At 72.5% G+C, this 55,811-nt stretch carries 54 protein-coding genes, 2 tRNA genes and 1 pseudogene (1 of these 57 cut by a window edge); 42 read left to right on the top strand and 15 right to left on the bottom strand.

Annotated features, from left to right (window positions below):
• Positions 1 to 113: 113 nt before the first annotated feature.
• Complete coding sequence (locus ACH4KB_RS17890) at positions 114 to 329, bottom strand: hypothetical protein (RefSeq protein WP_018958646.1); 216 nt, start codon at positions 327 to 329, stop codon at positions 114 to 116.
• A gap of 224 nt (positions 330 to 553) precedes the next feature.
• Between ACH4KB_RS17890 and ACH4KB_RS17885 the strand changes: the two genes are divergently transcribed.
• The 5 genes from ACH4KB_RS17885 (at position 554) to ACH4KB_RS17865 (ending at position 6,420) form a co-directional block, all read left to right on the top strand.
• Positions 554 to 1,066 (top strand): MarR family transcriptional regulator, encoded by a 513-nt coding sequence (locus ACH4KB_RS17885; RefSeq protein ID WP_361873266.1) that lies wholly within the window; start codon positions 554 to 556, stop codon positions 1,064 to 1,066.
• Positions 1,067 to 1,097: 31 nt separating this feature from the next.
• Positions 1,098 to 3,701, top strand: a complete 2,604-nt coding sequence (locus ACH4KB_RS17880; protein WP_398066874.1) for an MFS transporter — start codon at positions 1,098 to 1,100, stop codon at positions 3,699 to 3,701.
• Between the two features lie 264 nt (positions 3,702 to 3,965).
• Positions 3,966 to 4,781 carry a YceI family protein gene (locus tag ACH4KB_RS17875; protein WP_398066873.1) on the top strand — a complete coding sequence of 272 codons (816 nt, stop codon included), beginning with the start codon at positions 3,966 to 3,968 and terminating at the stop codon, positions 4,779 to 4,781.
• Positions 4,782 to 4,859: 78 nt separating this feature from the next.
• Positions 4,860 to 5,330, top strand: a complete 471-nt coding sequence (locus ACH4KB_RS17870) for a PPOX class F420-dependent oxidoreductase (protein ID WP_398066872.1) — start codon at positions 4,860 to 4,862, stop codon at positions 5,328 to 5,330.
• A 106-nt stretch (positions 5,331 to 5,436) separates the two neighbouring features.
• Positions 5,437 to 6,420 (top strand): NAD(P)-dependent oxidoreductase, encoded by a 984-nt coding sequence (locus tag ACH4KB_RS17865; protein WP_398066898.1) that lies wholly within the window; start codon positions 5,437 to 5,439, stop codon positions 6,418 to 6,420.
• A 48-nt stretch (positions 6,421 to 6,468) separates the two neighbouring features.
• Here ACH4KB_RS17865 and ACH4KB_RS17860 read toward each other — a convergent pair whose 3' ends face one another.
• Positions 6,469 to 7,377 (bottom strand): TetR/AcrR family transcriptional regulator, encoded by a 909-nt coding sequence (locus ACH4KB_RS17860; RefSeq protein WP_398066871.1) that lies wholly within the window; start codon positions 7,375 to 7,377, stop codon positions 6,469 to 6,471.
• A 128-nt stretch (positions 7,378 to 7,505) separates the two neighbouring features.
• The gene (locus ACH4KB_RS17855) at positions 7,506 to 9,251 is read right to left on the bottom strand and encodes an MFS transporter (RefSeq protein ID WP_398066870.1); all 1,746 of its coding nucleotides are present in this window, start codon (positions 9,249 to 9,251) and stop codon (positions 7,506 to 7,508) included.
• Positions 9,252 to 9,504: 253 nt separating this feature from the next.
• Between ACH4KB_RS17855 and ACH4KB_RS17850 the strand changes: the two genes are divergently transcribed.
• The gene (locus ACH4KB_RS17850; protein ID WP_398066869.1) at positions 9,505 to 10,392 is read left to right on the top strand and encodes an endonuclease/exonuclease/phosphatase family protein; all 888 of its coding nucleotides are present in this window, start codon (positions 9,505 to 9,507) and stop codon (positions 10,390 to 10,392) included.
• Positions 10,393 to 10,815: 423 nt separating this feature from the next.
• Positions 10,816 to 11,982: a serine hydrolase domain-containing protein gene (locus ACH4KB_RS17845; protein ID WP_398066868.1), complete on the top strand. Its 1,167-nt coding sequence runs from the start codon at positions 10,816 to 10,818 to the stop codon at positions 11,980 to 11,982.
• 23 nt (positions 11,983 to 12,005) lie between these two features.
• Here ACH4KB_RS17845 and ACH4KB_RS17840 read toward each other — a convergent pair whose 3' ends face one another.
• The 6 genes from ACH4KB_RS17840 to ACH4KB_RS17815 all read right to left on the bottom strand — a co-directional run bounded on the left by ACH4KB_RS17840 (position 12,006) and on the right by ACH4KB_RS17815 (position 20,127).
• Positions 12,006 to 14,210 carry a glycosyltransferase family 39 protein gene (locus ACH4KB_RS17840; protein ID WP_398066867.1) on the bottom strand — a complete coding sequence of 735 codons (2,205 nt, stop codon included), beginning with the start codon at positions 14,208 to 14,210 and terminating at the stop codon, positions 12,006 to 12,008.
• A complete protein-coding gene (locus tag ACH4KB_RS17835; RefSeq protein ID WP_398066866.1) occupies positions 14,207 to 15,634 on the bottom strand; it encodes a glycosyltransferase in 1,428 nt (475 codons plus the stop codon). Before ACH4KB_RS17835 ends, ACH4KB_RS17840 begins: the two co-directional genes overlap by 4 nt.
• Positions 15,635 to 15,659: 25 nt before the next feature.
• On the bottom strand, positions 15,660 to 17,399 hold the full coding sequence (locus ACH4KB_RS17830; RefSeq protein WP_398066897.1) for a sensor histidine kinase: 1,740 nt from the start codon (positions 17,397 to 17,399) through the stop codon (positions 15,660 to 15,662).
• 19 nt (positions 17,400 to 17,418) lie between these two features.
• Positions 17,419 to 18,165 (bottom strand): response regulator transcription factor, encoded by a 747-nt coding sequence (locus ACH4KB_RS17825; protein WP_003967705.1) that lies wholly within the window; start codon positions 18,163 to 18,165, stop codon positions 17,419 to 17,421.
• 76 nt (positions 18,166 to 18,241) lie between these two features.
• On the bottom strand, positions 18,242 to 19,126 hold the full coding sequence (locus ACH4KB_RS17820) for an amidohydrolase family protein (RefSeq protein ID WP_398066865.1): 885 nt from the start codon (positions 19,124 to 19,126) through the stop codon (positions 18,242 to 18,244).
• Positions 19,127 to 19,149: 23 nt separating this feature from the next.
• Positions 19,150 to 20,127 carry a DUF2797 domain-containing protein gene (locus ACH4KB_RS17815; protein WP_398066864.1) on the bottom strand — a complete coding sequence of 326 codons (978 nt, stop codon included), beginning with the start codon at positions 20,125 to 20,127 and terminating at the stop codon, positions 19,150 to 19,152.
• A 126-nt stretch (positions 20,128 to 20,253) separates the two neighbouring features.
• Here ACH4KB_RS17815 and sigJ point away from each other — a divergent pair, with 126 nt between their 5' ends.
• The 3 genes from sigJ to ACH4KB_RS17800 all read left to right on the top strand — a co-directional run bounded on the left by sigJ (position 20,254) and on the right by ACH4KB_RS17800 (position 23,522).
• Positions 20,254 to 21,198, top strand: coding sequence for an RNA polymerase sigma factor SigJ (sigJ, locus tag ACH4KB_RS17810; RefSeq protein WP_398066863.1), 945 nt, complete (start codon positions 20,254 to 20,256; stop codon positions 21,196 to 21,198).
• A 93-nt stretch (positions 21,199 to 21,291) separates the two neighbouring features.
• Positions 21,292 to 22,515, top strand: coding sequence for an NAD(P)/FAD-dependent oxidoreductase (locus ACH4KB_RS17805; protein WP_398066862.1), 1,224 nt, complete (start codon positions 21,292 to 21,294; stop codon positions 22,513 to 22,515).
• 200 nt (positions 22,516 to 22,715) lie between these two features.
• Entirely contained in the window at positions 22,716 to 23,522 is an 807-nt protein-coding gene (locus tag ACH4KB_RS17800) for an MBL fold metallo-hydrolase (RefSeq protein WP_398066861.1), read from the top strand.
• A gap of 107 nt (positions 23,523 to 23,629) precedes the next feature.
• Here ACH4KB_RS17800 and ACH4KB_RS17795 read toward each other — a convergent pair.
• A tRNA-Arg gene (locus tag ACH4KB_RS17795) sits at positions 23,630 to 23,702 on the bottom strand.
• A gap of 239 nt (positions 23,703 to 23,941) precedes the next feature.
• A tRNA-Ser gene (locus tag ACH4KB_RS17790) sits at positions 23,942 to 24,032 on the bottom strand.
• Positions 24,033 to 24,329: 297 nt separating this feature from the next.
• On the opposite strand from ACH4KB_RS17790, the gene ACH4KB_RS17785 reads away from it, so the two are divergent.
• Complete coding sequence (locus ACH4KB_RS17785; protein ID WP_398066860.1) at positions 24,330 to 24,905, top strand: SSI family serine proteinase inhibitor; 576 nt, start codon at positions 24,330 to 24,332, stop codon at positions 24,903 to 24,905.
• A 303-nt stretch (positions 24,906 to 25,208) separates the two neighbouring features.
• Positions 25,209 to 29,393: a PAS domain-containing protein gene (locus ACH4KB_RS17780; protein WP_398066859.1), complete on the top strand. Its 4,185-nt coding sequence runs from the start codon at positions 25,209 to 25,211 to the stop codon at positions 29,391 to 29,393.
• Positions 29,394 to 29,486: 93 nt separating this feature from the next.
• On the opposite strand, the pseudogene ACH4KB_RS17775 reads toward ACH4KB_RS17780, so the two are convergent.
• The 4 genes and pseudogenes from ACH4KB_RS17775 to ACH4KB_RS17760 form a co-directional block, all read right to left on the bottom strand.
• Positions 29,487 to 30,443: pseudogene (locus ACH4KB_RS17775) on the bottom strand (AMP-binding protein); the annotation flags it as partial.
• Positions 30,444 to 30,473: 30 nt separating this feature from the next.
• Positions 30,474 to 32,261: a recombinase family protein gene (locus ACH4KB_RS17770; protein ID WP_398066858.1), complete on the bottom strand. Its 1,788-nt coding sequence runs from the start codon at positions 32,259 to 32,261 to the stop codon at positions 30,474 to 30,476.
• Positions 32,258 to 32,665 (bottom strand): hypothetical protein, encoded by a 408-nt coding sequence (locus tag ACH4KB_RS17765; protein WP_398066857.1) that lies wholly within the window; start codon positions 32,663 to 32,665, stop codon positions 32,258 to 32,260. The genes ACH4KB_RS17770 and ACH4KB_RS17765 overlap by 4 nt, the downstream gene beginning before the upstream one ends.
• Positions 32,666 to 32,689: 24 nt before the next feature.
• Complete coding sequence (locus ACH4KB_RS17760) at positions 32,690 to 33,154, bottom strand: helix-turn-helix domain-containing protein (protein WP_398066856.1); 465 nt, start codon at positions 33,152 to 33,154, stop codon at positions 32,690 to 32,692.
• A gap of 273 nt (positions 33,155 to 33,427) precedes the next feature.
• Here ACH4KB_RS17760 and ACH4KB_RS17755 point away from each other — a divergent pair, with 273 nt between their 5' ends.
• The 30 genes from ACH4KB_RS17755 to ACH4KB_RS17610 all read left to right on the top strand — a co-directional run.
• Positions 33,428 to 33,649 carry a helix-turn-helix domain-containing protein gene (locus ACH4KB_RS17755; RefSeq protein ID WP_308340535.1) on the top strand — a complete coding sequence of 74 codons (222 nt, stop codon included), beginning with the start codon at positions 33,428 to 33,430 and terminating at the stop codon, positions 33,647 to 33,649.
• Positions 33,646 to 33,843, top strand: a complete 198-nt coding sequence (locus tag ACH4KB_RS17750) for a hypothetical protein (RefSeq protein ID WP_398066855.1) — start codon at positions 33,646 to 33,648, stop codon at positions 33,841 to 33,843. The genes ACH4KB_RS17755 and ACH4KB_RS17750 overlap by 4 nt, the downstream gene beginning before the upstream one ends.
• A gap of 68 nt (positions 33,844 to 33,911) precedes the next feature.
• Positions 33,912 to 34,262 carry a hypothetical protein gene (locus ACH4KB_RS17745; RefSeq protein WP_398066854.1) on the top strand — a complete coding sequence of 117 codons (351 nt, stop codon included), beginning with the start codon at positions 33,912 to 33,914 and terminating at the stop codon, positions 34,260 to 34,262.
• Entirely contained in the window at positions 34,259 to 34,636 is a 378-nt protein-coding gene (locus ACH4KB_RS17740; RefSeq protein WP_398066853.1) for a hypothetical protein, read from the top strand. The genes ACH4KB_RS17745 and ACH4KB_RS17740 overlap by 4 nt, the downstream gene beginning before the upstream one ends.
• The gene (locus ACH4KB_RS17735; protein WP_398066852.1) at positions 34,633 to 35,886 is read left to right on the top strand and encodes an ERF family protein; all 1,254 of its coding nucleotides are present in this window, start codon (positions 34,633 to 34,635) and stop codon (positions 35,884 to 35,886) included. The genes ACH4KB_RS17740 and ACH4KB_RS17735 overlap by 4 nt, the downstream gene beginning before the upstream one ends.
• The gene (locus ACH4KB_RS17730; protein ID WP_398066851.1) at positions 35,883 to 36,602 is read left to right on the top strand and encodes a hypothetical protein; all 720 of its coding nucleotides are present in this window, start codon (positions 35,883 to 35,885) and stop codon (positions 36,600 to 36,602) included. Before ACH4KB_RS17735 ends, ACH4KB_RS17730 begins: the two co-directional genes overlap by 4 nt.
• A complete protein-coding gene (locus tag ACH4KB_RS17725) occupies positions 36,599 to 36,841 on the top strand; it encodes an aromatic ring-opening dioxygenase LigA (protein ID WP_398066850.1) in 243 nt (80 codons plus the stop codon). Before ACH4KB_RS17730 ends, ACH4KB_RS17725 begins: the two co-directional genes overlap by 4 nt.
• Positions 36,842 to 36,905: 64 nt before the next feature.
• A complete protein-coding gene (locus tag ACH4KB_RS17720) occupies positions 36,906 to 37,190 on the top strand; it encodes a hypothetical protein (protein WP_398066849.1) in 285 nt (94 codons plus the stop codon).
• 518 nt (positions 37,191 to 37,708) lie between these two features.
• Entirely contained in the window at positions 37,709 to 38,122 is a 414-nt protein-coding gene (locus ACH4KB_RS17715; protein ID WP_398066848.1) for a hypothetical protein, read from the top strand.
• 7 nt (positions 38,123 to 38,129) lie between these two features.
• A complete protein-coding gene (locus ACH4KB_RS17710; RefSeq protein WP_398066847.1) occupies positions 38,130 to 38,858 on the top strand; it encodes a cell surface glycoprotein in 729 nt (242 codons plus the stop codon).
• Positions 38,855 to 39,034 carry a hypothetical protein gene (locus tag ACH4KB_RS17705; protein WP_398066846.1) on the top strand — a complete coding sequence of 60 codons (180 nt, stop codon included), beginning with the start codon at positions 38,855 to 38,857 and terminating at the stop codon, positions 39,032 to 39,034. The genes ACH4KB_RS17710 and ACH4KB_RS17705 overlap by 4 nt, the downstream gene beginning before the upstream one ends.
• 125 nt (positions 39,035 to 39,159) lie before the next feature.
• Positions 39,160 to 39,684 carry an HNH endonuclease signature motif containing protein gene (locus tag ACH4KB_RS17700; RefSeq protein ID WP_398066845.1) on the top strand — a complete coding sequence of 175 codons (525 nt, stop codon included), beginning with the start codon at positions 39,160 to 39,162 and terminating at the stop codon, positions 39,682 to 39,684.
• Complete coding sequence (locus ACH4KB_RS17695) at positions 39,684 to 40,181, top strand: single-stranded DNA-binding protein (RefSeq protein WP_398066844.1); 498 nt, start codon at positions 39,684 to 39,686, stop codon at positions 40,179 to 40,181. The genes ACH4KB_RS17700 and ACH4KB_RS17695 overlap by 1 nt, the downstream gene beginning before the upstream one ends.
• An 88-nt stretch (positions 40,182 to 40,269) precedes the next feature.
• Entirely contained in the window at positions 40,270 to 41,598 is a 1,329-nt protein-coding gene (locus ACH4KB_RS17690; RefSeq protein WP_398066843.1) for a hypothetical protein, read from the top strand.
• Entirely contained in the window at positions 41,595 to 41,774 is a 180-nt protein-coding gene (locus ACH4KB_RS17685; protein WP_398066842.1) for a hypothetical protein, read from the top strand. Before ACH4KB_RS17690 ends, ACH4KB_RS17685 begins: the two co-directional genes overlap by 4 nt.
• Complete coding sequence (locus tag ACH4KB_RS17680; protein ID WP_398066841.1) at positions 41,771 to 43,042, top strand: hypothetical protein; 1,272 nt, start codon at positions 41,771 to 41,773, stop codon at positions 43,040 to 43,042. Before ACH4KB_RS17685 ends, ACH4KB_RS17680 begins: the two co-directional genes overlap by 4 nt.
• Positions 43,043 to 43,045: 3 nt before the next feature.
• Positions 43,046 to 44,056, top strand: a complete 1,011-nt coding sequence (locus tag ACH4KB_RS17675; RefSeq protein WP_398066840.1) for a hypothetical protein — start codon at positions 43,046 to 43,048, stop codon at positions 44,054 to 44,056.
• Positions 44,057 to 44,254: 198 nt separating this feature from the next.
• A complete protein-coding gene (locus ACH4KB_RS17670; protein ID WP_398066839.1) occupies positions 44,255 to 45,628 on the top strand; it encodes a hypothetical protein in 1,374 nt (457 codons plus the stop codon).
• Between the two features lie 61 nt (positions 45,629 to 45,689).
• Complete coding sequence (locus ACH4KB_RS17665; protein WP_398066838.1) at positions 45,690 to 46,712, top strand: hypothetical protein; 1,023 nt, start codon at positions 45,690 to 45,692, stop codon at positions 46,710 to 46,712.
• Positions 46,713 to 46,794: 82 nt separating this feature from the next.
• A complete protein-coding gene (locus ACH4KB_RS17660; protein WP_398066837.1) occupies positions 46,795 to 47,052 on the top strand; it encodes a hypothetical protein in 258 nt (85 codons plus the stop codon).
• 606 nt (positions 47,053 to 47,658) lie between these two features.
• On the top strand, positions 47,659 to 47,850 hold the full coding sequence (locus tag ACH4KB_RS17655; protein WP_398066836.1) for a hypothetical protein: 192 nt from the start codon (positions 47,659 to 47,661) through the stop codon (positions 47,848 to 47,850).
• Between the two features lie 19 nt (positions 47,851 to 47,869).
• Positions 47,870 to 48,391, top strand: a complete 522-nt coding sequence (locus tag ACH4KB_RS17650; protein ID WP_398066835.1) for a helix-turn-helix domain-containing protein — start codon at positions 47,870 to 47,872, stop codon at positions 48,389 to 48,391.
• A 4-nt stretch (positions 48,392 to 48,395) separates the two neighbouring features.
• Positions 48,396 to 49,655, top strand: coding sequence for a PBSX family phage terminase large subunit (locus ACH4KB_RS17645; protein WP_398066834.1), 1,260 nt, complete (start codon positions 48,396 to 48,398; stop codon positions 49,653 to 49,655).
• Positions 49,652 to 49,873, top strand: a complete 222-nt coding sequence (locus ACH4KB_RS17640) for a hypothetical protein (protein ID WP_398066833.1) — start codon at positions 49,652 to 49,654, stop codon at positions 49,871 to 49,873. Before ACH4KB_RS17645 ends, ACH4KB_RS17640 begins: the two co-directional genes overlap by 4 nt.
• Complete coding sequence (locus ACH4KB_RS17635) at positions 49,870 to 51,351, top strand: phage portal protein (RefSeq protein WP_398066832.1); 1,482 nt, start codon at positions 49,870 to 49,872, stop codon at positions 51,349 to 51,351. The genes ACH4KB_RS17640 and ACH4KB_RS17635 overlap by 4 nt, the downstream gene beginning before the upstream one ends.
• A gap of 228 nt (positions 51,352 to 51,579) precedes the next feature.
• Positions 51,580 to 53,844 (top strand): phage minor capsid protein, encoded by a 2,265-nt coding sequence (locus ACH4KB_RS17630; protein ID WP_398066831.1) that lies wholly within the window; start codon positions 51,580 to 51,582, stop codon positions 53,842 to 53,844.
• A gap of 9 nt (positions 53,845 to 53,853) precedes the next feature.
• Positions 53,854 to 54,024, top strand: a complete 171-nt coding sequence (locus ACH4KB_RS17625; RefSeq protein ID WP_398066830.1) for an Rmf/CrpP fold protein — start codon at positions 53,854 to 53,856, stop codon at positions 54,022 to 54,024.
• Between the two features lie 89 nt (positions 54,025 to 54,113).
• Positions 54,114 to 54,704 carry a hypothetical protein gene (locus ACH4KB_RS17620; RefSeq protein WP_398066829.1) on the top strand — a complete coding sequence of 197 codons (591 nt, stop codon included), beginning with the start codon at positions 54,114 to 54,116 and terminating at the stop codon, positions 54,702 to 54,704.
• Positions 54,705 to 54,720: 16 nt separating this feature from the next.
• Positions 54,721 to 55,728 carry a major capsid protein gene (locus ACH4KB_RS17615; RefSeq protein WP_398066828.1) on the top strand — a complete coding sequence of 336 codons (1,008 nt, stop codon included), beginning with the start codon at positions 54,721 to 54,723 and terminating at the stop codon, positions 55,726 to 55,728.
• Between the two features lie 3 nt (positions 55,729 to 55,731).
• Positions 55,732 to 55,811 carry the start of a hypothetical protein gene (locus tag ACH4KB_RS17610; protein WP_398066827.1) on the top strand. The gene runs 100 nt beyond the window's last position, so 80 of the gene's 180 nt are visible here — the first part of the coding sequence; the start codon lies at positions 55,732 to 55,734; its stop codon lies off the right edge, out of view.

Here is a 55,811-nt window from a genome sequence, read left to right as displayed (position 1 = left end):
TGCTCAGCCCCGTACGAGCGGCAGCTCAGCCCCGTACGAGCGGCAGCTCAGCCCCGTACGAGCGGCAGCTCAGCCCCGTACGAGCGGCAGCTCAGCCCCGTACGAGCGGCAGCTCAGCCCAGTGCGAGCCAGGCCACCGCGCCGAGGACGACGACGACCGCGATCACCGCCGCGATCACCCCGGCCTTCGGCCCGGAAGAGGTCGCCGCGGGCTGCTGCCGGCGCTGCGGCTCGCCCTCGTCGACGAAGGCGCGGAACATCTGCGTGCTGCCCGCCGGGTCAGGGGTGCCCTCGGGGCCCGGCTGAGGGGCGTGGGGGTTGTGTGCCATGGGGCAGGACCCTAGCGAACTCGGGCCCACCACCCAACCCCCGGGCCATCCCGCACCCCGTCCGTCCTGCGTCACCGCAGCCGGGAAACGGGCTTGACCCGGACCCTACAGAGGCTTTTGCGTTCCTTTACTTCTGCAAGGCCATTTTCGTTTGCCTGTAGCAACCAACGGCTTCTATCGTTGCCCTAAGCAACAACATCGTCGTGAGTGTGCTGGGGGTTCCCGTGGCCGCACGGAGTAGTTACGAGGAACTGGCCCGGCAGCTCAGCGCCGTCGGGGCCGTCAAAAGGGGGCTCGCCCGCGCACTGCCGCACGAATGTCCCGCGGGATCCGCCGCCGTACTGACCCTCCTGGACCGGCACGGCGAGATGCGGATCAGCCGGCTCGCCGAGCTGCTGTCCGTGGACATGTCGGTGACCAGTCGCCACGTGGCCCATGTGGCCGATCGCGGCTGGATCGAACGGTCTCCTGACCCGGCGGACAAGCGGTCCCGCATCCTGCGGCTGACCCCCGGCGGGCACGAGCAGCTCGACGAACTGACCCGGCGGACCACCGAGGTGTTCGCCCACAACCTCCAGGACTGGTCCGACGACGACGTCGGCCGGCTCATCGCGCTGCTGTCCCGGCTGCGTGACAGCTTCGCCTGTCGCGGCTCCGGCGGCTGCGCCCCCGGACGTCACACCGGTGAGTGCAGGACCGGCCTCGGCGACGAGGCTCACACCCGTACACCTGTGTAACAGAAGCAAATTCGCACGGATAAGGAACTCAATGGCTACGACCACACCCACCGGTGTGCGGGGCGGCCACGCCAAGCACGGAGGGCACGGTGGCGCCTCCGCCTCCGGCGCCCCCGACGGCACGCCGATGACGCACCGGCAGATCATGGAAGCGCTGACCGGGCTGCTGCTCGGCATGTTCGTCGCGATCCTGTCGTCGACGGTCGTCTCCAACGCCCTGCCCGAGATCATCTCCGACCTCGGCGGCGGCCAGAGCGCCTACACCTGGGTCGTGACGGCCTCGCTGCTGGCCATGACCGCCACCACCCCGCTCTGGGGCAAGCTCTCGGACCTCTTCAGCAAGAAGCTGCTGGTCCAGATAGCCCTGATCATCTACGTCCTGGGCTCGGTCGTCGCCGGTCTGTCGACCAGCAGCGGCATGCTCATCGCCTGCCGCGTCGTCCAGGGCATCGGCGTCGGCGGTCTCTCCGCCCTCGCGCAGATCGTCATGGCCGCGATGATCGCCCCGCGCGAGCGCGGCCGTTACAGCGGTTACCTGGGCGCGGTCTTCGCCGTCGCCACCGTCGGCGGTCCGCTGCTCGGCGGCGTCATCACCGACACCAGCTGGATGGGCTGGCGCTGGTGCTTCTACGTGGGCGTGCCGTTCGCGATCATCGCGCTGATCGTGCTCCAGAAGACCCTGAAGCTCCCGGTCGTCAAGCGCGAGGGCGTCAAGGTCGACTGGACCGGCGCGTTCTTCATCAGCGCCGCCGTCTCCCTGCTGCTGGTCTGGGTGACCTTCGCGGGCGACAAGTACGACTGGATGTCGTGGCAGAGTGGCGTGATGGTCGCGGGCTCCGTCCTGCTCGGCCTGCTCTTCGTCCTCGTCGAGTCGCGCGCCGCCGAACCGATCATCCCGCTGCGCCTCTTCCGCAACCGCACCATCACGCTGGCCTCCATCGCCTCGCTGTTCGTCGGCATCGCGATGTTCGCGGGCACCGTCTTCTTCAGCCAGTACTTCCAGCTGGCGCGCGGCAAGTCGCCGACGATGTCCGGTGTGATGACGATCCCGATGATCACGGGTCTCTTCCTCTCCTCGACCATCTCCGGCCAGGTCATCACCAAGACCGGGCGCTGGAAGGCGTGGCTGGTCACCGGTGGCTTCCTGGTCACGGCCGGGCTCGGGATGCTCGGCACGATCCGGTACGACACCGCGTACTGGCACGTCGCGGTCTACATGTTCGTCATGGGGCTCGGCATCGGCATGATGATGCAGAACCTGGTCCTCGCCACCCAGAACCAGGTCGCCCCCGAGGACCTCGGTTCCGCGAGCTCCGTCGTCACCTTCTTCCGCTCCCTCGGTGGTGCGATCGGCGTCTCGGCGCTCGGCGCGGTCCTGGGCAACCGGGTCACCCACTACGTCCAGGACGGCATCGCCGCCCTCGGCCCGGAAGGTGCGGCGTTCGGCCACGGCGGTACCGGCGGCGGGGGCATCCCCGACCTGGACAAGCTGCCCGAGCCCCTGCGCCTGGTCATGGAGGCCGCGTACGGGCACGGCGTCGGCGACGTCTTCCTGTACGCCGCTCCGGCCGCGCTCGTCGCCTTCGTCGTGACGCTCTTCATCAAGGAGGTCGCGTTGAAGAGCAGCGCGGCGAACGACGCCCCCGTCGAGGTCCCGGCCGACGCCTCCGCCGATCCCTCGGCCGACGCCTCCGCCGCCGTCGAGACGGCTGAGGTCCCCGTACCCGCCGCCGTCGGCGCGGCCACCGGTCCGGTCTCCGAGGGCGCGGCCGGCATCCCCGCCTCCGGCCCCGGTACCGCCGTCGCCTCCGCCTCGTACGACACCGTCGACAGCAGCAGCAACAGCAGCAGCGGCGGCGGCGTTCAGGGCGGCACCCCGGTGCGCGGTGTGGTGCGCGGTGCGGAGGGCGCTCCGGTCGCCCGCGCCGCCGTCACCCTGATCTCGCTGGGCGGCCGGCAGCTCGGCCGCTCCGTGGCCCGGCCCGACGGCGGTTACACCCTGGACGCCCCCGGCTCCGGCAGCTACGTGCTGATCGCCTCCGCCGACGGCTTCCAGCCGCAGGCGTCCACGGTGGTCGTCGGCGAGGAGTCGCTGGCCTTCGACATCCTGCTCTCCGGTACGAGCGGACTGGCCGGAACGGTCAGGGCCGCCGAGTCCGGCGCACCCGTCGACGGAGCGATGGTCATCGTGACCGACGTCCGGGGCGACGTGCTGGCCACCGGCGCGTCCGGACCGTCCGGTGAGTTCGCCTTCGGCGAGCTGATCCCGGGTTCCGTGACCGTCGCGGTCAACGCCGCCGGCTTCCGTCCGCTGGCGCTGCCGGTGGAGATCGGCGGCCAGGGCGTCACCCGCGTCGAGGCCGCGCTGCGGTCCGGTGCGCTGGTCCGGGGCGTCGTGCGGGCCGGGTCCGCCCGGAGCCCGCTGACCGACGCGCGGGTCACGCTGATCGACGCGGCGGGCAACGTGGTCGCCACCGCGACGACCGGCGAGGACGGGGCGTACGCCTTCACCGACCTGGACGCGGGCGAGTACGCGGTCATCGCGACCGGCTACCCGCCGGTGGCCGGATCGCTGACCGTGAGCGGCCCGGGAGTCGACGGGCACGACATCGAGCTCGCCCACCCGGGCGAGTGATCGGTCCCCGCGGCACGGGCGCCCGCCCGCGCCTGTCGCGCGTGCACCTATAGGGATGCGCCCGCGCACGTGAAGGGATCGCGAAGACCCCTGGTCGGACGGCACTCCCAGCGGAGAGGCTGTCACGACCGGGTGGAAATGGGCCCCGGTGGCGGGTACGGCGAGCAGGGGACGGCCTGCCGTGACCGCCCCGGGGCCCGACCCATGTGGCCCCGGGTTCCTTCGGGCCGGCCGCGGGTCATCGAGCTAGGAGAGAGATACGGGATGGGACTTCGCGCACAGGTACGGACACGGGACGGCTGGGCGGTCCAGCACGCCGTCGTCACCGTCACCGACATGACCGGCGCCCAGGTGCTGCGCGCCGCGGCCGACGAGGACGGGGCCGTCCGCACGGACGGCTCCCTGGCGGCCGGCGCGTACACGGTGATCGTCACGGCGGTCGGGTACGCGCCCGCCGCCTCCACCGCCCTCGTCACCGCGAGCGGCCGGATCGAGGGCGGCCAGATCGTGCTGGCCCGCCAGGGCGGGGTGGAGCTGCCGCCGCCGGGCGTCTGGTCGCTGGACCCCGCGCACTCCTCGGTCGGCGCGGTCGCCCAGCACCTGGGGATCTCCAGCGTGCACGGCCGCTTCACCGACTTCGGCGGCCGGATCGAGATCGCCGAGGACGTCTCCCGCTCCCGGGTCGAGGCGGTGATCAGGGCGGCCGGCATCGACACCGGCAACGAGATGCGGGACAAGCACCTGCGCTCGCCGGACTTCCTGGACGTGGACCGGTACCCGGAGATCGCCTACCGCTCCACCGCGCTGGACCCGGCGGGCCCCGACCGCTGGACCGTGCACGGCGAGCTGACCATGCACGGCGTCTCACGCCCCGTCGACCTGGACCTCAGCTACCTCGGCACCGGGCCTGACCCCTGGGGCGGGGTGCGCGCGGCCTTCCACGCCACCGCTGAACTGCGCCGCGCCGACTTCGCGATGAACTACAACCAGGTCGTCCAGGCGGGCATCTCCGCGATCGGAACGACCCTGCGCGTGGAGCTGGACATCCAGGCGGTACAGGGCGAGGCGCTGCCCGGTTAGCGCTCGACGGGCCCTGCCCGGCCAGGGCTCGACGGGCGCTGCCCGGCTCCGGGCCGGCCCGGTCGTAGGGTGGTGGGCATGGCACCGAACATCGCGACCAACACCGCCGTGGAGCTCGACGAGTTGCTGGCGTTCGTACGCCCCCGGCACCGGGCGGTCCTGCTCACCGCCCGGGCCGACGGCCGCCCCCAGGGCTCCCCGCTGACCTGCGGCGTGGATGACGCGGGGCGGATCGTCATGTCGACGTACCCCGAGCGCGCCAAGACCCGCAACGCGCGGCGCGACGAACGGGTCAGCGTGATCGTGCTGTCGGACGAGTGGGACGGGCCGTGGGTGCAGGTCGACGGTTCGGCGGAGGTCATCGACGCCCCGGACTCGGTCGAGCCGCTCGTCGAGTACTTCCGGAACATCTCGGGCGAGCACCCGGACTGGGACGAGTACCGGGCGGCGATGGTGAAGCAGGGCAAGTCGATCATCCGGGTCACCCCGGAGCGCTGGGGCCCCGTCGCCACCGGCGGCTTCCCGGCCCACCTGGCCCCGGGGAGCTGACCGCGCGATGACCGCGGAAGCCACGGGCGACAGCGAGAACGGGAACGCCGGGTCCGTTCCGCCGGCGCCCGTCCCGGGGCAGCCCCACTCGCTCCTCGCGTGCGGGATGCCCGTCCCGGCCCCGCTGCCCTCGCCCGACGCCCTCGCGAAGGCCCGGCTGCTGGTCACGCCCTCGCTCGACAGCGGACTCGTACGGGAGCTGGAGCGGATCACCGGGCGGGACGCGGAGCTGCTGGAGGACGTCCCGCCGCCGTCCGACGCGCCCCTGCTGTGCGTGGGGGAGACACTGCCCGACGCGCTGCGGACGAACCGGCTGCTCTGGTTCCACAGCGTCAACGCGGGTACGGACCCGCTGTTCGCCGGGGGCCCCTGGCCCGGCTCGGCGCTCCTGACCCGGACCGTGGGCCGGATGGGCGAGCGGATCGCCCAGTACGTCCTGGCCTGGATGCTCGCCGAGTGCCAGTCCGTACCGGAGTTCACCGCCCTGCACGCCCGCGCGCACTGGGAGCGCCTCCCCTCGGAACTCGTCGCCGGGCAGACCGCCCTGATCTACGGGACCGGCCGCATCGGCGCGGCCGTCGGGCGGCTGCTGGGCGCCTGCGGGGTACGCACCGTGGGCGTCGCCCGCACGACGCGGTTCGGGCCCGCGCCCGGCACCGCCCGGGTGGTGCCGGGCTTCGACCGCGTGATCGGGGCCGCCGAGGACGACGAGGTGCTGGGCGAGGCCCGTTGGCTGATCTCCACGCTGCCGTTGACCGGGGCCACGGAGGGCTTCTTCGGGGCCGGCCGGTTCGCGGCGGTGCGCGGGGCGACGTTCGTCAACGTGGGGCGGGGCGCGACCGTCGACATGGGGGCGCTGGAGACCGCGCTCCGGGACGGCCGGGTGCGGCGGGCGGTGCTGGACGTGTTGGCGGAGGAACCGGCCGGGCCCGGCGACCCGGTGTGGAAGCTGCCCCGTACGGTCATCACCTCGCACTCCTCCGGGATCACCACCGACGAGGACGTCTCCGTCGACTTCACCGCCTGCTGGGAGGCCGTGACGGCGGGGCACAGGCCCGAACTGACGGTGGACCCGGGGCGCGGGTACTGAGCGTCCCTCCAAGAGCCGGCACCAGCACCGAGCCCCCTCGGAGAGGGGCTACTGAGCCGATGACCGGCTCCGGTCGCGTACGGCCTCGATGCCCGCGATCAGCAGGTCCAGAGCGAAGACGAAGTCCCGCTCGCGCATCTCCTCGACCGTCTTCCCGCCCCGGGCCGCCATCAGTTCGTCCGACGCCTCGGTGATCTGCCGCAGGTGCGGCTGCGCCCTGATCGTGCTCATCGCCCGCTGGTGGTACTCGTCCTGGGTCAGTCCGGTCGCGTCGCACCGCGCCTTGAAGTGGCCCTCGACGGTGCCGAATCCGTACACGAACTGGAAGACCGCCGAGAGCGCGCCCGTCTGCCGTTCCAGGGGCAGCCCGGTCGCCCGGACGATGTCCTGGACGGCGTACGAGAACAGCATGGAGTTCGGGCCGATGTTGAGGAAGGTCCCGGCCAGCGGCGAGATCCAGATGTGGCGGACGAGGAGCTCGCGGTAGCTGCGGGCCAGCTCCCGCAGCCGGTCCCGCCAGTCGGCGTCCTCGCGGGGCGGGGCGATCTCGGCGTAGACCGAGTCGAGCGCCAGTTCCAGCAGGTCGTCCTTGGTGTCGACGTACCAGTAGAGGGACATCGCGGTGACGTCCAGCTCGGCGGCGAGCCGGCGCATCGAGAACTTGGCCAGGCCGTCGGCGTCCAGCAGCCGCACCGACGCCTCGGTGATCCGGTTGCGGTCCAGGCCCACCGGGGACTCGGTCCTGCGCGAGCGCGAAGGGGCCCGGCGGTCCAGCCATACGCTGGTCCGCGCGGCGTTGTTCGCCAGGTCGGCCTCGGCCCGCGATCCGGGTCCGCCTCCACGTCCGGTGCCGGCACCGGCACCGGTCCCCGGCTCGGGCGCGGGCGCGGGCTCGGGCACGGGCGCGGACTCCCGGTCGGAATCGCGGTCGGAATCCCGGTCGGACTCGGACACCATGGCGCACTCTCCTCGTCTTGCGCGGACACTCCGCCGAGCGGTCCTGCCGGAAGGGCGGGACCGTACCGTCCTGCCGGAAGGACGGCGTACCGGACGCCGACGGTCCGGTACGCGCGTCCGGTCCGATGCTATGCCGCCGGTCCTGTCGAGTCTGCCCTGTTCCCGGCCTTCCCAGCCTCGGCCTTCGCTGCTCCGGATTTCGCGGCCCCGGATTTCGCGGCCCCGGCCACCGGCGTCTCCGTGGCGTCGGCGGGCGGCACCTTCATGGCGTTGGCCACCGGCGTCTCCGTGGCGTCGGCGGGCGGCACCTTCATGGCGTTGGCCACCGGCGTCTCCGTGGCGTCGGCGGGCGGCACCTTCGCAGCCCCGGTCGGCGACGTCTCCGCCCGCTCGGCCCGGCGCAGCAGCAGCGCGGCGAGCAGCCCGCCCGCCAGCACCGCGACCGCGCCGACCAGTTGGCTGACCTCCAGGCCCGAGGCGAAGGCGTCCTTGATCTGCTCCCGGGCGGCGGGTCCGTCGGCGGCGGCCAGGGCCGCCGGCAGCGAGGCCGCGCCGACGGCGGCCGGCACGAGAGCGGCGAAGCGGGCGTTCAGCACCGCGCCGAGCACCGCGACCCCCAGTCCGTTGCCGAACTCCGCGAGCATGCCGTTGACCCCTGCGCCCACCCCGGCCTTCTCCGGCGGGATCGCGCTCATGATGGCGTTGGCCATCGCGGGCATCGCCAGGGCGACGCCCGCACCCATCACGACCAGGCCGAACAGCATGCCGCCGTACCCGCCGTCGCCCCCGCCGAGCACCGCGATCGCGGCGAGACCGGCCGCCAGGCAGCTCATCCCCGCCGCGATGACGACGGGCGTGCCGAACTTCTGGACCATGCGCGCGCCGAGGCCCGTGAGGTTGAGGGCGACCACGGTGAGCGCCATGGGAGCCGTCCGCAGGCCCGCCTCCAACGGCCCGTAACCGAGGACGAACTGAAGATGCTGGGTGAGCAGGAAGAGCGACCCGGTCATCCCGAAGGCGACCAGGATGGCCCCCGCCACCGCACCGACGAACTTCTGGTTCCGGAAGAAGTGCATGTCGAGCATCGGGTGGGGAACGCGCAGCTCCCACAGCACGAATCCGGCCAGCACCGCGACTCCGAGAGACGCCGTCAGCAGCACCTGGCCGGACGCCCAGCCGTGCTCGGGGCCGGAGATGATCGCGAAGACGACGGCGGTCATGCCGATCGTGGAGAGCAGCGCGCCCAGCAGGTCCGGCCGCTCCCCCTGGCCGCTCTTCGACTCCGGTACGAGTCGGGCGACGGCGGCCAGGGCGAACAGGGCGACCGGGATGTTGATGAGGAAGATCGCGCCCCACCAGAAGTGGTCAAGGACGAACCCGCCGAACAGCGGGCCCGCCGCGAAGCCGAGGGAGGAGACCGTGGACCAGATCCCGATCGCCTTGACCCGCTCGGCGTCGTCGAAGATCTGGACCACGACGGCGAGCGTCGTGGTGAGCAGCAGCGCGCCACCGACCCCCATCCCCGCCCGGGCCGCGATGAGCTGGCCCGAGGACTGGGAGAGCCCGGCCACGAGCGAGCCGACGCCGAACAGGGCGAGGCCCACCATCAGCATCTTCTTGCGCCCGTAGCGGTCGGCGGAGCTGCCCGCGGTGAGCAGCAGCCCGGCCTGGACGAGTGAGTAGGCGTTGATCATCCACTGCACGTCGGCGGTGGAGGCGTCCAGCTCCGAGGTGAGGGAGGGGATCGCGACGTTGAGGACGGTGTTGTCGAGCAGCACCGTGAGCTGGGCCAGGCAGATGACGCCGAGGATCAGCCAGCGCCGCGGGTGCCTCTGGTGGGCGAGGTCTGGTCGTTGTGCGGCGGGTGCCGTCATGCGGACTCCTTGGGCTCCGGGGGTCCGGCGCGGTGACAGCTCGCTCCGGAGTGGCCGTACGACGCGCGAAGCTCGGCACTGTACGGCGTACGACAGATCATTGATATACACCGTAAGACAAGCCCTGTACAACGTACAAGTCAATTCCGCGCCACCGGACCGGCCGCGCCGGTGGGGCCCGCGCGGCTGCCGGACGGTACGGTTCTCGACGCTGACCTGACAAAGTGCGCGATTTTCGGCCGGTTGGAGAGCCATGTCGCTGCGTCGCCGTACCGCTCGTATCCCTCAACTCCTTTTCACCGCGTCCCTCTTGGGCGCACTCATCGCGCCGCCCGCCGCCGCCGTCACCACGACCCACCCCCCTTCCCGCGGTGACGTGCCGCTGCGGGTCGTCACGTACAACATCCACGCCGGGGCGGGCGTGGACGGTGTTTTCGATCTGGACCGCCAGACAGCCGAACTCCGGTCGCTGCAAGCGGATGTGATCGGCCTTCAGGAGGTCGACCGGCACTGGGGCGGCCGTAGCGAGTGGCGCGACCTCGCGGGAGAGCTGGCGCGGCGGCTGCGCATGCACGTCTCCTTCGCCCCGATCTACAGCCTGGACCCGGCCCGGCCGGGCGGCCCCCGGGCGGAGTACGGGGTGGCCGTGCTGTCGCGGCACCGGATCGTGAGCGCCGAGAACCACGAGATCACCCGTCTCTCCACCCAGGACCCGAACCCGGCCCCCGCTCCCGCCCCGGGGTTCGGCGAGGTCGTCGTACGGGTGCGGGGGCTGCCCGTGCACGTGTACGTGACCCACCTCGACTACCGCCCGGATCCTGCCGTCCGCGTCGCCCAGGTCGCCGACACCCGGCGGATCATGGCCGAGGACCGGGGCCCGCGGATTCTGCTCGGCGACTTCAACGCGGAGCCGGCCGCCCCCGAACTGGGCCCGCTGTGGCGGGAACTGGCGGACGCCGACCCAGGCGCGCCGACCTTCCCGGCGGGGGACCCGGTCAAGCGGATCGACTTCGTGGCGGTGTCGAAGGGCGGGCCGCGCGCCGGGATCACGGTGCGGAAGGCATGGGTGCCGGAGAGCGTCGCCTCCGACCACCGGCCGGTGGTGGCGGACCTGCTGGTACGGGGAGGCAGGGGCCGATGAGCCCACCGACGGGGGCCGGGCGGACGAGCCCGGAGGGGGCCCACGGGAGCGGGAAAGGGGCCGGAACGGGCTCGGTGCCCCACGGACTCGGCCGGCAGAACCCGGAGCGCCGGGCCGATGAGCCCCGGCTCGGCCCACACCACCCGGAACCGGGCCCATGCCCCACGGACTCGGCCCACACCACCAGAAGCCGGGCCCATGACTCACACGCTCGGCCCATGACACCCGGAACGGAACCGGGCCGATGAGTCCCCGTCGGGCCGGGAGTCATCCTTTTCGGCCCGCATGCCTCCTTTTACGGCCGGCGCGCGTCCTCCTGTCCGAGGGCCGCGCCCGGTCCACCACCCGCGGTCGCGCGCCGCGGGGCGCCCCCCGGAGGGCAGGCCTCCGACAGCACACGCGGTACCGGACGAAGGACGACCCATGACCACCACCACGCCCCTGCACGAACTGCTGGACGCCCACATCGCCGAGGGGTCGATGCCGGGTGCGGTGGCCCTGGTCGCCCGGGGCGGAAGGACCGAGGTGGCGGTGGCCGGCCCGGCCGGCCTCGCCGGGTCCGCGCCGATGCGGCGGGACTCGATCTTCCGTATCGCCTCGATCACCAAGCCGATCGTGGCGGCGGCCGCCATGACGCTCGTCGAGGACGGCCTGGTCGCCCCCGCCGACCCGGTCGCGGCATGGCTTCCCGAGCTGGCCGCGCCCCTGGTCGTACGGACGCCGCAGAGCCCGGTCGACGACGTGGTGTCGGCGGTCCGCCCGATCACCCTGCTGGACCTGCTGACCTTCCGGGCCGGCTACGGCTTCCCTTCCGACTTCTCGCTCCCGGCCGTCGCCCCGCTGTTCGCCGAGCTGAAACAGGGCCCGCCGCAGCCGCAGGCCGTCCTCGCGCCGGACGCCTGGATGGCCGCGCTGTCCCGTATCCCCTTGCTGCACCAGCCGGGCGACGGCTGGCTCTACAACACGTGCTCCGACATCCTCGGCGTCCTCATCGCCCGGGTCGCCGACCGCCCGCTGCCCGTGTATCTGGCGGAGCGGCTGTTCGAGCCCCTCGGCATGACGGACACCGGGTTCGCCGTGGGGCCCGCCGCGCTCGACCGGTTCACCGGCTACTACCGGGCCGGGGCGGGCCGCGGAAGCGATCCGGTGCTGGTCGACGCCCCGGACGGCCAGTGGAGCAGCCCGCCCCCCTTCCCGTCCGGCGCGGGCGGCCTGGTCTCGACCGTCGACGACTGGGCCGCCTTCGGCCGGATGCTGCTCGCCGGGGGCCTGAACGACGACGGACACCGGGTGCTGGCCGCCGAGTCGGTCCGCCAGATGATCACCGACCACCTCACCCCGGACCAGCGCGCCGCGAGCGGGCTCTTCACGGAGGGGCAGGGCTGGGGATTCGGCGGGGCGGTGGACATCGAGATCGCGGCCCCCTGGAACGTACTGGGCCGCTACGGCTGGATCGGCGGCACCGGCACCACGGCCCACGTCATCCCGTCCACGGGCACCGTCGCCGTCCTGCTCACCCAGCTGGAGATGGCCGGGCCCGCCGCCCCACAGGTGATGCGGGACTTCTGGACGTACGCGGCCGGGTTCTGAGCCGGACCGCGTACGCCCGGTCCTCAACCGGCGGGCCGTGTCAGGTCGTAGAACGTGGAGCTGCCGACGGTGACCTCGGTGAAGTTCTCCGCCACCCAGGAGGAGATCTGCGACGAGGTCCCGGAGTTGCCGCCCGGGCCGCCGCCTTGCGTCCCGCCGCCCAGGCCGCCTCCCGTTTCCCCGTCCGTTCCGTCGGCCGTTCCTCCGGCCATTCCGCCGCCCGAGACGAAGTAGTGGATCTTCCCTGCCGCGACGTACTGCTTGAACTGGGCCAACGTCGGTGACGGGTCGCTCCCGTTGAAGCCGCCGATCGCCATCACCGGTTCGGCGGTCGCGAGTTGGTAGCCGGCCGCGTTCTGCGCGCCGACGGCGGCGGCGACCCAGGTGTAGTCGTCCGCGCCCTTCTCCAGCAGCGCCTTCGCCTCACCGTCGACGGACGCGCCGTTGAGCAGCCCGCCCAATCCGCCTCCTCCGCCGCCCCTCATGCCTTCGCCGAATCCGGGGTTCGTGCCCGCCCCCGTCCCCGTACGCGTACCGCCGGGCGGGGCTCCTCCCGGTGCCGTCCCTCCAGGTGCGGCCGCTCCGGGCACCGTAGGCATACCGTCCTGGCCCGGCGCCTGCCCCTGGCCCTGGCCCTGGCCGGGAGGCTGCTGCATGCCGTCGCGCTGCCCGCCGTCACCTCCGCCGGGTCCGCCGGGCCCTCCCCTGCCGCCGCCACCGCTCCCGGGCCCGCCCATGCCGAAGCCGGCCGAAGGTCCGGCGGTCACGATCGACCCCTGGTGGCCGCTGTTCAAGGTGCTGGCGGTGTACGCCGCCGGCCCCGCCAGCGACGCCGCGCAGCTCAGCCCCACCACGGCGGCCGCCAGTCCCCGCCCGCCGAACCGGCCCACGGCCACCAGCCCGAGCGCACCCGCCAGCCCGGCCGCCAGTACCGCCCACCGCAGCCACGGCAGGTACTCCGGTGTGCGGCCCAGCAGGACATACGCCCAGACCACCGTCACCACGGCCGTGCCCGCGAGCACCGCACGCGGCCACCACGCGCCCCGCTCCTCCCACAGCACCGTGACGCCCATGGCGACGAGCGCCGCGATGTACGGGGCGAGGGCCACCGTGTAGTACTGGTGGAAGATCCCGGCCATGAAACTGAACACGGCCGCGGTCATGACCAGCGCACCGCCCCAGGCGACGAACGCGGCCCGCGCGGAGTCGGTCCTGGCCGCCCGTCGGGTCAGCCAGAGGCCGGCCACCAGCAGGATCAGCGCGGCGGGGAGCAGCCAGGCGATCTGGCCGCCGATCTCGGAGTTGAACATTCGGCCGATGCCGGTCTGACCCCAGCCACCGCCTCCTCCGCCCCCACGACCACCGCCTCCTCCCCCGCCGACGCTCCCGGTCTCCTCGCCGTTGAGCCGGCCGAGCCCGTTGTAGCCGAACGTCAGCTCCAGGAAAGAGTTGTTCTGCGAGCCGCCGACGTACGGGCGCGAGGAAGCCGGCATCAGCTCCACGATCGCGACCCACCAGCCACCGGCGACGACCGTCGTCAGCGCGGACAAGGCGAGTTGGCCGAGCCGCTTCGTCACGGGAACAGGGGCGCACACCGCGTACAGCACGGCCAGCGGCGGCAGGATCAGGAACGCCTGGAGGGTCTTCGTCAGGAACGCGAAGCCGACCGCCGCCCCCGCCCAGAGCAGCCACTTCGTCCGCCCCTGCTCCAGGGCCCGCAGCACGCACCAGACGGTGACGGTCATCAGCAGGGCGAGCAGCGCGTCCGGGTTGTTGAAGCGGAACATCAGCGCCGCCACGGGGGTCAGCGCGAACACGCCCACCGCGATCAGCCCGGCGACCGGCCCGGTACGACGGCGTACGGCGGTGTTCAGGACGGCCGCCGTGGCGAGCGCCATCAGGACCTGGGGGGCCAGGATCGCCCAGGAGTTCAGCCCGAACAGCCGCACCGACAGAGCCATCGGCCAGAGCGCGGCGGGCGGCTTGTCGACGGTGATGGCGTTTCCGGAGTCGAGCGAGCCGAAGAAGAGGGCCTTCCAGCTCTGGCTGCCCGCCTGGACGGCGGCGGAGTAGAAGGAGTTGGCGTATCCGGAGGCGCTGAGGTTCCAGAAGTACGCGAGGCCGACGGCCAGCAGCAGCCCGTACAGCGCGGGGCGCGCCCAGCGGGGGCCTTCCCTCCCGGTCGGCGGCGCGGTGACAGGGATCGCGGGGGCGGCGGTCGTGGTCATCGGAGATCCTCGGGTTCGTCGTGGACCGGGAGGACGGCTGCCGCGGGCGACCGCGCCTCCCCGTCGTCCCGTTCGGTGGCGCGGCGCTCGGGGAAGACCCAGGCGCGCAGGAGCAGAAAACGCAGCACGGTGGCCGCGAGATTGGCGGTGATCAGCACGGCCAGCTCCGTGCCGTGCGAGGGCGATCCGCTCGCCGCCCCCAGCGCGGCGAGCGAGCCGCTGGTCAGCGCGAGGCCGATGGCGAAGACCACGAGCCCCTGCGCCTGGTGGCGGACGGCCCCGCCCCGGCCGCGTACACCGAAGGTGAGGCGGCGGTTGGCGGCCGTGTTGGCGACGGCGGAGACGAGCAGCGCGCCGCCGTTGGCGAACTGCGGGCCGACGCCGAGCCGGAAGAGGGAGTAGAGCGCGAGGTAGAACAGCGTCGACAGCGCGCCGACGACGCAGAACCCGACGAGCTGGCGGGCCAGTCCGCGCTCCACTCCGGTCAGCGCCCGGTCGCGCGGGGCGTCCCCGAAGGGCCGGGCCAGCCGGTCCAGCGGCAGCGCGCCGACGGCCAGCGCCCGCCCCACCCGCCACACCCCTTTCAGATCCTCGGTGGCCGTCCGCACGATGCGGACCGTCGAGGCGGGGTCGTCGATCCAGTCGACGGGCACCTCGTGGATGCGCAGCCCGGCCCGCTCCGCGAGGACCAGCAGCTCGGTGTCGAAGAACCAGCCGCTGTCCTCCACCATCGGCAGCAGCCGCTCGGCGACCTCGCGCCGGATCGCCTTGAACCCGCACTGGGCGTCGCTGAACCCGGCGGCCAGCGAGGAGCGCAGGATCAGGTTGTAGGCGCGCGAGATGAACTCCCGCTTCGGCCCCCGCACCACCCGCGCACTCCGTGCGAGCCGGGAGCCGATGGCCAGGTCGGAGTGGCCGGAGATCAGCGGGGCGACCAGCGGGAGGAGGGCGTTGAGGTCGGTGGAGAGGTCGACGTCCATATAGGCGAGGACGGGTGCGTCGGACTCCGCCCAGACCGTACGCAGCGCCCGCCCCCGCCCCTTCTCCGCCAGCCGCACGTACCGCACCCCGGGAAGCTCCGCAGCGAGCGACGCGGCCACGGCGGGAGTGGAGTCGGTGCTGGCGTTGTCGGCGACGGTGATGCGGAAGGGGTACGGGAAGGTCCGCGCGAGATGGCCGTTCAGGCGCACGACGCAGGGGCGGAGGTCCTTCTCCTCGTTGTACACGGGGACGACGACGTCGAGCACGGGGACGTCGGCGGCGGTGGCCGGGCCACGGGCCGGGAGGTGTTCCCTGACCGGCAGACGGGCGCGGCGCCCGCCGCCCCCGCCGCCCCCGCTGTTGCGGCCGTCCCCGCTGTTGTGGCCATCCCCGCTGTTGCGGCCGGTCGCGCCGGGGCCGCTCCGGAGGCTGTCGGTTGTCATGCTCCGACGTTCGCCAACCGCGCTGTCACACCGGTGTGCTGAGCCTGTCCCTGCCCTGTGAGTCCGCGCGGGGCGCTTCATCCGTTTCCGCCGGCAGTTCGATCACGAACACCGTGCGGCCCGGCTCCGACTCCACCCGTACGCGCCCGCCGTGCGCGGAAACGACGGCCCGCACGATGGCGAGGCCGAGCCCGGTGGACCCGGTCGCCCCGCCCGTACCAGCCCCGCGCGAGCGAGAGGCGTCACCGCGGGCGAACCGTTCGAAGACGTACGGCAGCAGCTCCGCCGGGATGCCGGGCCCGTCGTCGCCCACCTCCAGCGTGACCGGCCCCCCGGGGCGCGCGGACGGCCGTACGGCCACGGTGACGGTGGTCCCCGGCGGGGTGTGGGCACGGGCGTTGGCCAGCAGGTTGACCAGCACCTGCTGGAACCGGTCGGGATCGGCGCGTACGGTCACGGGCTCGGCGGGCAGCTCAAGCCGCCAGCGATGCAGAGCGTCCCGGCCCGGCGCACCCCGGTCCGCCGCCTGGGCGTCCCGGCCCGGCGCACCCCGGCCCACCACCCCGGCATCCCCGCCCAGCGCGCCCCGGCCCAGGGCCTGAGCGTCCCGGTCCGGCGCACCTTGGCCCGACTCGCCCCGGTCCGCCACCCGGGCGTCGCTGATCGCGTCCACGACCAGCGGCAGCAGATCGGTTCTCCCGTACGAGAGCGGACGCCCGGCGTCCAGTCGGGCCAGCAGCAGCAGATCCTCCACCAGCCCCGTCATCCGGTCCGCCTCCGACTCGATCCGCCCCAGCGCGTGCCGGGTGACCGGGTCGGGCCCCGGCGCTTCCCGGTCCCCCGTGGGGCGCCACTCCGGCGCGTCCCGTCCCGCTCCGGCGCGCCGGGTCAGCTCGGCGTAGCCCCGGATCGAGGCCAGCGGGGTGCGCAGCTCATGGCTGGCGTCGGCGACGAACTGCCGGACCCTCGTCTCGCTCTCCTGGCGGGCGGCGAGTGCCGAACCGACGTGCCCGAGCATCCGGTTGAGCGCCGCGCCCACCTGCCCGACCTCCGTACGCGGATCAGCCTCGGCCCCCGGGACCCGCTCCAGGAGGGCCACCTCGCCCCTGTGCAGGGGGAGTTCGGAGACCCGGGTGGCCGTGGCGGCGACCCGGCGCAACGGCCGCAGGGCGACCCCGACGAGCACGGTGCCGGCGATCGACGCGGCCAGCAGCCCGGCGGCGGTCACGCAGACCTCGACGACGATCAGGGTGGTCAGCGCACCGCTCACCTCGGCGCTGGGGATGCCCACGAGGACGGTGTACCCCTCGGCGGTGGTGGCGGCCTCGACCCGGTAGCCGCCGAGCCCCGGAAGGCCGATGCTCCGGGCTGCCTCACCGGTGGTCGGAGCGGCCGCCTCCAGGGCGCTCCGCTGCTCCCCGGTCAGCGGCTTCGCGCTCTCCTGGGCGCGCAGCCCGCTGTCCTCGACGACCTTCGACGCGGTGACGTCCCCGTCCTCGCCGAGAAGGGCCCCGAACGTGCCGAGCGGCTGCCCGCCCCCGCCGACGAAGCCGAGCGGTCCCGCCTCGCGCAGCGCCTGGGGCACCGGGCCCGGCGGCCGTTGGGCGCGCTCGGCGACGGAGTGCAGCTGGTCGTCGAGCTTGCCGTACATGTAGCTGTGGAAGGCGATCGCGGTGACGGACCCGATGACGGCGGCGACGACGGCGATCAGCGAGACGGCGGACACGACGAGCCGCGTCCGCAGCGTCCACGGCCGCCGCAGCACCCCCACACCGCCCCGGCCCCTACTCACCGGGCTTGATCAGATACCCCGCGCCGCGCCGGGTGTGGATCATCGGCGTGCGCCCGGCGTCGATCTTCTTGCGGAGGTAGGAGATGTAGAGCTCCACGACGTTGGCCTGGCCGCCGAAGTCGTAGTTCCAGACCCGGTCGAGGATCTGCGCCTTGCTGAGCACCCGGCGCGGATTGCGCATCAGGAAGCGCAGCAGCTCGAACTCGGTGGCCGTGACGTGGATCGCGTCCCCGCCCCGGCTCACCTCGTGGCTGTCCTCGTCGAGCACCAGGTCCCCGACGGTGAGCGTGGACTCGGCACGGCCGGCGGCGACGGCCGAGCCCGAGCGGCGGATGAGCCCGCGCAGCCGGGCCACGACCTCCTCCAGGCTGAACGGCTTGGTCACGTAGTCGTCGCCGCCCGCGGTGAGCCCGGCGATCCGGTCCTCCACGGCGTCCCGGGCGGTCAGGAAGAGGACCGGCACATCGTCGTACTCGCGGCGCAGCCGGCCCAGCACGGACAGCCCGTCCATGTCCGGGAGCATCACGTCCAGGACCACCGCGTCCGGGCGGAAGTCCCGCGCGGCGCGGACGGCCCCGGCCCCGTCCCCGGCGCTGCGCACCTCCCACCCCTCGTACCGCAGGGCCATCGACAGCAGCTCGGCGAGCGGAGCCTCGTCGTCCACGACCAGGACCCGCACGGGGGTACGGTCCGGCCTGAGCAGTTCGGTACGCCCCTGGGGCGAGGTCGTCGTCGTCATGGGGACCACTCTGTGAGCCACCCGTGAGAGAAACCTGACCCGTTCCTGTGAATTCCCTGAGAAAGCGGCGCGGGTTCTAGCAGCCCCGAGCGGGGAACAACGCGGCGGCGTTCCCGTGGCAGACCGCCCGCAACCACTCGTCCCCCAGCCCGAGCCGCTCCAGCGCCTTCAGCTGATGAACGTACGGGTAGGGGATGTTCGGGAAGTCGGTCCCCAGCAGGATGCGGTCCCCGAGGTCGGCGAGCCGCCCCCGCTCCGCCGGCGGAAAGGGGCTGAACCCCTCGCTGAAGTCGGTGAACGCCATCGTCGTGTCGAGCCGGACCTCCGGATACACCTCCGCCAGCGCCAGGAACTCCGCGTACTCCGGCATCCCCAGGTGCGCGACGACCAGCCGCAGCCGGGGATGGCGCGCCAGCACCCGCCCGATCGGCCCCGGCCCGGTGTGGGCCCCCGGGGCGGGCCCCGACCCGCAGTGCGTCACCACCGGGATCCCGGCCTCCGCGAGCAGCCCCCACACGGGGTCCAGGAGCGGGTCGTTGGGGTCGTACGCGCCCACCTGGAGGTGCGACTTGAAGACCCGCGCGCCCGCCTCGACGGCCTCCTTCACGTACACCTCCACGCCGTCCTCCGGGAAGAGGGTCGCGGTGTGCAGACAGTCGGGGGTCCGGGCGGCGAAGTCGGCGGCCCAGCCGTTCAGCCAGCGGGCCATGCCGGGCTTGTGCGGGTAGAGCATGGAGGTGAAGCGCAGCACCCCGAACGACCGCAGCACCGCCAGCCGCGCCTCCTCCTCGTACCGGTAGGTGATCGGCCACTCCAGGCCGGTGAGCGGCCCGGCGGCGTCGAAGTAGGCCCACACCTTGCGCAGGACCTGCTCCGGCATGAAGTGGGTGTGCACGTCGATGATCCCGGGCAGCCCGAGCCGCTCCCAGAACCGCACCACGTCATCGCTCTCCGGCCCCACGGACGCTCTCCCTCGGTCGACGGTCAGAACAACCCACCCTGCACACCGCCGCCGCCGATGTCGATGAGGGGGACACGTACACCCCCCTCCGCCACGGCGGACACGGCCCCCGGGGACGCGATCTCTCCGGCTGCGGCCCCCGGGGACCCGGCCACCCCGGCAGCGGCCCCGGGGGACCCGGCCACCCCGGGCAGGGCCGCGAGGTCCCACCCGGTGATCAGCCGTGTGTCCAGGACGACCACGCCCACGCCGTCCACCGCCAGATGCAGATCGGGCCCGGCCGCAGCGACGAGCCGCCCCGCGACCACGCCCCCGTCGACCAGCTCCCGCACCGACCGCACCGGAGCGGGCGCCCGGTCGATCCCGAAGGCCGCCGCCTGATCGACGACTTCGAGGGGCAGCCGCTCCAACGACTCGGGCCAGCCACGCCCTTCGAGCCGCGCGGCCCGCCCGTACAGCTCCGCCACCTCGGCGGCCCGCTCCTCGCACCCGGGAAGCCGCCCGCGCACAGCCCGCTTCCTGGCGTACGGGATCCGGTCGGGCACTCCGAGGGCCGCCCGCAGCACCTCCTCGGTCCGCCGCGCCGCCATGAGGGGCCCGCGCCCCAGCCAGCTGAAGGCCACGGCCCCCTGCTCCCGCAGCCGGGCCGCCCCCCGCTCCTCCCCGGTGATCCCGACCTTGACCATGCCGGGCCCGAACCAGGCGAGGTACACGCGGTACGTCCGGGGGTCGTCCGCCATCGTGTCGGCGGCCACCGAGTGCACCCGGTCCAGCCGCGCGCACTCGGCGCACCGCCCGCCGGTGGAGCGCCCCGGCACCACCGCGCCCAGCGGGCACGCGTTCCCCCGGGCCCCCACGCAGTACCGCTCCCCGAGGGCCCGGAACCCGAGGCCGGCCCCGTACGCGAGCACGCTCACCCGCCGGTCACCGCCCCTGCACCACCCCAGCTCGGGCACCTGCCCCGGCCACCGCACCCCGGCGCACCACCACCCACCGGACACCCGGACCCCGCTCTCTCCCACCGGCACCAGATCGCCGGTCGAACCGGCCCGGCGATGCTACGCGTAGCCTCCGACACCTCCGACACCCTCGATCCGCCGCCGCGGCCGGCCGTTATGATCCGAGCCATGGCGCTGACCGGGAAGCAGACGGACCTGTTCGCGGCTTCCATGCCCCGGCTCAAGGCCATCGCCTACCGCCTTCTCGGCTCCGCGAGCGATGCCGAGGACGCCGTCCAGGACACGTTCCTGCGCTGGCAGTCCGCCGACATCGACCGCATCGAGGTCCCCGAGGCCTGGCTGACGAAGGTCCTCACCAACCTCTGCCTCAACCAGCTCACCTCGGCGCGCGCCCGCCGCGAGACCTATGTGGGCCAGTGGCTGCCCGAACCGCTGCTCGCCGGGGACCCGATGCTCGGCCCCGCCGACACCGTCGAACAGCGCGAATCGGTCTCGTACGCGGTCCTCGCCCTCATGGAGCGCCTCTCCCCCAACGAGCGGGTGGTGTACGTGCTGCGGGAGGCTTTCGGCTACCCGCACCGGAGGATCGCGGAGATCCTCGACATCACCGAGGCCTCCGGCCAGCAGATCTTCCACCGCGCCAAGAAGCACATCGCGGAAGGCAGGGCCCGGACCGAGATCGACGAGGCCACCGCCCGGCGGATCGTCGAGGAGTTCCTCACGGCCGCCACCAGCGGCCGGACCGAACCGCTCGTCCGGCTGCTCACCGCGGACGCCGTCGCGATCGGCGACGGCGGCGGAAAGGTCCCGGCCCGCGCGAAGCCGTTCGAGGGCGCGTCGGCCGTCGCGAGGTTCATGCGGAGCCTGTTCACCCCCAACCAGGCCGCTCGCAACCTCCTCGGCGGCGCCGCGGAGGTCCACGTCGCGTACGCCAACGGGCTGCCCGCGCTCGTGGTCACCGTCGACGGCCGGGTCATCGGCGTCATGTGCCTGGAGATCACGGCGGACGGCATCGCCGCGTTCCGCAACCAGGCCAACCCCGACAAGCTCGACCGGGCGACGCGTCAGTGGGCGGCGACGGACCACGGAGAACCGGCCCTCCGCATCAACTAACCGCCGGTGACGCACGTCACATCTCCCTCCTGTCAGGAATCGCCGGGCTGCCCGGTTCAAGGGGCGAAACCGCGCGAGACAGGAGCGAAGGACATGCAGCAGAACATCCAGCAGCACCGCGTCATCGTCATCGGAGCCGGCTACACCGGAGCGAGTGCCGCCGGACGCCTCGCCAGGCGGCTGCGCCGCGAGGACGTCTCCATCACCCTCGTCAACGCCGAACCCGACTTCGTCGAGCGCGTCCGGATGCACCAGCTCGCGGTGGGCCAGGACCTCCGCCCCCGCCCCTTCCACGCGATGTTCGCCGGCACGGCCGTCCGGCTGCGCCTCGGCAAGGTCACGGGCGTCGACGTCGACCGCCGAACGGTCTCCGTCACCGACCCGGACGGAACCGGCGAGCCGGAGACCTTGCCGTACGACACCCTCGTGTACGCCCTGGGCAGCGCCTGGAACACCCACGCCGTCCCCGGCGCCGCCGAACACGCCCACGACATCGCCGGCCGCCCCGGCGCCCTGCGCCTGCGCGACCGCCTGGCCTCCCTCGCCCCCGGCACGCCCGTGGTCGTCGTCGGTGGCGGCCTCACCGGCGTGGAGGCCGCGACGGAACTGGCCGAGACCCGCCCGGACCTGGCCGTCTCCCTGGCCGCCCGAGGAGCACTGGGCGACTGGCTCTCCCCCAAGGGCGCCAGGCACCTGCGGAAGGTCTTCACCGACCTGCGGATCACCGCCCACGAACACACCGACGTCACCGCCGTGCACGCCGACCGTGTCACCACCACCGAGGGCGACATCCCGGCCGCGGTCACGGTCTGGACGACGGGTTTCGCTGCCCACCCCATCGCCCGGGCCACGGCCCTGGAGACCGCCGACAACGGCCAGATCGTGGTCGACGGCACGATGCGCTCGACCTCACACCCGGACGTGTACGCCATCGGCGACGCGGCCCTGGTCGCGGGCCCCGGCGGCAAGCCGCTGCGCATGTCCTGCGCCTCGGGCGTCCCCACCGCCTGGCAGGCTGCCGACGCCATCGCGGCCCGCCTCACCGGCGCCAAGCTCCCGACCACCGCACCCCGCTACTTCAACCAGTGCGTCTCCCTCGGCCGCAAGGAGGGCCTGATCCAGTACGTCACCGCCGACGACCGAGCCGTCAGCGCGGCCCTGACCGGCCGTGCGGCCGCCCTCTACAAGGAACTGGTCTGCAAGGCCGCGGCCTGGGGCGTGGCGAACCCGACGATGGGCCTGCCGACCCGCCGCCGCCGGGTCACGGCGGAGCCGGCGCGGACGACCGCCCCAGCCGCTGCCGCCGAAGCGGCGTGAGGTCCCGGCCGGCCGAGAACCGACAGACGTGAGGCCCCCAGGGTTCCTCCTGAGGGCCTCGGGCCCGCTGGGCGCACGGGCCAGGAACCGTCGGCCGCGAAGGAGCCCGAGCGTCGCCCAGGACGGAGGAGCGTCGACGGTCGTCGTCCGCCTGGCCGTCCGCCTGGTCGCGGGCATCCCCCAGTGGCACCATCTGGTGGATGCCCTCTTCCCTTCAGGTCGGCCCGTACACCGTCATCGCGCTCGCCGATGGGGCGGGCCCCTTCTTCTCTCCCCGGTCGGAGGCGTTCCCCGACGCCACCACCGAGCAGTGGGCGGAGGCCGACCGACTCGATCCCGGCGCGCTCGACGCCGAAGGGCGCTGGCGGCTCCAGTTCCGCGCGTTCGCGATCCGCAGCGACCAGGGCGTGACGCTGGTCGACGCGGGAATCGGCCCGGCCGACAGCCCGGCGGCCTCGTGGGCGCCCGTGCCCGGGGAACTCCCCGCTTCACTGGCCGCCGCGGGCATCGCCCCGTCCGAAGTGGACACCGTGGTGATCACGCACCTCCACACCGACCACGTGGGCTGGGCCGTCGTCGGCGGCGGCGAGCAGCTGCGACCGTTCTTCCCGAACGCCACATACCTGTTGCAGCAGGCCGAAGTCGAAGCGATCGAGACCATCAACCCGCAACTGCGGTCCGCCGTGATCGCCCCACTCCGAAGGACCGATCAGCTACGGCTGCTCGACGGCGACACCCCGCTGCGCAGCGGGGAGCGCGTGTTCGCCACCCCCGGTCACACACCCGGGCACCAGAGCGTGCTCCTCACCTCCGGGCGCGAAGCGGTCGCCATCACCGGTGATCTGCTCGTGCACGCGATCCAGCTGCTCCACCCCGAACTCGCCTACGCCCACGAGATGGACCCTGAGCAGGCAAGGGCCTCAAGAGAACAGGTGCTCCACAGCCGAGCCGCCGACAGCCTCTACCTCGCGACCCCGCACCTGACCGAGCCGTTCATGGCTCGCTGACTCACCCGGAGGGGCCTGGCCTCAACATCTATGGCCTGACCGGCACTTCTTCAAGAGGGCAACGCGAGAGGCCCCCAGGATTTCTCCTGGGGGCCCCTCGCCTGCTGTGCACTCGGCAGGATTCGAACCTGCAACCTTCTGATCCGTAGTCAGATGCTCTATCCGTTAAGCTACGAGTGCTTGGCTTTCCGGGCTTTTTTCTCCCCGGTCGGCGTTGCGAGAACAACATTACATGACCTGCGCCGTGACGCGAAATCCATTAGCCGCACCGCTGCCGACCTGCGGAAACGGCCTCCCGAGGCCCGTCCCGGTCACCCTCCCGAACCAGCCACGAACCGGCCCCGGCTCCCCCTCCGCGGCCTCGCGGGTCCCGGAACGGCCGAAGCCCCGTGCCAGGGGCACGGGGCTTCGGGGTGGGGCGGAGGCGGAGGGATTTGAACCCTCGATGGGCTTTAAGACCCAAACCGCATTAGCAGTGCGGCGCCATAGACCGGACTAGGCGACGCCTCCAGCACACCTCGCGCGGACGCGAGTGGTGCGTGCAGATGATGACACAGTTGCGCGTCGTGCCACCAATCGCCGCACACGTTACTAGGCCCCCTGGGGCCTAGGCAAAGCAGTTCGGCGTGGTGCCGCAACGTCCGGGCGCGGTGCGCGTTAGAGAGGGGTGGGGGCCCCGGTCTCCGTCAGTCGTCCCGTCGTCGTCGCCCGTCAGTCGTCCGTCAGCCGTGGCGTCCGGGCGGGTCGGTGATCACCCGTGACCGCCGCCCGTGGCCGACCCCGCCGCAGAGATCCTGGAGCTTCCGCATGCTGCGCCGTCTCGCCCTCACCGCCGTCGTCTCGCTCGCCGCGCTCGCCACCGCCGTGCCGGCGTCCACCGCCACCGCCTCCGGGCCCGTGTCCTCCGGTCCGACGCCCGCCGCCGTGCCCACCTCCGGGCCGTTCGCCGCCGCCCGGCCCTCCCTCGGGCCGCTGCCCATGCCCGTCCCGCTGCCCGGGTTCCTGGAGGGCGACAGCGGGAAGGGCACGGGGGCGGCGAGCGAGGTGCTGACGCGGCTCACCGTGTCCGTCGAGAACACCGGGGTCGCCGGGGCCGACGGCACCTTCGAGCTGGAGTGCGGGCCCACCGGCGGCAGCCACCCGCAGGGGCAGGCGGCCTGTGACCGGCTGGCGGAGGCCGGCGCCACCCGGTCCGGGCGGCAGGAGCTGTTCCGGCCGACCCCGGAGGGCACGATGTGCACGATGATCCACGGCGGCGACGCCACCGCGCGCATCGTGGGCACCTGGGAGGGGCGGGCCGTGGACACCACCGCGAGCCGCCGCGACGGATGCGAGATCGCGCGCTGGAACAGCCTCGTGCCGGTGCTTCCGGACGTCCGATAGCCCGTCGGCGACGGCGCAGAAGCGTTCGCCTCCGCATATCCGCCGAGGACGGATCCGGGTGCCCGTGCGCCCCGAGGGGCCTGCCCGCGTCGCACGTCCGCGCACGTCACAGGGTGCGCGGACGCTCACGTCATGGGCCCGCGGCGTACACGCCGCGCACAGAACCTTGGTGAGAGCTCCCCCTCATCCGCCGCCCCCGGGGCCTCCCCTGCCCTTAGACTCCTCCAGTGACAGTCTGCGGCCCGAGGGGCAAGATGGGGCCCGCTGTCGGCAAGGTGCGGTAATCAGGGAGGAAGCGTCGTCGTGAGCAGCAGGCCATCCCGAGGCACTGCTCGCCTCGCAGCCATACTCGATGCCCTTCCTGACGGGCTGCTGCTCGTCAATTGCAACGGCACGGTCGTCAACGCCAACGCCATCGCCCTCGAAATGTTCGAGACCCCGGGCACCGCGCTCGTCGGTCGCGGACTGCTCGATCTGCTGCCGGAGTTCGACTCCAAGCTGATCCCGGGTTCGATGCGCCGGCCCGAGGCTGCGGACGAACAGGGCAGGACCAAGCCGACGCGGATGACCGCGCGGCGCACCGACGGCCACGAGTACCCGGTCGAGGTCACCAGCGCGAGCCTCGACAGCGGGCAGGCCGCGTACAACGACATCCACTCCAGCTACACCGGTGACGAGCTGCTCATGCTCGTCGTGCGGGACCTCTCCGGCACCGTCGACACCGAGGCGGAGCTGGCCCGTTCGCAGCGGCAGACCGAGATGATCCTGCGGGCCGCCTCCGAGGGCGTCGTCGGCACGGACACCGACGGGCGCGTCGTCCTCGTCAACCCCGCCGCCGCGCAGATCCTCGGCTTCCGGGCCAGCGACCTCGGCGGCCAGGAGCTGCATCCGCTGATCCTGCACTCGCGGGCGGAGGGCGAGCCGTTCCCGTACGAGGACTCCCCGCTCGCCGACACCCTCAAGTCCGGGCGCAAGCACCGGGTGCGTGGGCAGGTGCTGTGGTCCAAGAGCGGCGCGCAGGTGCCGGTGGACCTCACGACCGCGCCGGTACGGGACGGGGACCAGCTCGTCGGCGCGGTGATGACGTTCACCGACCGTCGGCCGTACGAGGAGTTGTCGACGCAGCACAAGAGCGTCGTCGCCGAGCTGACCACGAGCCACTCCGCCGAAGTCACCGCGCTCAAGGAGGCGCACGCCGCCGAGCTGGAGGCGCTGAAGGAGGCACACACCGCCGAGCTCGCCGACCGTAGCGAGCGGTACGCCGCCGAGATCGAGGGACAGGCCGAGCTGCTCGCCTCCCTGGGCGCCCAGCACGCCCAGCTCACCGCCGTCCTCGGCGGTTCGCTGCGCGGGCCCCTGGAGGAGCTGCGCGGCGAGCTGTCCACGCTCGCCTCCGACCCGGCCGGCCAGCTGTGGCCCGAGGCCAACCAGATCCTGCACCATCTCGCCGCCGGGTACGCCCGGATGACCACGCTCGTCGACAACGTGCTGGGGTACCAGCGCCTGGACGCGGGGGTGGAGGGGCTGCACAAGGCCCGGGCGATGGTGGACGGCATCGTCACGGGCGGCATCGACGGGGCGGTCGAACTGATCGGTCCGGGGCGCGCCCAGTTCGCCGTGCACGCCCCGCCGATCGAGGCCGAGGTCGACGCGCCCCGGCTCGCGACCGCCATCGCCCACCTCGTCGCGGACGTCTGCGGCGTCGATTCGACCGGCAAGACCCGGGCCGTTCCCGGGGGCGGCTATGTCGACTCCACCGTGGTCGTGGCCGCGGCCCAGCGCGGTGACGTCGTACGGATCGAGGTGCGCGGCCCGTTCGCCGGGGGCGACCCGGTGCACGAGCCGATCGTGCGCGGCATCGTCCGGGCGCACGGCGGGGTCCTCCAGACGCACGAGACGCCGGGCATGAACGGCAGCGCGTACGTGCTCGACCTGCCCATCGGCACCGCGTCCGGCACGATCGCGCCCCCGGAGCAGGACGGCACCGCCCTCCTGCCGGAACCTCCCCCCGCCGCCCCCTCGTCGCCCGAAGGGCTGGGAGCCCCGGGCGTCACCAGCGGCGGCCGGCGCCGGGCGCGCAGGTCCTCCACCGACGCGTTCCTGGACAGCCCCGGCGGCACGCCGGAGAGCCTCGGCGACAACGCGGTCGGGACCGTGGCTCACGCCCCCGACGACCGCCCGGCCGCCGAGCCGACCGGGCGGCGGCGGGCGCGCCGGGGACCGGCCGCGCCCGAGGAGCAGCAGGCTCCCGAGCTGATCCCGGCCCAGCAGGGCGAGGGGTCCGGGCGTCGGCGCGGCCGGCCCAGCCCGGCGGAGGCGGCCCCGGGCACGATTCCGGCCGACGGCGCCCGGGAGCAGCCCCAGCCACCGCAGCGGGGAGCGCTGGCCCTGACCTCCGCCCCTTCCGCGGCACCCACCGCCCCTAGCGAGGGGTCGGTCGTCACCGCGGCCGAGAACGCCCAGGGCGGCGGACGCCCGCAGCTCGGGCAGACCGTGCCGCCGCAGGGCGTCCCGGTGGACCCGCAGCAGCCCGTACCGCCCGCCGGGCGGCGTGCCCGTCGTGAGGGCGAGCCCGCCCGCCCCGCCCTGCCCGCCCTCGCCTCCGGCAACAGCGGAGCCGAGAGCGACGGCGGTCACCCCGGGGCGGAACAGTCCCAGCAGCCCGGGGGGCGGCGTGCCCGGCGCGCGCTGGCCGCCGCCCAGGAGCGCACCGCGGCCGAGGCCGGGCCGCGCACCGCCTTCGCCCTGCCGCCCGCCGACGCGGACCGGGCACCGCTCGCCCCCGAGGCCCCGGTGGCGCCCGGCGACGGGGCGAGCACGCACCACGCGCGTACCGCACCGGAGGCCGGTCACACGCCTCCGCAGGCGCACCCCGTCGCCCCGGCGCACACCGGCCCGCAGACGGACGGAACCTCCGGCCAGGGCTTCCCGGCCGCGCCCGGGGCGGCCCACGCGCCCCGCCTCCCCGGGGCGGCGCCCCATGCGCCCGGCCCGCACGACGGCGGCGTACCGGAGGCTCCGAGCCCGGCGCAGGGCCTCGCGCCGTGGGGCGACACCGGGCAGAACGTCCACCCCGACACCGGGCAGAACGTCCACCCCGACACCGGTCGGACCGGCGCCGGGCGGACCGCCCACACCACCGGCGTCGCGGCCGTCGCCGAGCCGGTGACGCACCCGGCCGACGGTGACGCGGGCGTACCGGCCCCGGACGCGCGGCGGCAGCCGCTGCCCGCCGAGGAGCCGATGCCGGACGGCAGCAACCCCGACTCGACGCAGGGGAGGGCCTTCAGCGTGCGAACGCTGGGCCAGGGCGTGCCGTTCGCCCAGCACCTCGCGCATCAGCAGAACCAGCCACATCAGAGCCTCGGCGGGGCCGGCAGGCGCCGCAAGCTCGCCGCCCCGCCGGAGGGCGACCGCTCCCCGGCCCGGGCCGCCGGCGACCGGCCGGGGCCGGCACAGCCGGCGGACCCCGCGCAGGCCCCCGGGCCGCAGCAGCACCAGCCCCACACCCAGGGCCAGGGGCCGGACCAGGAGCAGGAGCCCGGTCGGCCGGGTCAGCCCGGTCAGCCGGGCCAGCCGGCGCAGGGCGGGCCCGGCGCCGCCTACGGTGAGGGGCAACTGCTCGCGCCGCCCGTCGCGGAAGGGCGCGCGTACGCCATTGGGGCGCCCGACGAGGGGGCGGAGGGTCCCGAGCCGCTGGACGGGCCCGGGGGCGCGGTCGAGGTCGCCAACCGGCCGCACCCGCACCCGGTCGACGACGAGCTGCCGCCCGAGCCGCTGGACAACCCGCGTCGGCTGCTGGTCTGGCCGGCGCCCGATGTGCCGACCCAGCAGGCGCTCAGCGACCGGGGCTACCGTCCGGTGATCGTGAACTCCCGCGAGGAGGTCGACGCCCAGATCGCCGCGTTCCCCGCCGCGCTCTTCGTCGACCCGCTGACCGGCCCCATCACCCGTACCGCGTTGCAGTCGCTGCGTCAGGCGGCCGTCGCGGCCGAGGTCCCGGTCCTGGTCACCGCCGGTCTGGGGCAGGCGACCCGAGAAGCGGCGTACGGCGCCGACCCGGCCGTCCTGCTCAAGGCACTGGCCCCGCGCGACAGCGAGCAGCATCCCTCGCGCGTGCTCCTGATCGAGGAGCACGAGGAGATCGCGGTGGCGCTGACGCAGACCCTGGAGCGGCGCGGGATGCAGGTGGCGCGTGCCGCGACGGACAGCGAGGCCGTCGACCTGGCGAGCCGGATGCGGCCGAACCTGGTGGTGATGGACCTGATGCAGGTGCGCCGCCGGCGCGCGGGGATCATCGACTGGCTGCGGGCCAACGGGCAGCTGAACCGCACCCCGCTGGTCGTCTACACCTCGGCCGGGATGGACCAGGCGGAGCTGCCGCGGCTCGCGTCGGGTGAAACCGTCCTCTTCCTGGCGGAACGGTCGACCAGCGACGAGGTCCAGTCGCGGATCGTGGACCTGCTGGCGAAGATCGGCACCAACTAGACGGACGCGGGAAGCGGAACAGGGCGGGGGCGGTACGGGTGACCCGTACCGCCCCCGCCCTGTTTCACGTGAAACAGAAGCGGAACCGAAGCCTCAGAGCTGGGTGACGTCCAGCTCGCCTTCCGCGTACTGCCTGCGGATCACCTTCTTGTCGAACTTGCCGACGCTCGTCTTCGGCACGGCGGCGATCACCGACCAGCGCTCCGGGAGCTGCCACTTGGCGATGCCCGACTCGGCGAGGAACTCCTTCAGCGCCTCGTAGTCGGTCCCGGTGACGCCCTCCTTGAGGACCACCGTCGCGAGCGGCCTCTCGCCCCACTTCTCGTCCGGCACGGCGACGACGGCCGCCTCCGCGACGTCCGGGTGGGCCATCAGCGCGTTCTCCAGCTCGACGCTGGAGATCCACTCGCCGCCCGACTTGATGACGTCCTTGGCCCGGTCGGTGAGGGTGAGGTAGCCGTCGGTGCTGATCACACCGACGTCGCCGGTCTTCAGCCAGCCGTCCTCGCTGAACTTGTCCTCGGGGCGCAGGTGCTCGCCGTCGGCGCCGCCATAGTAGGCGGCGGCGATCCAGGGGCCCCTGACCTCCAGCTCACCGGCCGACTCGCCGTCCCACGGAAGGTGTTCGCCGCCGGGGCCGACCAGCCGCGCCTCGACCCCGGCGGGGAAGCGGCCCTGGGTGACCCGGTACGGCCACTCCTCGTCGGTGCTCAGGCCGGCGGGCGGGTGGGCCATGGTGCCGAGCGGCGAGGTCTCCGTCATGCCCCAGGCGTGGCAGAGCCGGACGCCGAGCTTGTCGTACGCCTCCATCAGCGAGGGCGGACAGGCCGCGCCGCCGATGGTCACGTTGGCCATGGAGGTGAGGTCGTGCGGGTTGGCGGTGACCTCGGCGAGCAGGCCCTGCCAGATGGTGGGAACGGCGGCGGCGTGCGTCGGGCGCTCGCTCTCGATCATGTCGGCGAGCGGGGCGGGCTGGAGGAAGCGGTCCGGCATGAGCATGTTGACGCCGCTCATGAACGTGGCGTGCGGCAACCCCCAGGCGTTCACATGAGACAGTGCGCCTAAAGAGGCACGGCCGTTTTAGCTGGTCAACGCCAGGGTGGCGGGTCCGGCGGCGAGGGCCTGGTCGACGTCCTGCTCGACAGCGGCCTCGGCCGGCCGCTCCCACAGGAGGTTGGGAGACCAGCCGAGGGCCGTGCCGAACGGGCCCCGGCAGACCTTCGCGGGCTCCCACGGGTCCGGCTCCCAGACCGGATGAACGGTGACGTTCACGCGGAGCAGCGTTCCTTCTTCGTCGCGCTCATCGACCAGGACGACGCGGCGGATCATCTGCCGAAGCAGCGCGTTGCTTTCGATCTCGCTCAGCAACTTCCACTCCCTGAGCAGGCTCCCGATGACGACGCGGAAGTCCTCGCGGCGCGGTGTCTCCTCCTCTTCCTTGCCCAGCTTGTTCAAGTCGGCGACCAACGACCCCTTGCGGCCGAGCAGCTTGTCGCGTACCCGCGCGAACGAGTCGCCTGGGTACTTGGTCGGGTCCAAGGCGTTGTCCTCGACTAGGCGGTCGATGGCGGCCTCGATCCGGGTCAGCTCCAGTTGCAGAGCTGCCCGCTCGCGCTTCACCCGTTCGCGCGGGTCCTCGGACCTCTCCTTTGCCTCTTCCCCGGGAGTTGTCGTCAGGGCGTCGAGGTCGTCGGTGACGTTGTCGCGCAGCCACTCCTTGACGTCCTCTTCAACCTGCTCGCGCGCAACGTTGAGCCCCTTCGGGCAGTCGAGCCGGTTGGCGTGCTTGTGCCGTGAGCAGACGACCCATTTGCCGCGTACCTGCTCGCCCTTGCTCTGGCCCGAGGTGTGACTCGCGTGGAACCTGCATCGGCTGTGCCGGAGTAGGCCGGTCAGTGGGTAGGTGGCTTTCCGGGCGCGGGGCGCTGTCTGCTTCGTCTGCTCGCGGTGGGCGCGGTACGCCCGCCACTGGTCGGGTGTAATGATCGCGGGTTGTGCCCCGGGGACGTACAGCATGCGCTTGTTGACGCATTGGCTGATCTTTCCGGAGCTGTATGAGCAGGGGCATTCTGGGTCGTGGATGCGGAGCAGGCCAGCAGGGAATCCGCTGTCGAGGTAGCGTTGCACGGACGACACTCCCCACGCCGAGCCCCGCATGGTCGGTATGGCCAGTGCCTCGTTGAGCCAGTGGGCCAGCGTGTTGAAGCCGTCGTAGTCGTCGGTCTTCCGCTCGTACATCTCTTCCACAACCGACACGTAATCGGGGTGGTAGCTGTAGCGCTCCTCTTGGAGTCGCCACCCGGTGACGCTGTTCCTGTCCGGGACTTTCCGGGGGTGCCAGATGTAACCGAATCGAGGGCGTCCGGTCGCGGGCAGTTTTTGTTCCTGCACGCGGTAGGCGTGGGTTTCTTTCCACTGCTCGGAAGCACGGTTGCTCTCGAAGTTGCCGAAGGCGAAAACCATTTCTCTCTGGAGTTCGCCAACTGCGGTGCGGGCGTCGATTCGTTCCGTTGCGGATTCGAGTCGGCCGCCGGCCGCTTCCAAGCGTGCGAGCCAAACGGCGTTTCCGGTCCTATTTCGACCAAAGCGGCTGTAGCGCCAGACCACGACGCCAGCGGCCTCGCCGCGCTCGACGCGTTCCACGCATGTGGTGATCCGGCGTTTGAAGTGTCGACCGGATTCGTCGAGGTCGGTCACGTAGTCGATGATCCGGGCGCCCATCTGTGCCGCCCACTGGTCGATCGCGCTGCGTTGCAGGGTGTCGCTGATCTTCTCCTCTCGCCATGTGCTCACTCGGATATAGGCGATCCACGTCCCGCCCGGGGCGGGCGGGGGGTGGAATGTTGCGGGCGTTTCCGCTGGTCTCATACCACTTTCCTGGTGTTGTCCTCTTCATCGCCGTGCCCCCGGATGGGGCGCACGTTGTCGGGAAGGTCGGCAAGGCGGATGACTGAGATCCCCTGCGTGTCTTCTTCCTCGACGCCCTCGCCCCCGTCCGGCGGTGCGGACGGCTGGTCGAGGAGTCCCATGTGCACGTGGAGCAGGCCGAGCTGGTACCCGTCGCGGTGGATGTCGGCGAGCTGCGCGTCGGTGGCCTGGGTGGCGCGGTAGGCAAGGCAGTAGCAAAGAGCAGGTATCGCGGTGGCCAGGATCAGCATTCCGACTCGCCACGTGTCGGTGTGGCTCTGGAGGACCCCGAGAGCCGCGGTAACGGTACCCACGGCGGCGGCAGTGAGCGACGGGGTGTACAGGCGGTGTGCGAGACGGTTCATGGGCGGTGTCCTCCGTGCTGATCTTCAGTCGGCGAGTTTTTCCTCACCGGTTGTTGCTGCTGAGGGTCGGGCCAGGGTGCGCACCATGTTGATGAACACCTTCCGTTCGACCGGGTCCGTGATGCCGAGTTCGTCGGCGGCCTGGTCGGGGGTAATCGGGTTGGTGGTGGTGGGGTTCTGTACGGCCGCAAGTTCGTCGGGGCTGATGACACCGGCGCGGACCAGGACTGCGGCGTACGGCTCCTTGATCGCTTCGGCGAGCGTGCGCAGGAGGCGGGGGTCCGTGGGCATCTCTCCCCGGAGCAGTCGAGTCACTGTGGATGGGCTGAGGCCGGCGGCTTCCGCGAAAGCAGATCGCCCGCCGCTGCGGGGGCTCGACAGGTCATACCCGAGGCCTTCGAGGCGGTGGGCTAGCCACCTGCCGAACGCGGCTGGACCTGTAGACGCATGTGGGGGCACAGGGGTTGCACGGCGCTTGCTGTTTTTCATGGTTGAAATGTAGCGCGTGACCTCGTAGGTAGGCACGGCTTGTTTGAGACACGGCGATTCCTCCTCTCTTTCGTCACATCTTGGGGCTACGCACCCCAGAACCCGACCGCGCGGTCCGTATGGCTCGCACGCGTGTCCGATTCTGTGTGATCCCGTCACCCCATGTCAACGCACATCCATGATCGGTAATCGGCCCCTAACTTTCGAACTTGAAAGAAAACTGCTACTTTCTGTCTTGGCAGATAGCTGCCGAGATCGAAAGGACATACCCCCGTGGCATATGACAGGGCCCTCTTGCACACCGCCGCCCACATGCGCGGCATCGAGAACCCCTCGCAGCTCGCCCGCCGCGCCAACCTCTCCGTGCCCACCGCATGGCGCATATGGAACGGCGTAGGCGCCCCCCGCGGCGACCACGCCGACCGCGTCGCCGACGCCGTCGGGATCTCCGCCTCGCACCTCTACACCCCCGCCACGGCCGGAGTTGCGGCATGAACGGCCAGATCATCCCCCGCGACCAGGCCATCGCCGCCGCCCGCGCCGTCCTGGACCGCGCCCGCGTCCGGATCGCCCGCGACCGCGCCGCCGGCCGCCTCTCCTCCGAACACGAACTGATCCTGCGCCGCATCGAGCGCGACCAGCGCCGCCGCGCCGCCGCCAGGCAGAGCGCCCGCCCGACCGCCGCCTGACACGCCGATGGGGCCGCCGGATGCGACCCGACGACCCCACACCCAGCACGAACCGGAGAAACGTACCGATGACTCAGATTATCGACCGCCCGCGCGCCGCCCTCGCCATCCGTGGCGGGCAGGCCGGCCGCCGCCACATCACCCGCACCGGGGTACTCCGCCGCCAGCTCGACCAGATCGCCCCCGGCGTCGCCGTCGTCTGCATGGTCCCCGTGGCGACCGCCGGGGCGCACGGCACGCACGTGATGTTGCTGAACGACCTCGCACAGCCGATCGCGGTCGGCGACGACGACGCGCACCGCGCCGCCGGTCGCCTGCTGTCCCAGGCGTTCCCCGCCGTCCGGGCCGCCGCCCACGACTACTACGTGCAGCCCGGGTGCCTGGTCGACGCCACCCCGACCGTCCCGGCCGCCCTGTGATCCGCCCCGGCATCACCGCCGCCGGTGACCGCGTCCGCCTGCCCGTCCGCGACGACCTGCTCGCCCCACTGGTCGACGCCCTCGCCATCGCGTACGCCGAGGACCCCTACATGACCGGCCGCCTGCTCACCGGGCACGCCGCACGAGTGCTCGCCCTCGACTACGCCGAGTGCTCCGAGGACACGCCGGAATTCGAGCGGTCGATACGCGCCGCCGAGGCCGACGGCTCCCGCGAGGCCCTGCTCGCAGGGCTCCCCGACAACGTGCAGCGCGACACGGTACTCACCCCCGACGACGCAATCACCCTCGCCGGCCGCTTGACCAAGGCCGCCGGATTCATCCGCCGTACCACGAACAGGATCACCGGTTCATGACCGTTACCGCACTCCACCCCGCAGTTCCCGCCCCGCCCGCACCGTCGGCCGCGCCGGAGGCCCCCCGGCCGACCATCGTCTACAGCCCCGCCCCGGCCGGCGCCTCGCCCGACCTTCCCCGCGTGTTCCAGGTGATCCACGGCGTCATGAAGGACGTCATGCCGATCGGGAAGGACCAGAAGAACACCCAGCAGAACTACTCGTTCAGGGGCGTCGATGACGCCATGTCCGCGATGGCCGGCCCGATGCGTGCGCACGGTTGCTTCATCGCCCCCGAGGTCGTCGAACTCCACCAGCGCCCGCGTGGCGACAAGGGCACGCACACCAACCTCAAGATGCTCTACCGCATCTTCGGGCCCGCCGGAGACTGCGTTGCCGTCACCCTCCCCGGTGAGGCGATGGACACGGCCGACAAGAGCACCAACAAGGCCATGAGCGCCGCGCTCAAGTACATGCTGTTCCAGGTGTTCATGATCCCCGTGGACGCCCGATCCGTGGACGACAGCGACCAGGACGCCCGGCCCCCCGCCGAGCACCGCGCCGAACGCCAGCAGAACCAGCAGCGCCGCCAGCAGCAGCGCCAGCAGCGGAACCAGCGCCAGCAGCAGAACGGGCAGCAGCAGAACGGGCAGCAGCAGCCGCGCCGCAGCAACCAGGCCGAGCCCGGCCCGTGGGAGCAGCAGGCCCCGCAGCAGGGCAACAACATGTCGCCGCAGGCACGGCAGTTGCTCACATCGGCACAGGCCGCCCAGTCCCCGGAGGCGTTCGCCACAGTGCGCGCCCGTGCCGAGCGGGAGGGCGCTACAGCCGAGTTCCTGGCCCGCCTCGACAGCATCGACGCCGAGAAGCGCCGGACCGCCCAGGGCCGGACCGGGGTCCGGTGCGGATGTGGCCCCCGCGAGGTGTGCGAGCAGTGCCGCCCGTCGACCACACGGCAGGAACGGCAGGACCGCCCCAGCCAGCAGGGAGCCCCGGCCGGGCCGTCCCCGTACTCCATATCGGACGCGGTCGCCGCCGAAGCCGCCATCGGGGCCGCGCCCTCCGATGACGGGTACCGGGCGGGCCCGGACGCCGCCGAACAGGCCGCCGCCAAAGCCGAGAGCCTGCTCAGGGTCGCCGCGTCAAAGGCAAACCTGCCCACGCTCGACCAGGATTTCGAGAGGGCGTTCGGTCTGCCGATCGGCAAGGCAGGCGCCGCGCAGCTCGACATGTTCCGTGAGCGCATCGAGGCCGCCGGGGGTGCCCAGTGACCGCGCCGACCACCGAGCAGCCCGTCGTCGACCAGGCCGTCGAGAACACCGTCGAGCAGCCCGCCGCCGAGCAGGCCGTCGAAAAGAAGCCCACCCCGCCCGACCCCACGTACCTCGCAGCCGTCCTGCGCCAGCGCCTCGCCATGAAGGCCCAACTGGACGCCGCCGAGAAGATGTTCCAGGAGGTCAACGTTCGCGCCGAGTACCTGCTCAACCAGCAGCACAAGGCGAGCAAGACCACGAAAGCCGACGTCACCCTCGGTACTGACCTTGGCGGGGACGAGGACGACACCAAGTTCGGCACGGTCACCCGCATAGCAGGGGTGGCCGAGGCCGAAGTGACCGACCGCGAGACGTTCGCCGCATGGGTGCGCGACACCTACCCCGAGAACTGGAACATCCGGGTCGTCCCGGCCCGGACCGAGATCGTCGTCGACCAGGCGTTCACCGACCAGGTTCTCGCCGCCGTCAACGCGGCCGGCCTCCCGCAGTACGCCGATCCGGACAGCGGGGAGATACAAGAAGTGCCCGGCGTGCGGATCATTCCGAAGCGGAGCGCCTACTGGAAGTGGCTGTTCACCCGTAAGAGCAAGCGGCAGCCGCTCGACGGCCGAGACTTGGCCGCCGCCGCGGTCGAGGCCGGACACGTCAACCTCGACCGCACCGTCGAGGCCCCCGCACCGCTCGTTCTCGACCCCGCCGGGGCCGAGCAGTGAGCACCCGGGCGACCGTCCCGGCCGCCGAGCGCCTTGACCGGGCCCGCCGTCACCTCGACACCCCGCCGCCCGCCACGGTCCCCGGACAGCTCACCGTCGAGGTCGAACGCCCGCCCCGCCCGTGCGAGGACGGCAACCCGGCATGCGGCGCACTCCCGACCCGCCCGTACGTCTGCGGTCCCCGGTGCGAGAACCACCAGCCCGCCATCACCCGCCCGTATCCCACCCGTACGCCATGACCGGCCACCGGGGGGCGAGGCCGCCCTCGCCCCCCGGGCCCCCAGCACGACAGGAGCAACCCCGATGAGGGCGTTTTACCGCGGGTACAGCAGCCAGTCCGGCCGCCGGGCCGGACAGGTCCGCCGCCTGCACATCATGCGCGAGGACGGCCCCATGCCCGGCCGTCAGGGCGAGTGCGGCACCCACGGGCACGACGTCACCAACAGCCCGACCATGATCATCGACCCGATGCCCGCGACGCCGCCCGCCGGCCTTTCGTGGTGCCCGAAGTGCGTCGGTCTCGCCGCCGCCCGTACGGCCCTGCTCGACCAGTGGGCCGCCCATCTCGCCGCCGAGGTCGCCCGGTGAGCGACGACGCACAGGCATGGGTGTGGCGCCACTCCCAGACCCGCGGAAACGCACGCCTGGTGATGCTCGCCGTCGCCGACGCGCTCACGGGCCCGGACGCCACGGCCAGCATGGGCACGGCCGAGATCATGCAGCGGCTCAACGTGTCCCGCTCGACCGCACGAGCCGCCGTCGACGCCGCCCTCGCCAGCGGCGAACTGGCCGAGGACGAGCCCGCCCGGGGCAGCCGCGCGACCCGCTACGCCATCCCCGCCGCCACCGGTTACCAGCGGGTTACCGGGCCGGAATCCGGCCCCCTTACCGGACCGAATCCCGGCCCCAGAGCCTCTACCGGACCGAATCCCGGCCCCCTACAGCAGGCCCCCGGAGCTACCGGGCCGGATTCCGGCCCCAGAGCGTCTACCGGGCCGGATTCCGGCCCCCTGGTCGGACCGGAATCCGGTCCCCTAGTGGTGTGGGATGACCACCCCGAAGAGTGTGGTACGCGCGCGCAGGCTTCCTTTAAGACAAACGAATGTATGAGTGAAGGAGAGAGTGCGCGCGACGTACGGGTCGCAGTGGTTCCCGAGTTCGCCCGGCCGGTCGTCGACCGGATCAGCGCCGCCGAGATCTACCCGGCGTGGACCCTCACCCCGGGCGAGTGGATCGTCGTCGACGCCCTGCTCAAGCGCTCCGGGCCCGACATGCTCGCCGCGTCCGCCGTACAGGCCGCTCAGCGGGCCCGCAACGGCGTCTCGCACGCCCGGTACTTCCTGCGGGCGTGGCAGGCCCTACCGCCCGCTCCCGCGCCGGGTACCGTCCCGGCCGCAGCCCCCGCCGCGAACCGCGGCTCCAACGTTGTTCCCTTCCCGTCGGCCGCCGCCGCCGACCGTCCCGGCCGCGCCGCCCAGGCCGCCGACTGGTACGCCGACCTACTCGCCGAGGAGCAGTGACCCCCCGATGATCCGCGCCGAAATTGCCGCCCTGCTCGCTTTCGTCGACAAGCTCGACCCGTCCCGCGCCCCGCAGTCGAAACCGGCCGCCGGCGAACGGCTGGAGCAGTGGGCCATTCTTCTGGAGCACGTCCCGGCGACCGCCAAGCACCCCGAGGGCCGACACTGGGACGTCTCGCGGGTGGCCGCCCGCCACCTCGCAACGTCGCCGTACCCGATCAAGCCCAGCGACATCGGCGCCCCGTGGGAGACGTACCGGGCCGACGTCGTCGGACGGCACCACGACCCCGCCCCGGCGGTCGACCCCGACGACGAGGCCGCCTACCGTGCCGCCCTCCGCAGCACGCGGGCAGCCGTCGCCCTTGGTGCGCTCCCCCCGGCCCCTCAGCAGGCCATCGAGGGCAGCCAGAGCCCCATCCGGGCGCAGCGCGACGCCGACGCCAAGCGGATACTTGCCGAGCTTGGTTCTTACGTGCCAACGACCGTGAACGAGCGGCTGGCCCCGCTCCGCCCGCACCGCGCCCAGCGTGAGCGCCTGGCCGCCACCGGCCGACCCGACCCGCTCAACGTCGAGTGCGTTGCGTGCGGAGCGCCCGCCGGTACGCCGTGCCGCATACGCCGGATCGCCCCCGGAAGCGACGACATCAGCTTCCGCCCGATGAGCGGCCCGCACCCGAGCCGCATCGAGGCCGCCGCCGCGCATCACGCCCGCCACCAGCAGGAACCCGCAGCATGAGCACGCGCCCGCGCCCGATTCCGTTCGCCGCCGTCGCCGTTGTCCGGGCCGCCGTCGAGGACTCCCAGCGCGAGCACGACCAGGCCGAGGCCGCCGTCGCCCGGATCGTGGTCGAGCTGCACCGCCAGGGGTGGACGCTCGCCCCGCTCGACCAGGCCGAGCAGCCCGCAGCCTGACCCACCAGGACAGGGGGGGCGCATCCCCCGCGACAGTGCGCCCCCCCGCCTGCTAGCTTTCTGTCTCGGCAGATAGCTAGTTCTGTCTCACATCCCGCCGCGCGTACATCCCGGAGGTCCGTCCCATGGCCCACGCCACGCCGCCGGCCGAGCGCTTCGCCGCCAAGACGACCCCGGGCCCCGTCCCCGCCGGCCCCGGCACCCCCGACACCCCGTGCCTGCTGTGGCCCGAGGAATCCCTCGACCGCGACGGATACGGCCGCTTCTGGGTCGACGGCCGCGTTGTCCCCGCGCACCGCTGGTCGTTCGAGCAGAAGCGCGGCCCCATCCCGGCCGGCCTCGAACTCGACCACACGTGCAGCGTCCGCCGATGCGTCGCCGACGACCACCTCGACGCCGTCGACCACCGCACCAACGTGTTGCGCTCGACCGGCCCGTCGGCGATCAACGCCCGCCGCACCCGATGCGTGAACGACCACGACCTCACCGACCCGGCCAACGTGCGCGTTGCCTACCCCCCGTCGCACCCCAACGGAATGCGCAAGTGCCGCACGTGCGCCCGCAACCGCGCCCGCCGCACCCGCGAGCTCCAGCTCGCCCCCGTCGCCACCCTCCCCACCCGCACCACCCCCGAGAGGACCGCAGCCTGATGGCAGGCGAAACCGTGATCACCATCGTCGGCAACCTGGTCGACGACCCTGAACTGCGCTTCACCCCGTCCGGCGCAGCCGTCGCCAAGTTCCGCATCGCGTCCACTCCCCGGATCTTCGACCGGCAGGCCGACGAGTGGAAGGACGGGGAGGGCCTGTTCCTCACCTGCTCGGTCTGGCGCCAGGCCGCAGAGAACGTCACGGACGCCCTCCAGCGCGGCATGCGCGTCATCGTCCAGGGCCGGTTGAAGCAGCGGTCGTATGAAGACCGTGAGGGCGTCAAGCGCACGGTCTACGAGCTGGACGTCGAGGAAGTCGGCCCCAGTCTCAAGAACGCCACGGCCAAGGTGACCAAGAACGGCCCCCAGAGCGCCCAGCAGCAATCCCACCAGGGATACGGCCAGCAGGCCCCCCAGCAGGGCTACGGAGCGCCCCAGGGCGACCAGTGGAGCCAGCAGCAGCCCCACCAGGGATACAGCGACGAGCCCCCGTTCTAGACAGCCTCGCCGCGACCGGTCGCGGGCCGCCCCATGCGCGGGCGTGCGCGCGACTACCCCTCACCACTGACACAGGAGCGACCCCACCATGACCCGCATCCCCTCGACCGTCTCCGTCGCCTCGCTCGATACCCACCGCCTGATCATCGCCGTCCCGAACGAGGGCCCCGCCGACGTGGCGTCCAACCTCCCCCGCCCCGTGGCCGCGTCCGTCCTGCGCCAGCTCGCCGACAGCCTCGACGGTTCCGCCCCCGCGCCGTTCGTGCCGCGCACAGAACGGTCGTACTGGCAGGCCATCGCCGACGCCCTGAACGCCGCCAACGCCGTAGGGATGCCCGTCGGCATCGACCTCGACGGCACGCTCACCGACCACAACGCACACTCCGTCGTGTGGAACTTTGAGGCCGAACGCTGGGACGTCGCCGGATACGACGACGCGCCGGAGGGCACCAAGGAGGCCCCCGCCGCCGAGCAGCCCACCCACGGCACCGAGGTCGCCGAGGACGCCGCCCGCCGGTTCGCCCGTCGCCTGCGTGCCGTCGAGCTGCTGTGCTCCGGTCGCCCGGGGTACCACGCGATCACGGTCAAGGCCCTGTTGACCGCGATGGGCGAGGCCGACGAGGAGGGCCAGGAACCCCCGCTCCTCGACCCGTTCACCGAGGCCGCCGTACGCCGTGGAGCGCTGCTCGGCGGGGCCGACGCGATCGAGGCACTGCCCCAGGACCACGAGTGCGACCCCGGCCGCGGTGACGCCGTCAAGCTCCTCCGCCGCCTCGCCGGGCTCACCTCGACCACGGAGCAGCCGACCGGGCTCACGTGGGAAGCACGCGCCGATCACGCCGTCCGCCTGTACGCCACGACCGCCATCGAGCTGGAAGACGCCCGCCGCGACACCGGCCGGCTCCGTAACCGCCTCGCCAAGCTGGAGCGCAGCGCCGCCGAGCTTGCCGCACTCGACGCGCACGGCGTCGACAACTGGGATGGCTACGACGAGGCCATAGCGAGCCTGCCCCAGAACACCGCAACCGAGCTGGAGCAGGGCCAGGCCGACGCGGACCACCTCGCCGTGCCCAAGGTCGGCGATCGGTACGAGAAGCGCGCCGCCCCGGACGCCGGGCGCATCGTCACCGTGTCCCGCGTGTGGGTGGCCGGCAGCGGGCGTACCTCCGTTGCGTACGACTGGCGAGACGACAAGCCCGGCCAGGCCGGAAGCGCCTGCCCGATCGACTTGTTCCACCGCAAGTACGAGGCCGTCGCCGAGCAGCCGCTCGCGTTCCCGCAGCTCGCCGTGCCGTGCCCCCAGTGCGACGCCCCCGCCCGACAGCTCTGCACCAGCCACAGCGGCACCCGGCAGCGCACCAACGACACCCACCAGGCCCGCACCCGCGCCTACCGCGCCACCCAGGCCGGCCGATGAGTACCCCGGCCCCGACGCCCGCCGTCACGCTGCTTCACTCCCGCATGTTCGGCCGCACCAACGCCGCCCTGGCCGTCGCCGACCAGCTCGCCGCCGAAGGCCACCACGTCCACCACGTGGCCAGCGGAGAGACCCGCTGCCACACCGGCCACTGCACCCCCAAGGACACCCTGTGAACCACACGAAGCAGCGCGCACCCAAGGGCCGCGACCGCGACCGCGCCGACCGCCGAGCCGTCGCCGACGTCCTGCTCGCCCGCCTGCACCGCGGCGCCCTGTCCCCGGCCGAGGGCACCCTACTCGCCGAGCACATGCGCGAGGAGCAGCGCGTCGCCGACGAGAGCCGCCGCGCCATGGCCGGCACAACGCAGGCCCTCGAACGGCACCGGGCCGCCGCCGACGCCGAGATACGACGCCTCGAAGGGGAGCGCGACAGCCTCGCCCGCAGCGTCGAGGCCATGCACGACGGCATCAACGCCGCAGCGCGCGAGGCGTTCGCCCAGCGCAGGCAGCACCGTGACGCCCTCGCCGAACAGCGCGCCGCCGTCGACCGCGTCCTCGCCCTGGTCGGCCGACACGACGTCATACCGGCCGACGCCGTATCGGCCGCCATCGACGCCGATCCCGCCGAGCACCGCACGGCCGACGACCGCGCCCGCCGCTGGAAGGACGACCAGGCCAGCGACCGGGCCGCCGTATCCCGCGTGCGCGTCCTCGCCCGCACCATGCGCGCCGGATCGCCCATGGGCGCAGCCGCGATCTACGCCGAACGCATCGAGCAGGCCCTCGCCAACGACCGCCGCGCCCTCGACCCCGACACCGAGGTACGCGCCCGGTTCCTTGACGCCGCCGACTCGACCGAGGCCCGCCTTGCCGAGCAGAAGCGCGACCACGACATCGCCCTCGCTACCGTCAAGCAGAACGCCGACCGCCACTATGCCGACCACCGCGCGGCATGCCGGACCATCGCCGAGATGCACCAGGCCGCGACCGGCCGCACGGGCATGGGCCCGATTCGCGGAGTCGTCGAGGACGTTGCCGACGTGCGCGCCCGTGCCGAGAAGGCCGAGAAGGCGCTCGCCGCGATGGAGGCCGACCGGAACCGACACCAGAAGTACGCGGTCAAGGCGTCGCAGCGCCTCGCCGCCGCCGACCAGCGAGCCCGACTCGCCGACGACCGCGCCATCAAGGCCGAGCGAGCAGCCGCGCACACCGCCCAGGTCGAGACCGGCCGAGCCATGTGGAAGTCGAAAGCCGAGCAGATCGAGGGCCGTCTCGCCGCCGCCGAGCAGACCATCGCCGATATCCGCACCCCCCAGCCCATCGGCCGCGACCACCCGATGTACGCGCTGTTCGCCGCCATGGTCGGCCCCAGCATCAGCCGAGGCGAGGCCCGCCAGCACATCGCCGACTACTTCAACGCCATCACCGGCCGGAAGGGCTGACCCATGACCAGCATCCGAGGTATCCGGCCCGCCGGATACATCCTTGACGAGGCCCCCCTCGCCGCCCCGGTTGCCCAGGCCGCCGCCGACCTCGCCGCCGTGCGCGAGCAGTGGGGCGACCTGCTCGCCGCGATAGCCGAGCCGCCCCGTACGGCCGACTGGATGCCGTACGAGCGCCGCGGATTCCTCGACCAGCTCGCCGCCGCCGACCAGGCCGACGACGAACCCACCGTCGGCCGCCTGCCGCTCATCCTCCGCGAGCACCCGGCGCCGGCCAATCTCCGCGCCCTCGACGCCGCCCTCGACATCGAGGCGGACGTGTTCGAGATGTGCGACGCCGTCGCCGAACGCGTACAGCGCCCGGTAGTGCCCGGCGAGTACCGCGTCGACCAGGCAGACCGCGACGATCCCGCCCGCTGGAATCTCCCCACCGCCGGAAGCGCCCTGTTGCCCCGCCCCACCCGCATCATCACGGGCACCGACCCGCGTGTCGAGGACACCGAAGAGGCCCGTACCCGCCGCGTCGACCGCCTCGCGCGCCTTGCCGAGCACACCGTCGAGCAGCCGAAGGCGCAGCGCCGCGCCACGACCGCGAGCGAAGTTCCGTACGCCTCGACCGGGTCACGCCGTCACGGGCTGCATTGGGCCGCCGTCTGGTTGGAGGGCCGCGCCCTCGACGACCAGGCCGACCGTGCACTGTTCGCGCCCACGCCCGCACCCCTGGTCGACCAGATCGCGGAGGTCGCCCGGACCGCGCGCCGCCGCGTCGAGGGCGCTCTCGGTCGAACCTCCCGGACGACCACGCTCGACGAACCGTGCCCGTTCTGCCGCGCCGGCCGTATCACCGTGCACAACGGTGGGGGCGACCCGCGGGCCGCCGTTGCGACCTGCTCGACCGGCACATCGTGCCCCGCCCCGGTCGAGACCGAGCGAGGCTGCCGCGCGTGGCGGGGGCCCGCCCTGGTTGGCCTGTTGACCGCGCTGGAGGCGAAGCGCACCGCCCCGGCCGCGTAGGCGGGAGGGACGCCCCGGGGGCCGGCCAACGCCCGGGGCGTTGTCGCATTCGGAGCGTTGTCACGGTTGCGTAACGACTGCTGTAACGATTGCTGCAATGACTGCTGCAACCGCTACCTTGGGAACTCCTGACGGGACCTCACCCCGACAGGAACCGCCGGACCTCACCCGGCACCCACCAACCAAGGGAGCGGCCCCATGGATACCTACTCGCACGCCTACGGTTACACCGGCCACTACCGGCGCCCCGGCACCCAGACCAGCTACTGCGGGCGCGACCTGCTGCCCGAGCCCAACACCGGCATCGCCAAGCGCGTGTGCGCCACGTGCACCAAGGCCGAGCAGCGCGACCGCGTCGCTGCCGAGCAGACCGTCGCCGACCGCGACCTGAACGGCCCGAGCCTCGCCGTGCGCGCCGGCGTCCGGTACTGCCTGGTCGGCACCGGCCGCCGCGTCCACTACTCGGGCAACGACGACACCCTGTGCGGGCGCGAGGTCACCGAGTACACCGACGGCCTCGACGAGCGTCACAACCTGCTGTGCGCCCCGTGCATTAAGGCCGCCGAGAAGCGCGCATACGCCCGCGCCCTTGCCGACGCCTCGCCGCTCGCCGCCGCCGCGGTTGACCTCGCCGAGACTGTCGAGCAGCCCGCCGCCGAGCAGGCCCCGGCCGCCGTCCGCGACGAGCCGTCGGACTGGTGGACGATCATGGACCCGGCCACGGGCGAGGAGATCGTCCGCGTCCACGGCGAGACGTGGCAGGAGATGACCCCGCGCGCCGAGGCCCTGCCCGAGGTCCGCGCCGTGATCCGCAAGCACAAGGGATTCAGCCGCCGCCGCCTGAACGTCTCTGAGCTGACGCCCGAACAGCGGGCCGAGCAGACCATGGCCGCCGACGGCGAGGTCGATGCCGCAGTCGAGCAGGCCGCCCCCGCACCGATGATCGTCCGCGCCGATCAGGTCACCGCAGGCGACACCGTCCTCGGTTGCTACCCCGACGGGACCACCGTCAAGGCCGCCACGGTCGACACCGTCCTCGCCCACGCCGAGCCGTACCGCGCCGCCCCCACCTCCTACCGCGGCGGCGCGCACTGCCAGGCGTGCGCCGTCTTCGCCGACCACCCCGGCCCCGTGGTCACGCTGGCCGTCGACACCCCGTGGGACATGTGCGACCCGATCCCCGCCGCCGACCCCGTGCTCATCCGCCGTGCCACCGCCGCCGAGCGCGAGCAGGCCCTCGCCGACGCCGCCAACCTGTCCGTCGACCGGTACATCGCCCGCGAGTTTCCGGCCGTCGCCGCCCTGCTCGACATCGACCGCGCCACCGACGCGGAGACCGACAAGTTCGACCGCACCGCCCGCGCCGTCGACGCCGTCGAGCACGCCGAGCAGGTCGAGGCCGCCGTCGAGACCGTCGAGGAAGCCGAAGCCCTGTACGCCGCCCAGTTGATTACTGAGGCCGACGCCAGCGACGGCACGTGGCAGGGCGAATGGATCGGCGAGCAGCCGCACGGCGAGGCCCTGTTCAGCATCGAGCAGGACACCGAGCAGGGCGCCTTGTTCCGCCCTTAGCAACCCGACCGGCCCGCCCCGCCCCGGGGCGGGCCCCGTACCCACCGACAGGAGACACCCCGTGGACCCCACCGGACCCACCGTCGCCGAACTCCGCGCCTACATCATGCGGCGCCTCGACGAGCAGCCCTCCGACACCCGCCCGCCCCTACAACGGGACATGCTGCTCTCGACGGTTCAGTTCCTCGACGACTACACCGCCGAACGTGCCACACAGAGCGACGACGTGACGACATGGACCACCGGGCACAACCGCCCCTGGACCCCGGGCGACATCCGCCGCGCCATCTACCAGCGCAAGGACACAACAGGCGCACCCGCGCACCCCGCCGGCCAACAGGCCGCCGTCGAGGGAACGGCCGCCGCCCGCAGTATCCCGCTCGCGGACCCGGACGGACGATGGGGACGGATCGCCGACGATCTCAACGCGCGAGGCGTGCCCGTCGGAAACCCCACCGGCCGACTCATGGCCCATGTCCTCGACGCGTTCGCCGAGTTCGAGGAGGAACGCCGCGCCGAGATCATCGCGGCCGGGGGCGACCCGGACGAGGACGACCGCGACCCGCTCAGCCGCGCCGCCCTGGTCGACCTCGCCCGCGACCACCGCAGCGCCATGCGCCCCAAGGCCGACGACCAGCAGTACGACGACCTGATCGAGGAGATTGCCGACACGCTCACCCTGTCCGACGTACGGATCATGCGGGGCGCGTGGACCGCGATCAATGAGGCCATGCCGCGGATTGCGTACGTCGCCCGCCAGGGAGGCACGAGCCCCGACGAGATCGCCCGAGCCACCGGGTACACGTCGAGCAGAATTGCCCAGTTCATCCGGCAGGAGAAGGAGCGCGCCGCCGCCGCGCCGCTGGTCCGCTACATGTTCCGCGTCGACGAGGTGGGCGCCGACGGCGAATGGACCAACCGCGAGGTCGGCGAGGAAGAACTCGACCCCAACAATCTGCCAAACGAGGCCAACCGCCTGATCGACGAGAGCGGCGCCCGCACGCGCGCCCGCATCTTCCTGTGGAAGGACAAGGGAGGCCCCGACGGCGACATCGTGCACACGGTCGAGCGCGACCCCCAGTAGGCCCGTACACGCACGCGGGCCCGCCCGGTCCCTCACAGACCGGGGCGGGCCCTGACCACCGAACAGGAGCGACCCCGACCCGATGGCTACCGAGAAGCGTACCCGCCGCCCCAGCCCCGTTTCCGTCCCCCGCAACCCGGATTTCGACGCCGCGCTCGCCACGGTCATGCGCACCGGCATGAACCAGTCGGACGCCGTACGACTCGCCGTCCGCTTTCTGGCTCACGGGCTGGAATCCGCATGGTCGGCCGGCGCCGTTCCCGCCGGAACCGTGCCGCTGAACATGCGGGTACAGGTCCAGCGACAGGACACCCCGCAGGCCGCCGACCAGCAGGTATGACAGCTGTATGACCGCCCGCGCCCCGCTGCACGACACGGCGGGGCGCGGCGGTACGACCGGTCGGTACCGCTCCCGCGCGCGGACGTACCGGCCGCCCCCGTACAACCATCGGCCGCACGTGATCGTCACACCTCGCACACCCCACCCACACGAGGAGCAGCCATGGTCAGGACGCAACGGATCGTCGAGAAGCGTGGGGCGAACCACGGCCTACACGTGGTGCTCAGCGTCTTGACGTGTGGTCTGTGGGCAATCACGGGGTGGCCGATCGCTACGGCGATGGGGCGGAAGACCGTCACGCGCGTACCGGCGTCGCCGCCCCAGCAGTACGGGCAGCAGCCGCCGCCGTACGGGCAGGCCCCGCCGCAGCAGCACGGCGGATGGGGTCAGCAGCCGCCCCAGCGGTAGCCCGTTGCCCGCCGTGACCATTCTGTGATCTAATCGGGCCGTCCCCGGCGTGCCCGGAAACGGATGGTCGTCAGCTACCGGTTACGGCAGCACCCGCCGACCAACGTCTCCGTACACGCGCGCAAGAGGAACGAACGCCCCGCCGCTCACCGCGACGGGGCGTTTCGCATTTCCGCCCACCGCCGAGGAGCCGCACCCGTGCTTTTCAAGATCCGCCCCGACACCGACCGCCTCGCCCAGGACGCCTACGAGGCGTACACCCAGGCCACCGAGAACCGGAGCATCAAGGGCGAGGAGCTGCCCGCGTGGGAGGCCCTGACGCGCCCCGTACAGAACGCATGGAAGCTCAGCGCCGAAGCCGTACGGCACCGCGTCGAGCAGCACGCCTAACCGCGCCCGGGGGTGAGCCATGGCCCGCCCCATCACCGACGACGACCGCCGCAGCGTTCGCGAACTACACGCCGCGGGCAAGTCCCGCAACGCCATCGCCCGCACGCTGAAACGGTCCTCCTCGACAATCTCGAAGATCGCCGGATCGTTCGACCCGCCCTTGACGTTCGACCGCGCCGAGCAGGTCGAGACCGCCACCCGCGTACGCGCCGCCGACCTTGCCGCGCGCCGCGCCGCCCTCGCCCTCGACCTCCAGGGCGACGCCGAACAGCTCCGGGCCCAACTGTGGGCCCCCACCGTGCACGGCGAGTTCGCCGGCAAAGAGGGCCACTGGCAGAAGGTCGACCTACCGCAGCCCCGCTTCCCGGACCAGCGCGTCATCGTGGCCGCCGTACAGACCGCCGTCGGTACCTCGCTCCGCCTGGCCCCGGCCGAGGGCGGAGGCAACGCCGACGAGGTGCGCTCGATGTTGGGCGCACTCGGCGAGGCCCTGACGCAGGCCGCCAACGACGACCAGGCCCACGACGACGACGGGGGGTGAGCCTGTGCTCGACCTCGACCGTCTGCCCCTCTCCCGTAAGCAACTTCGGTCGATCGGGCAGGCGACCGCCCGTATCAACTTGTGGCACGGCAGCGTTCGCAGCGGGAAGACCATCGCGTCGTTGCTGGCGTTCGTGATCGCCGTCGCCACGGCCGGGCCGTCCGGACTGATCATCGTGGTCGGGCGCAGCCTGCAAACGATTGAGCGCAACGTTCTGGAGCCCCTACAGGACCGCGCGCTGTTCGGCCCCCTGGCACGGCACATCGTGCACACCCGGGGCGCCACCACGGCCACGATCCTTGGGCGCACCGTCCACCTGATCGGGGCCGCCGACGCACGGGCCGAGGGCCGCCTACGTGGCCTTACCGCCCAGCTCGCCTACGTCGACGAAGCAACGCTGCTGCCCGAAGGGTTCTGGACGCAGCTCCTCGCCAGGCTCAGCGTCCCGGGCGCCCGCCTGTATGCCACGACGAACCCCGACTCGCCGCGCCACTGGCTTAAGGCCGGATACCTCGACCGCATCGGCGAACTCGACATGCGGGCGTGGCACTTCCGCCTGGCCGACAACCCGTCGTTGTCGGCCGAGTACGTCGCCAACCTGTCCGCCGAGTACGTCGGTCTGTGGCGTCGCCGGATGATCGACGGGGCGTGGGTGGTCGCCGAAGGGGCGATCTACAGCGAGTGGGACGAGGACCGGCACGTCGTCGACGAACTACCCGCTATGCGCCGCCACTGGCTCGGCATCGACTACGGCACGACGAACCCGTTCAGCGCCGTACTGCTCGGCCTAGGTGTAGACGACCGGCTGTACGCGGTCGCCGAGTGGCGGTTCGACTCACGCACCGCCCACCGGTCCATGACCGACGCCCAGTACAGCACCGCCGTCCGAGCCTGGCTCGACGACATGAGCGTCGAGCCCGATTGGACGTTCATCGACCCGTCGGCCAAGAGCTTTTCAACCCAGATGTGGCAGGACGGTCACCCAGGCCTCGCCCGCGCCGACAACACCGTCGCCGACGGCATCCGGTCCATGGCCGCCCTGCTCGCCGCCGGCCGCCTGTACGTACACCGCTCATGCGACGGACTACTCGGCGAACTCCCGGGCTATTCGTGGGATCCCAAGGCGACCGAACGGGGTGAGGACGCCCCCTTGAAGCTCAACGATCACTCGTGCGACGCGATCCGGTACGCCATCCACTCGACCTCGCACGAGTGGCGCCACCTGCTCACCGCTCGGCCCCGTCAGGAGGTGTCCGGCGCGTGACCAGCCTGCCGACCCACATCACGACCGACCAGCGCCGCGCTGCCCTGCGGGCCCTTGGGCTGCCGCCCGCTCTCGTGCAGAAGGTCACCCTGCACCAGCACGACGGCATGCACGCAGCCCTGTACGTCCTCGACCGCGAGGGCCGCCGCATCCAGCACGGCGACCAGGCCCTCACCGCCACTGTGCGCATACCGGCCGAGGGGGTGATCACCGCATGAGCCTGCCCGCGAACGGCGCCCCGTGGCCGCCCCCGGAGTGGGCCGCGTACTACGACCGGATCACCGTCGACGACGCGTGGTACTCCGGTGACCGGGGCCGTCTCGCCCGTATCTACGGACGCGATCAGAAGACGCCGAGACGCCGCCTGTGGGCCCGCCGCAGCACCGCGCACCGCCCCGGCAAGGACACCCGCCTACATGTCCCCCTCGCAGGCGACATCGCGCAGACGTCCGCCGACATGCTGTTCGCCGACATGCCGCGCATCGTCGTCGAGGACGCACGGACACAGGCCCGCCTCGACACCCTGCTCGCCGAGGGCCACACACAGCAGATGCTCTTGTCGGCCGCCGAGCAGTGCGCCGCCCTGTCCGGGGTCTACCTCCGGGCGACGTGGGACCGGGACCTGACCGACCGGCCGCTCCTCACCGCTGTACAGCCCGACAACGCGATCCCGGAATTTCGCTTCGGGATGCTCACCGCGGCGAGCTTCTGGCGAGAGCTGTCCGGCAGCACGACTCAGGTTGTGTACCGGCACGTCGAGCGGCACGAGCCCGGCCGGATCGCCCACGCGCTCTACCAGGGAAGCGGCGACAACATCGGCCGCCGTATCCCGCTCGCCGAGCACCCCGACACGGCCGCCCTGGTCGGCAGTATCGAGCGGGACGGCGAGTCGACGACAACCGGCATCCGGCGACTCACGTGCGCCTACGTGCCGAACATGACCCCCAACCGGTTGCACAGGGGGTCGCCGATCGGCCGATCGGACTACGCCGCGCCGATCTATGACCAGCTCGACGGACTCGACGAGACGTGGACCAGCTGGATGCGCGACATTCGCCTCGCCCGCGCCCGCCTGATCGTTCCCGACGGGTACCTACGCAGCAACGGCCCCGGCCGCGGCGCGAGTTTCGACGAGGACGCCGAGGTATACGCCCAGCTCAACATGCCGCCCACCGAGAACGGCGGCATCACCTTGTCGCAATTCGCAATCAGGGTCGAGGAGCACCAGCGCACGGCTGAGGCACTGACCAGGCAGGCCGCCCAGTCCGCCGGATACGCGGCCAGGTCGTTCGGCCTCGACCAGGGCGGCGGAGGGAACCGGACCGCAACCGAGGTCGACAGCGACGACGACAAGAGCACGACCACGCGAAGGAAAAAGGCCGGCCACTGGAAACAGGGCCTTGCCGACGCCCTGGTCGCCGTGCTTGAACTCGACGCCGTCCACTTCGGCAGCGGAGCGCCCGCGGAGCGCCCGCGGGTCGAGTTCCCCGACGGGGTTGCCGATTCGCCCATGGATACCGCAACGACCCTGGAACTTCTCAACCGCGCCCAGGCCGTCAGCACGGCGACACGGGTCAAAATCCTTCACCCGGAGTGGGACGACACCGAGGTCAAAGCGGAGGCCGCCGCGATCCTTCGGGAGACCGGTACCGGCGCCCCGGACCCCGGCGACCCCGGTAGTACGTACCCCATGTGAAAGGGCCCCCGCCGCAACGGGGGCCCTTTCCGCCCCCGCTCACGCGGGGAAGCGGGTACCACTTGACTGACGCCGGACCCAGTCGCAGGGCCACCCCCGCACACGCGGGGCACAGGTACCACTTGGCCAGCAACAGACCTAGTCGCAGGGCCACCCCCGCTCACGCGGGGACTACGAGAACCACAGTAGTGATCGGCCGGCGGGCTGCGCAGGCGAACGGGGGAATTCGTGCCGATCCATCCGGGCATGGTCGAGCCCCTGGCCGAGACGACACGCGACACCTACGCAGCCGCCGAGGAGAGGCTGTTGGGCATCATCGCGCGCCAGCTCGCCCAGGACCTCGACGCGCCCGGGTGGATCGAGGCCAAGCTCGCCGCGATCCAGCAGGTACGCCGCGCCGCACAGGCCGTCGTCGACGAGCTGTCCCGCGCCACGCAGCTTGAGGTGTGGGACGCGGTCGCCGAGGCGTACACCGTCGGGCACCGGTCGGCCGTCGCCGAGCTGGGTGCCCTCGACGACGACGGCCGCCGCCTGGTCGACGAGCGCCTACCGCAGGCGCAGGCCGTCGACCGACTCGCACAAGAAGCCGTCGACGTCGTCACCGCGACCCACCGGTCGATCCTGCGAGCCGTCGTCGACGGCTTCCGCACCGTCATCGCGTCCGTGGCCGCCACGCCCCTGCTTGGTACCGGCACCCGCCGCCAGGCCGCACAGGACGCAATGAAGCGGTTCGCCCAGAAGGGCATCGTTGCGTTCGTCGACCGCGCCGGCCGCCGTTGGTCGCTGCCGTCGTACGCCGAGATGGCCGTACGTACCGCGACCGCGCGGGCCGCGACCGAAGCGCACATGCGGACCCTGTCCGAGCACGGCGTCGACCTGGTCGTCGTCTCCGACTCCCCGCGCGAATGCCCGCTCTGCCGTCCGTGGGAGCGCAAGGTGTTGTCGATCGGGGGCGACGGCGAGCGCGTCGTCGAGGTCGAGCACGCCACCCGCGACGGCGAGATGGTGCGCGTCGAGGTCGCCGGATCGCTCGACCAGGCCCGCGTTGCCGGGCTGCAACACCCGAACTGCCGTCACAGCGTCAGCATGTTCACCCCCGGCCTGACGCGCGTGGACGACGCAACCCCGGACCCGTCCGGGTACGAGGCCGGACAGCGACAGCGTGCGATCGAGCGGCACATACGCCGTTGGAAGCGCGAGCAGGCCGCCGCGATCGAGCCCGTAGCGAAGCGGGCCGCCGCCGCCAAGGTGAGGCAGTGGCAAGGGGTGATGCGTGACCACCTTGCCGCCCACCCCGACTTGCGCAGGTTGCGGCACCGGGAGCAGCTTGACCCCTCCCAGCGCCCCGCGAAGGACCGCGAGGAGGCCCGCCGGCGGAACCCCGACCCGACCCCTGACCAGATCGAGGCCGCCCGTGTGTGGTCCGGCGACGATGCCAGCGTGCGCGCCATGAGCGACGACGACCTCGCCGCCGCCATGCGCTCCACCCTGCTCGACGACCGCGCCCGCCGCAGGGTCGAGGCCGAGGCCGACCGCCGCGACCTCGACACCCTGCTCGACCGCGCCGCACCGGGAGGCACCCTCGCCGCCGACCTCGCCGAGTTCAGCGACACCGAACTCGGCCGCCTGGTCGGCCACGTCGACGACGCCGACGCCCTGCGGATCGCCGCCGAGCTGGACCGCCGCGACGTCGCCGCCCGCCTCCCGGGCGTCCGCCCGGATCTGGTCGGTCTGTCCGACGACGACCTCGCCGCCCGCGTCCGCCACGCCATCGAGCACGGCCTCGACGACGTCGACCAGCTCGCCGCCGAAGCGCACCGCCGCGACCTGCTCGGCCGATGGTTTCCCGGCGGGCGCCTGGTCGACGACCTGTCCGAAGCCGGCGACGACACCCTCGCGTGGCTCATGCAGTACGCCACCGACGCCGAACTCCTGCGGGTAGCCGACGAGTTCGACCGCCGTGACGCCGCAGCAGCCCCGCTCACCGCGCCGGCCGACACGGGCGACGCAGTGGCCGACATGCTCGCCGACCGGGACACCGTCGCCGACGCGATGGGAGCGGTACCCGACGCGGTTGTGTGGGGGGCCCTCGCCGCCGACGACGAGTTCGCCACCGAGGCCGCCGCCCTGGCCGCCGCCGAGGCCGCGCAGGAGGGCACCGAGGACGAGCCCGACGAACGGCGCACGATCACGCGCCGCGAGGCCCGGGCCCTGTACGACGAGTACGTATACCGGCAGTACCTCGCCGCCGAGGAAGCGTGCCGCGGATACCTGCTCAACAAGAAGGCCGAGACTGCCGGACACTCCCCCCTCTCCCTGTTCTCTGGCCCCTCGCGCATTGCGTACGCGCGCGCCAGTGACGAGCTGAAAGAGTGGTGGGCCGAACACGGCCGCCTGACTCAGGCAGAGTTCATTACGCAGGTGACCGGGCAGACCCAGCGATGGGCCGCCGGGGCCCGCCTGAACGAGGCCGAGCAGCAGAACAAGCGATAGGGGAGCCGCGTGCGCGGAGACATCATCCGGGCCGTCGTCGCCGGCCGTGAGGCAGGCACCCGAGGAGACCCGCCGACCGTGTGCCCGTACCCGATCACGTCGACGCTCCGTACCGCGTGGATACGCGGATACGCCGAGCGGCGACCCGTCGTCGACCAGGACGACGAACCCACCGACTGACCACCCAGCACAGCACCACCCCGAAGGGGGCCCGCCAGCCGCGGGCCCCCTTTTTCCATGCCCGAACCACCCCCGCAAGGAGCCCGCCCGTGCCCGACAACCCGGCCCCGACCCCGGCCGCCGACCCCGCGAACCCGCCGGCCCCCACCGGCCCGCCGCAGGACAACCCCCCGGCCCCCACCGACCCGCCGCAGAACCCCCCGGCCCCCGTCGACGGCGACGTGTCCACCCTCCCCGAGTGGGCACAGAACATGATCAAGGAGGCGAAGGAGCAGGCCCCGGCCGAACCGCCGCAGCCGCCCCCGGCCGCTCCCGAGCCGCCAGCCGCCGAGGGCGACCTGTCCAAGCTCCCGAAGTGGGCGCGCGACCAGCTCGGCCAGGCGCAGGAGCAGGCGCGGACCGCCGCCATCCATGCCGCCGTACTGCGCACCGCGCCGACCGCCGGAGCCAGCGCGGCGGCCCTGCTCGACTCGCAGTCCGCCATGACCGCCCTTGCCGCCGTCGACACCAACGACGCAACGGCCGTTGCCGCAGCGATTACGGCCGCCGTCCAGGCGCAGCCGCACCTTGCCGCGCCCGTCGGTCCGGTCCGCGGGGGCGCCGACTTCGGTAACGCCACCCCGCCCGAGCGCAAGCCCGGATCGCTGCACGACGCCATCGCCGCCCGCCTGAACACCTGACCCGAGGAGTACCGCAATGCCCGTCACTCTCGCCGAGGCGAAGAACAACGCACAGGACGACATCGACGTCGCCGTGATCGACGAGTTCCGCAAGGAGAGCGCGATTCTCGACAGCCTGACGTTTCACGACGTCGTCAATCCGGCCGATGGGGGCGACACCCTCACGTACGGATACCGGCGGCTGATCACCCAGCCGACCGCCGGATTCCGCGCGATCAACTCGGAGTACACCGCGAGCGAGGTCCAGACCCAGCGGTACACGGTCGACCTCGCCGTCATGGGCGGTAGCTTCCGCGTCGACCGCGTCGTTTCGCGGATCGGCCCGAACGCGTCCGGGGCCGTCACGCTCAACATGACCCAAAAGATCAAGGCCACCCGCACCCAGTTCCAGGACACCGTCATCAACGGTGACACGGCCGTCGACGTCGACGGGTTCGACGGCCTCGACAAGGCCCTCGCCGGATCGAGCACGGAGTTTCGCGCCGACGTCGTCACCGACTGGTCGAACTTCGACGACGCCGCGCGGGCCGAACACAAGGCGCTCGACGCGATCGACGAGTGGCTGAGCCTGCTCGATGGCGCGCCGACGATCATTCTCGGCAACAAGAGGACGCTTGCCCGCGTGCGCGCCGCCGCGCGCCGCGCAGGCATGTACACCAAGAACCCCATCGACGGCCTGCTCGGTCCGGGTGGCCGCCCGATCGTTCGCGAGCAGTACGGCGACATCATGTTCGCCGACCCGGGCGACAAGGCGGGAACGAACGACCCGATCATCCCGGTCGAGACCCGCACCGTCGGCGCACAGGCCGACGTGACCGGCCTTACCGACCTCTACGCCTACCGCGTCGGTCTGGATGGCTTCTTCGGCGTGGCCTGCATCGGCGGAACCATTGTCCGGCAGTGGCTCCCCGATTTCACGTCGCCGGGCGCCGTCAAGTTCGGCGAGGTCGAACTCGGACCCGTGGGCGTCGCGCTCAAGAGCACCAAGGCCGCGTCCGTCTTCCGCAACGTCAAGGTGGGCTGACCCATGGCGGTGATTCACACCCCTGTGAAGGGGTTCAGCGGGCCCGGCGTGGGCGGGCTGACGTTCGTCGACGGCCGCGCCGA

The sequence above is a fragment of the Streptomyces sp. NPDC017520 genome (genome assembly GCF_044329855.1).
Classification (GTDB): domain Bacteria; phylum Actinomycetota; class Actinomycetes; order Streptomycetales; family Streptomycetaceae; genus Streptomyces.
Note: the sequence above shows the minus strand (reverse complement) of the source record. Positions and strands in the feature narration are given on the sequence as shown.

What these genes read in the sequence shown, in the direction of transcription:
- ACH4KB_RS17615 (WP_398066828.1), top strand. Translation starts at nt 54,721, where the DNA reads ATGCCCGTCACTCTCGCCGAGGCGAAGAACAACGCACAGGACGACATC.
- ACH4KB_RS17710 (WP_398066847.1), top strand. Translation starts at nt 38,130, where the DNA reads ATGATCCGCGCCGAAATTGCCGCCCTGCTCGCTTTCGTCGACAAGCTC.
- ACH4KB_RS17685 (WP_398066842.1), top strand. Translation starts at nt 41,595, where the DNA reads ATGAGTACCCCGGCCCCGACGCCCGCCGTCACGCTGCTTCACTCCCGC.
- ACH4KB_RS17720 (WP_398066849.1), top strand. Translation starts at nt 36,906, where the DNA reads ATGAGGGCGTTTTACCGCGGGTACAGCAGCCAGTCCGGCCGCCGGGCC.
- ACH4KB_RS17650 (WP_398066835.1), top strand. Translation starts at nt 47,870, where the DNA reads ATGGCCCGCCCCATCACCGACGACGACCGCCGCAGCGTTCGCGAACTA.
- ACH4KB_RS17635 (WP_398066832.1), top strand. Translation starts at nt 49,870, where the DNA reads ATGAGCCTGCCCGCGAACGGCGCCCCGTGGCCGCCCCCGGAGTGGGCC.
- ACH4KB_RS17875 (WP_398066873.1), top strand. Translation starts at nt 3,966, where the DNA reads ATGGGACTTCGCGCACAGGTACGGACACGGGACGGCTGGGCGGTCCAG.
- ACH4KB_RS17700 (WP_398066845.1), top strand. Translation starts at nt 39,160, where the DNA reads ATGGCCCACGCCACGCCGCCGGCCGAGCGCTTCGCCGCCAAGACGACC.
- ACH4KB_RS17800 (WP_398066861.1), top strand. Translation starts at nt 22,716, where the DNA reads ATGCCCTCTTCCCTTCAGGTCGGCCCGTACACCGTCATCGCGCTCGCC.
- ACH4KB_RS17825 (WP_003967705.1), bottom strand. Translation starts at nt 18,165, where the DNA reads ATGACGACGACGACCTCGCCCCAGGGGCGTACCGAACTGCTCAGGCCG.
- ACH4KB_RS17835 (WP_398066866.1), bottom strand. Translation starts at nt 15,634, where the DNA reads ATGACAACCGACAGCCTCCGGAGCGGCCCCGGCGCGACCGGCCGCAAC.
- ACH4KB_RS17840 (WP_398066867.1), bottom strand. Translation starts at nt 14,210, where the DNA reads ATGACCACGACCGCCGCCCCCGCGATCCCTGTCACCGCGCCGCCGACC.
- ACH4KB_RS17675 (WP_398066840.1), top strand. Translation starts at nt 43,046, where the DNA reads ATGACCAGCATCCGAGGTATCCGGCCCGCCGGATACATCCTTGACGAG.
- ACH4KB_RS17715 (WP_398066848.1), top strand. Translation starts at nt 37,709, where the DNA reads ATGAGTGAAGGAGAGAGTGCGCGCGACGTACGGGTCGCAGTGGTTCCC.
- ACH4KB_RS17705 (WP_398066846.1), top strand. Translation starts at nt 38,855, where the DNA reads ATGAGCACGCGCCCGCGCCCGATTCCGTTCGCCGCCGTCGCCGTTGTC.
- ACH4KB_RS17750 (WP_398066855.1), top strand. Translation starts at nt 33,646, where the DNA reads ATGAACGGCCAGATCATCCCCCGCGACCAGGCCATCGCCGCCGCCCGC.
- ACH4KB_RS17760 (WP_398066856.1), bottom strand. Translation starts at nt 33,154, where the DNA reads ATGAAAAACAGCAAGCGCCGTGCAACCCCTGTGCCCCCACATGCGTCT.
- ACH4KB_RS17870 (WP_398066872.1), top strand. Translation starts at nt 4,860, where the DNA reads ATGGCACCGAACATCGCGACCAACACCGCCGTGGAGCTCGACGAGTTG.
- ACH4KB_RS17670 (WP_398066839.1), top strand. Translation starts at nt 44,255, where the DNA reads ATGGATACCTACTCGCACGCCTACGGTTACACCGGCCACTACCGGCGC.
- sigJ (WP_398066863.1), top strand. Translation starts at nt 20,254, where the DNA reads ATGGCGCTGACCGGGAAGCAGACGGACCTGTTCGCGGCTTCCATGCCC.
- ACH4KB_RS17865 (WP_398066898.1), top strand. Translation starts at nt 5,437, where the DNA reads ATGCCCGTCCCGGCCCCGCTGCCCTCGCCCGACGCCCTCGCGAAGGCC.
- ACH4KB_RS17735 (WP_398066852.1), top strand. Translation starts at nt 34,633, where the DNA reads ATGACCGTTACCGCACTCCACCCCGCAGTTCCCGCCCCGCCCGCACCG.
- ACH4KB_RS17850 (WP_398066869.1), top strand. Translation starts at nt 9,505, where the DNA reads ATGTCGCTGCGTCGCCGTACCGCTCGTATCCCTCAACTCCTTTTCACC.
- ACH4KB_RS17845 (WP_398066868.1), top strand. Translation starts at nt 10,816, where the DNA reads ATGACCACCACCACGCCCCTGCACGAACTGCTGGACGCCCACATCGCC.
- ACH4KB_RS17880 (WP_398066874.1), top strand. Translation starts at nt 1,098, where the DNA reads ATGGCTACGACCACACCCACCGGTGTGCGGGGCGGCCACGCCAAGCAC.
- ACH4KB_RS17765 (WP_398066857.1), bottom strand. Translation starts at nt 32,665, where the DNA reads ATGAACCGTCTCGCACACCGCCTGTACACCCCGTCGCTCACTGCCGCC.
- ACH4KB_RS17855 (WP_398066870.1), bottom strand. Translation starts at nt 9,251, where the DNA reads ATGACGGCACCCGCCGCACAACGACCAGACCTCGCCCACCAGAGGCAC.
- ACH4KB_RS17805 (WP_398066862.1), top strand. Translation starts at nt 21,292, where the DNA reads ATGCAGCAGAACATCCAGCAGCACCGCGTCATCGTCATCGGAGCCGGC.
- ACH4KB_RS17690 (WP_398066843.1), top strand. Translation starts at nt 40,270, where the DNA reads ATGACCCGCATCCCCTCGACCGTCTCCGTCGCCTCGCTCGATACCCAC.
- ACH4KB_RS17860 (WP_398066871.1), bottom strand. Translation starts at nt 7,377, where the DNA reads ATGGTGTCCGAGTCCGACCGGGATTCCGACCGCGATTCCGACCGGGAG.
- ACH4KB_RS17745 (WP_398066854.1), top strand. Translation starts at nt 33,912, where the DNA reads ATGACTCAGATTATCGACCGCCCGCGCGCCGCCCTCGCCATCCGTGGC.
- ACH4KB_RS17770 (WP_398066858.1), bottom strand. Translation starts at nt 32,261, where the DNA reads ATGAGACCAGCGGAAACGCCCGCAACATTCCACCCCCCGCCCGCCCCG.
- ACH4KB_RS17660 (WP_398066837.1), top strand. Translation starts at nt 46,795, where the DNA reads ATGGCTACCGAGAAGCGTACCCGCCGCCCCAGCCCCGTTTCCGTCCCC.
- ACH4KB_RS17785 (WP_398066860.1), top strand. Translation starts at nt 24,330, where the DNA reads ATGCTGCGCCGTCTCGCCCTCACCGCCGTCGTCTCGCTCGCCGCGCTC.
- ACH4KB_RS17890 (WP_018958646.1), bottom strand. Translation starts at nt 329, where the DNA reads ATGGCACACAACCCCCACGCCCCTCAGCCGGGCCCCGAGGGCACCCCT.
- ACH4KB_RS17695 (WP_398066844.1), top strand. Translation starts at nt 39,684, where the DNA reads ATGGCAGGCGAAACCGTGATCACCATCGTCGGCAACCTGGTCGACGAC.